This is a genomic window from Actinacidiphila alni (genome assembly GCF_900112845.1).
GTDB classification, from domain to species: Bacteria; Actinomycetota; Actinomycetes; order Streptomycetales; family Streptomycetaceae; genus Actinacidiphila; species Actinacidiphila alni.
In genome coordinates, this window is record NZ_FONG01000002.1 from 342551 (window position 1) to 400221 (window position 57671).

Here is a 57671-nt window from a genome sequence, read left to right on the forward strand (position 1 = left end):
TGCTCGGCGCCCTCGTGGAGCGCAAGCGCGGCGTCCCGTGGGCCGAGGCGCTCGCCGCCGAGGTGCTCGGCCCGCTGGGCCTGACGCGGACGACGTATCTGCCGCAGGCGCCGGCCGCCGGGGGCTTCGCCGTCCACCCGTGGGCGGACGTGATGCGGCCCGAGGCAGTCCAGGACACCGGACGGATGGCGCCCGCGGGCCAACTCTGGTCCACCGCACAGGACGTGGCGCGCTGGGCGGGCTTCCTCGCGGCCGGTCATCCCGATGTGCTGAGCGCCGCGACGCTCGCCGAGATGCGGACGCCCGCCGCGCCGCCGCCGGACGCGGCCGACCCCGACTCCGGTTACGGCCTCGGTCTCCAGCTCACCCTGCACGGCGGCCGGCCGCTCGCCGGCCACACGGGCTCGATGCCGGGCTTCCTCGCCACCGTGTGGGTCAGCGTGGCGGACGGCGTGGGCGCGCTGGCGATGGCCAACTCCACCTCCGGGCCCTCGGTCGGCGCCATCGCCGCCGACCTGCTGGCGATCACCGCCGACGCCGAGCCGGGCCTGCCCGCGCCCTGGCGCCCCGCCGACGCCCTCGACCCGGCGCTGCTCGACCTCGCCGGACCCTGGTACTGGGGCACCCACGCGCACAGCCTGCATGTCGACGCCGGGGGCGGCCTGACGCTCGCGCCGCTGTCCGGCCGGGGCCGCGGCGCCCGCTTCCGCGCGGAGGCCGACGGCACCTGGACGGGCCTCGAGGGTTACTACGCCGGTGAGACGCTGCGTCCGGTGCGGCGCGCGGACGGCTCGGTCGGCCATCTCGACCTGGGATCCTTCGTGTTCACACGTGTGCCGTACGATCCGTCGGCGCCGCTGCCGGGCGGCCCCGGGCCGGTTCCTGATTCCGGGCCTGCGAACTGGCCGGTGCGCTGAGGCTGTTGGCCGCTTCGATCCCGCTGTCCTCGGCGCGGTTCGCGTCGCCGCCGGCCCGGGACGACGGTGCCGACGGCCGCAGCAGGACGGCGGCCAGGGCGGCGGCGAACAGCAGCAGACCGGCCGCGACCAGGAAGGCCAGGTGGTAGCCGCTGGTCAGGGCGGCGGGGAGCGCGTGGCCGGCGGCGCGCTCGTGGTCGGTGCGGGCGGCGGCGAGCGCGGCCAGTACGGCGAGGCCGAGCGCGCCGCCGATCTGCTGGGCGGTGTTGAAGACGCCGGACAGCAGGCCCGAATCGGCGGGCGTCGCCTCGGACATGCCCAGCGTCATCAGCGACGGCATGGCCAGGCCGAAGGCCACTCCGAAGACCAGGACCGCGGGGAGTACGTCCGCGACGTACGTGGCGTGCGCGGACGGTGCCCTCGCCAGCAGCAGGAAGCCGCCCGCGAAGAGCAGCAGGCTCGGCAGCAGCACGGCGCGCTGGCCGAAGCGGGCGCCGAGGCGCGCGGACAGCGCCAGCGACATCACGCCGATCACCGCGCCGGTCGGCGCGAGCGCGAGGCCGATCCGCAACGGGTCGTAGCCCAGCACCTGTTGGAGGTAGAGGCTCGACATGAACTGGAAGCCGAAGCCGCCCGCCACCATCAGCGCCAGCACGACATTCGCGCCCGAGACGATCCGCGAGCGGAAGATCCGCAACGGCATCAACGGCTGCGCGGCCTTGGCCTGCCGCACCAGGAACGCGGCGAGCAGCAGTACGGACAGCGCGGCGAAGCCGGCGGTGGTGGGCGACGTCCAGCCGCGGTCGGCGGTCTTGACGATCGTGTGGACGCCCAGCATCAGCGCGGCGGTGACCAGGACGGCGCCGGGCACGTCCAGGCTTTCGGAGCCGGCCGTATGTGCCTGGCCTGTACGGGCCGCCGTGTGGATCTGGTCCGCCTTGGGGGTACGGGCCGCCGGGCGGTCGTCGGGGAGCAGGCGGAGGCTGAACAGGGCGGCGGCGGAGCCGATGGGGAGGTTGACGAAGAAGATCCAGTGCCAGTTGATGGCCTGGGTCAGGACGCCGCCGGCCAGCAGGCCGAGGACGCCGCCCGCGGACTGCACGAAGCTGTAGACGCCCATCGCGCGGGCCCGGCCGCGGGCGTCGGGGTAGAGCGCGATGACCATGCCGAGGCCGACGGCGGAGACCATCGCGCCGGCCGCGCCCTGGACGAAGCGGGCGCCGATCAGCAGCCCCGCGGAGTCCGCGAAACCGCACAGCAGGGAGGCCGCGCTGAAGGCGGCGAGGCCGCCGACCAGGATCCTGCGGCGGCCGAACAAGTCGCCGAGCCGGCCGGAGAGCAGCAGCAGTCCGGCGAAGGCGATCAGGTAGGCGTTCACCACCCAGGCCAGTCCCGACTGGGAAAAGCCCAGGTCACGCTGGATGGACGGCAGTGCGACATTCACGATGGTGCCGTCGAGGATGATCATCAGGGTGCCCGCGCTGAGCACCGCGAGTGCCGCGCCGCGCGACGCTCCGGCAGGACGGGAACGGAAGGGTGAGAGGGACACGAGGGACATGCGGTCGCCTCCTGGCGAAGGGGATTCCAGGAGTGACCGTAGCAGATGGTTTTGTTGAAGACTATCTCTTACGGGTCTAACGGGGCCCGCTCGTGATCCTCTCGTGGTCGGCCCGCGGCCCGCTCATGGTCCGCTCGTAGTCCGCCCGCGGCCGGCTCGCGGCTACTTGCGGGACTGGCGCGGGCGGCGTACCCCCTGGGTGCCTTCCGTGGGGCCGACGGGGGTGGCGAGATGGCCGTTGACCAGCCGGTTCAGGGCGGAGACGAAAGCGGTGCGCTCCTGCTCGGGCAGCGCGCCGAGCACGTCCTCGTGTACGTGGTCGACGATGTCCTGGCCCTCGGCCACGACCCGCTCGCCCGCCGGGGTCACCTTGATGATCCGCGCCCGCCGGTCGGTCGCCGACGGCACCCGCTCGGCGAGACCCGCCTTCTCCAACTGGTCGACGGTGACCACCATCGTGGTCTTGTCCAGGTCGGACAGCTCGGCGAGCTGCGCCTGCGTCCGCTCGGCCTGGAGCGCGTGCGCGAGCACGCAGTGCGCGCGCGGCGTCATGCCGATCTCGGCGAGCGCCGCCGACATCTGCGTGGTCAGCACATGTGCGGTGTGCTGGAGCAGATACGACATGTCGGCGGTCCGCGGTGCTGTCTCTGCTGCCTGTGCGGTCATGCGTCGAGCCTAGCAAAATAGGTCTGCTACGGGACGATCCCGTGGCGGACCTATCTCGGCGGTCGCGGGCGGGAATACTACGCGAAATCGTTTCTTCTCTTCCGGCACTTCGTGCAATTCGTCCGGCGCCCTCACGCAGCGTGGCACGCTCACACGGCACCACGCGCGTACTGAGCGAAGGATCGACCACCGGGAGTGCGGGGCCACGTGATCATGGATGCCAGGACCACCGACCCGTCCGCGTCGTCGCCCGCGCCGACCCGGGCCGCGCGGCGCAAGATCGCCAGGACCCGGCAGGGGCAGGAACCGGCCACCACCGAGCCCGGGCCCCCGGTGCCGCCCGCCGCCTTGCCCGTCACCGGGCCGCAGCCCCCCATATCCGCGCCCGCCCCCGCCCCCGGCGCCACCCCGGCCCCCGGGCCCGTACCCGTACTGCCGCCCGGATTCGAGGCCGCGCAGCCGCCCGTACCGCCGCTCCCGCCGGGCCCGGCACCCGTACCGGATGCGGCACCCGTACCGGATCCGGCGCCCGCGTCCGCCACTCCGCCCACCACCACCGCGGCCGCCGGCGGCACCGAGCCGTCCGCCGACGCGCTGCTGATCCGCCGCACCATGGCGGAGGTCGAGCCGGTCGCGGACAAGACGGTCTCCTACTTCTACGCGCTGCTGTTCATCCACCACCCCGAGCTGCGCGAGCTGTTCCCGGCCGCCATGGACTCCCAGCGCGACCGGCTGGTGAAGGCGCTGCTGACCGCCGCCGAGCACATCGACGACCCCGCGGCGCTCGGCGACTACCTGTCGCACCTGGGCCGCGGCCACCGCAAGTACGGCACCAGGCCCGAGCACTACCCGGCGGTCGGCGAGGCGCTGCTGGGGGCGCTCGCGCGGTACGCGTCCGCGGTGTGGGCCCCGCAGACCGAGGCCGCCTGGAGCCGCGCGTACGCCGCGATCTCGCGGATCATGATCGACGCGGCGGCCGAGGACGAGCGACACACGCCGCCGTGGTGGCAGGCCGAGATCGTGAGCCACGACCTGCGCACGCCGGACGTCGCGGTGATCACCCTGCGCACCGACCAGCCGTACTCCTTCCTGGCCGGGCAGTACACGACGGTGGAGACGCCGTGGTGGCCGCGGATCTGGCGGCACTACTCCTTCGCCGCCGCGCCCGCCGACGACGGCCTGCTGACCTTCCACGTCCGCGCGGTCCCGGCCGGCTGGGTCAGCAACGCGCTGGTCGGCAGGGCCCGCCCCGGCGACGTCGTACGGCTCGGGCCGCCGTCCGGCTCGATGGTGGTCGACCACGATTCGGACGACGGGATGCTCTGCCTGGGCGGCGGCACCGGTATCGCGCCGATCAAGGCGCTGGTGGAGGACGTGGCCCGGCACGGGCGGCGGCGCGCGGTCGAGGTCTTCTACGGCGCGCGCCGTACCGGCGACCTCTACGACCTCGACACGATGCTGCGCATGCAGCGCGAGCACTCCTGGCTGTCGGTGCGCACCGTCGTCGCCGACACCCCCGCCGACGCGCTGACCGGCCCGCTGCCGGACGCCGTACGGGCGCACGGGCCGTGGGAGGCGTACGACGCGTATCTGTCCGGGCCGCCGGGGATGATCCGCAGCAGTGTGGACACCCTGGTGCGGATCGGGATGCCGTCGCACCGGATACGGCACGACCTGGTGCGGGAGCTGGTCGCGGCGGGCGACTGAGGCTCCTCCGGGGCGGCGGGACCTCGTCGCCGGCGCCGTGCCCGGCGGCTCAGCCCAGGTCGGGGCCGAGCAGGCCGAGCACGCCCTCGATGTTCGCGTCCAGGTAGTGCCGCAGCGTCAGCGGCACGATGTCGACCGAGGCGATGCCCATCCGGCTGAACGGCACGCGCACGATCTCGTACTCGCCGCAGGGCTCGTCGATCTCCGGGCCGTGCCGCCGGCCGAGGTCCATCGTCTCCAGGCGGCAGGCGAAGAAATACTGCACCTTCACGCCGTGCGAGCCGTCGTCCGCGATGTGCTCGACGGTGTCCACGAAGGCGGGCACCACATCGGTGACCTTGCCGCCCAGCTCCTCGTCGATCTCGCGGTGCATGGCCGCGACCACGCTCTCGTCGTCGTCCTCGACGCCGCCGCCGGGCGTGAGCCAGTACGGGGCCATGCCGGGCTTGGTGCGCTTGATCAGGACGAGCCGGTCGCCGTCGAGGACGATGGCGCGGGCCGTGCGCTTCACCACCGGCCGGGTGGAGCGGCCGTCATGCGTGTCCGGGGGCATGCAGGACATCTGCCGCAGTGCGCGCGGCGGCAAACTCGCCGCGCGGCACCAATCCGGGCGCTCCCCCGGCGAATCGGAGCGAGCCGCTCCGCCCCCGCGCCACCGCGCGCCCTCACCCGTTCGAAGTCGCGCCGTCACGCGCGCGATGCCCGCACTTCACCCGTACGAAGTCGCGCTCTCGCGCGCGCCGTACCCGCGCCTCACCCGTTCGAAGACGCGCCTTCACCTCACGCGCCGGCCGCCGCCTCGTCCAGCGCGCGCAGGACGTCCGCCACGATGTCGTCGGCGTCCTCGACGCCCACGGAGAAGCGGATGAAGCCCGGCGGCACCGCGTCGCCGCCCCAGCGCGCGCGGCGCTCGGCCGTGCTCTGGACGCTGCCGAAGCTGGTGGCCTCGGAGGTGAGCCGCAGGGCGGCCAGGAAGCGTTCGGCGTGTGCCCGGTCGGGCAGCGTGAAGGAGACAACGCTGCCGAAGCGCCGCATCTGGGCGGCGGCGACCGTGTGCGCGGGGTCGGACGGCAGCGCGGGGTGCCGTACGCCGGTGACCTCGGGCCTGGTCAGCAGCGTGTGCGCCAGGGCGAGCGCGTTCGCGGACTGCCGGTCCACGCGCAGCGCGAGGGTGGCCAGCGAGCGGTGTGCGAGCCACGCCTCCATCGGCCCGGGGATCGCGCCGACCGTCTTGCGCCACTGCCTGACGCCCGCCGCGAGCGCCGCGTCGCGCGTGGTGACGTAGCCGAGCAGCAGGTCGCCGTGCCCGCTGAGCGCCTTGGTGCCGCTGGCCAGCGAGAAGTCCGCGCCCAGGGCGAGCGGGCGCTGCCCGAGCGGCCCGGCGAGGGTGTTGTCGACGGCGACCAGCGCGCCCGCCGCGTGCGCGGCGTCCGACAGCCGCCGGATGTCGCACACGTCGAGGCCCGGGTTGGACGGCGTCTCCAGCCACAGCAGCCGCGCGCCCTCCAGCGCCGCGAGCTGCGCGTCGCCGGCCGTCGGCGCGAGCCGTACGCCCACGCCGTAGGACTCCAGGCGCTGCTGGAGCGAGCGTGTCGCCTGGTAGCTGTCGGACGGCAGCACCACGGTGTCGCCCGACCGCACCTGGGACAGCAGCACCGCGGCGACCGCGCCCATGCCGGAGGCGAAGGTCACCGTGGCGGCGTCCGCGTCGCCCGGGCACTCCAGCTCGGAGATGGCGCTCTCCAGCCGCTCCCAGGTCGGGTTCTCGTCCCTGCCGTACGTGTACGGGCCGCGGGCCTCGCCCGGCAGGTGGTAGTGCGAGACGAAGGTCGGGCCCGGCAGCGACGGCTCGTACGCCGTCGCCGGGGGACGCCCGGCGTGCACACTGCGCGTGCTGTCGCCGGACGCGGGACCTGACGGACCCGGGACCCCCGAGGTGCCGGCGGTCACTCGTCGTCCGGAAGGACGACGTGCAGCGCCCAGGAGACGATGCTGATGATCAGACCGCCGACCACCGCGGTCCAGAAGCCCTCCACGTGGAAGTTGAGGCTGAGCTTGTCGGCCAGCCAGGAGGTGAGCAGCAGCATCAGGGCGTTCACGACCAGGGTGATCAGGCCCAGGGTGAGGATGAACAGCGGGAAGGACAGGACCTTCACCACCGGCTTCACCAGCCAGTTGACGACGCCGAAGACCAGGGCGACGAGGATGAGCGTGAGGGTCTTGTGCCAGGTGCTGTCGCCGGTGAGCGTGATGTCCTTGATCAGCCAGATGGCGACCAGCAGGGCACCGGCGTTCGCCAGGGTCTTGACGATGAAATTCTTCATGGTGTGATCGTCGCAGAACTGATCACGCAAGCAAGAGACCGGACAAATTCCGGACGGGGTCCGGACGACGCCGTCCGGGCGGCATCCGGACGACGTCCGGACGCCGCCCGGACAAGGACAGTACGGGAGTACGTGATGAAGGTGTTCCGGCTGGACGACCTCGACGCGGAGCGGGCCGCCAACGAGGGGGCGTACCTGCGTTTCCTGCGCGAACGCACCATGTCGGCCGGGCTCTACGCGCTCAAGGCCGGGGAGAGCGACCCGCAGCAGCCGCACGCCCAGGACGAGATCTACCTCGTGGTCAGCGGCCGGGCCGCCCTCACCGTGGGGGAGGAGACGACCACGGTCGGGCGCGGCAGCGTCGTCTACGTACCGGCCGGGACCGCGCACCGCTTCCACCACATCACCGAGGACCTCAGGGTCATGGTGGTCTTCTCGCCGCCGGAACCCTAAGGGTGCGATCAGGGTCGTATCCGGCCTCCCGGGCCCCCGCGGAGGGCGCCGGTGGCCCTACTCTCGAATCAACGGCGGAACACCGCCCGGACCGAAGAGGGAGAGAAGGAGACCGAGGACATCATGGAGAAGCTGCTGAAGGGCCTGCCCTGGTGGGTGAAGTGGGTGGCGCTCCCGGTCATCGCGCTGATCGTCTTCGGCTCGCTGATCGCCAGCCTGGTGAGCATCGTCGTCGGACTGCTCTTCAAGGTCATCGTGTTCGTGGTCCTGGTCGGTGCGCTGGTGCTGGTCGTCAAGCGGTTCAGCGGCGGCGGCGGTGGCTCGTCCGGGTCGGGGCGGGACTGGTAGGACCGGGGGCGGTGCCGGTAGCCGGTGCGCCGCCCGCGCCTCTGATTTTGGCGGCCTCCGTACCGCCCGGCCGGTCGGCGCTGACCACCAGCGCCGCCAGTGCCGTCGTCAGCGGCACCGAGGCGACCAGGCCGATGCTGCCGACGAGGGTGCGCACGATCTCCTCGGCGACGAGTTCGCTGCCGGCCACCCGCAGGACGCCGCTGCGCGCGATCGAGAAGAGCAGCAGCAGCGGCAGGGCGGCGCCCGCGTACGCCATCACCAGGGTGTTGACCACCGAGGCGATGTGGTCGCGGCCGATCCGCATGCCGGCACCGTAGAGTTTGCGCCAATTCGCGCCCGGGTCGGCGTCCTTCAGCTCCCACACGGCCGACGTCTGCGTGACGGTGACGTCGTCGAGGACGCCGAGCGAGCCGATGATGACGCCGGCCAGCAGGACACCCTTGATCTCGATGTCCGGATAGAGACTGTGGATGACGCCGGTCTCGTCCGAGGTGTTGCCGGTCAGATGCGCCCAGTCGATGAAGACCGAGCCCAGGATCCCGATCAGCAGCAGTGAGCAGAGCGTGCCCAGCACCGCCACCGAGGTGCGGGCGTTGACGCCGTGGCAGGAGTAGAGCGCGATCAGCATGATCGCGCTGCCGCCGATCACCGCCACCAGCAGGGGATTGTCGCCGTGCAGGATCGCCGGAAGGATGAAGAGGGTCAAGATCCCGAACGAGACGATCAGCGCGACGAGCGCCATCACGCCGCGCAGCCGGCCGACGACGATCACCGCGACCGCGAAGATCCCGGCCAGCAGCGCCAGCGGGAAGCCGCGGTCCACGTCGGTGACCGAATAGCGCAGCCCGGCCGGGGCGTTGGGCGCGTACGCCAGGACCACGCCCTGCCCCTTGCTGTAGCGGCGGGTCTGGTCCGGCTGCACGACCTCGGTGAAGGTGGTGCCCTTGTCCGGGCCGGACGCGACCTCGATCGTCGCCTTCTGACACGCGTCGCTGGTCGACGACGAGGACGACTGCCCGGCGTTGACCGACTTGCAGGAGACGTCGACGAGCGCGACGACCTTGCCCTGCCGGGTCTGCTGGTCGAAGCCGACGCCGGTACGGGCATGGCCGGGCGCGCCGCCCGGCCACAGCACGACCAGGCCCACGACGACCGCCGCGGCGAACGGCACCAGGATCGCGGCGATGACCTTGCGCAGGTGCTTGGAGACCGGCGGGACGGGGCCGTGGGCATGGGTGTGGCCGACGGGGTGGCCGTGGCCTCGCACGGGCTCGTGTCCCTGGCCGGGCTCGTGACCGGTGCCGTGACCGTGGCTGTGACTGCTGGGGGGCTGTTCCACGGGCCGATCATCGCAAGGGCCCCTGGTGCCTGTCTTCGTGCAACCGCTACCGTGGGGGCACCTTTGCAAACGCGGGAGCTCGGAGCACCGGGCTGAGAGGGCGCTGACCCGCCGCCGGCCGTATCGCCGGGGCACACGCTGCGCCGACCGCTGAACCTGTTACCGGGTAATGCCGGCGTAGGGAGTGGGTCTCATGACCATGCAGGATGCACGCACGCCTTCAGGCGGGTCCGACGCGACGGACGGCCCCCGCGATACCGACCGCACGGACACCGGTCGCACGGCCGTCGGCCAGCACAAGTCGTACGTCGTCGGATCACGTCCTGACCTGCGGGTGCCGGTCAGGACGGTGCACCTCACCAATGGGAACGACGTGACGCTGTACGACACGTCGGGCCCGTACACCGATCCGTCGGTGGACACCGATGTACGGCGCGGGCTCGCCCCGCTCCGGGAGAACTGGATCATCGCCCGCGGCGACACCGCGGAGTACCCGGGCCGTCCGGTGCGGCCCGAGGACGACGGTCTCAAGCACACCTCGCCGCGCGGCGGACTGCGCAATCTCGACGCGGTCTTCCCCGGCCGGCCGCGGCTCCCGCGCCGCGGCAGGACCGGGGAGCCGGTCACCCAGCTTGCGTACGCCAGGCGCGGCGAGATCACGCAGGAGATGGAGTACGTCGCCCTGCGCGAGAACGTCCCGTCCGAGATCGTCCGCGACGAAATCGCCGCCGGGCGGGCCGTATTGCCCGCCAACGTCAACCACCCGGAGATCGAGCCGATGATCATCGGCAAGCGGTTCCTGGTGAAGGTCAACGCCAACATCGGCAATTCGGCGGTCACCTCCTCCATCGAGGAGGAGGTGGAGAAGATGACCTGGGCCACCCGCTGGGGCGCCGACACGGTCATGGACCTGTCCACCGGCCGCAACATCCACACCACCCGCGAGTGGGTGCTGCGCAACTCCCCCGTCCCGATCGGCACCGTCCCCCTCTACCAGGCCCTGGAGAAGGTCGACGGCCGTGCCGAGGAACTGAGTTGGGACGTCTACCGCGACACCGTCATCGAACAGGCCGAGCAGGGCGTCGACTACATGACGGTGCACGCCGGCGTGCTGCTGCGCTACGTCCCGCTGACCGCCCGCCGCAAGACCGGCATCGTCTCACGCGGCGGCTCGATCATGGCCGCGTGGTGCCTGGCGCACCATCAGGAGAGCTTCCTCTACACGCACTTCGAGGAACTGTGCGAGATCCTCGCCTCGTACGACGTCACCTTCTCGCTCGGCGACGGGCTCCGGCCGGGCTCGATCGCGGACGCCAACGACGAGGCGCAGTTCGCCGAACTGCGCACCCTCGGCGAGCTGAACACCATCGCCAAGCGGCACCAGGTGCAGACCATGATCGAGGGGCCCGGGCACGTCCCGATGCACAAGATCAAGGAGAACATCGACCTCCAGCAGGAGATCTGCGAGGAGGCGCCGTTCTACACCCTCGGCCCGCTCACCACCGACATCGCGCCTGCCTACGACCACATCACCTCCGGCATCGGCGCCGCGATGATCGCCTGGTGGGGCACTGCGATGCTCTGCTACGTCACCCCCAAGGAACACCTCGGGCTGCCCGACCGGGACGACGTCAAGACCGGTGTGATCACCTACAAGATCGCCGCCCACGCAGCCGACCTCGCCAAGGGCCACGAGGGCGCCCAGACCTGGGACGACGCCCTCTCCGACGCCCGCTTCGAATTCCGCTGGGAGGACCAGTTCAACCTGGCCCTCGACCCGGACACCGCCCGCGCCTTCCACGACGAGACCCTCCCGGCCGAACCCGCCAAGACCGCGCACTTCTGCTCCATGTGCGGGCCGAAATTCTGCTCGATGAAGATCTCCCACGACATCCGCCGCGACCACGGCACATCCCTGGAGACCGAGGCCGAACTCGGCATGGCGGCCAAGTCCCGTGAATTCGCCGCCGCGGGCAACCGCGTCTACCTCCCCCTGACGGACTGACCCGTCCGTCCACCCAACCGAGGGCCCTGGCGCGATATGCCGGGGCCCTCACCCCAGATACGGCCGGTCCCGTCCCTCCAGGAAGTGGCCGAGCCTGAGTCGCTGCGTGTGGTGCATCGGCAGGTCGTCCAGCTCCTCGGTCGCCACGAAGCGCAACTCCGTGGACTCGTCGGAGATCGCCAACTCCCCGCCGTTGATACGGGCGGTGAAGCAGACGTTGAACTGGCGGCGTACCTCGCCGTCCGTATAGACGATCACATGGCGCGGATCGGTGTACGTGCCGACCAGCCCGGTGATCTCCACGTCGAGCCCGGTCTCCTCCTTGACCTCGCGCACGGCCGTGCCAGGGAGGGAATCGGTCATCTCCATGCCGCCGCCCGGCAGCGCCCACAGGTCGTTGTCGCGGCGACGCTGGAGCAGAATGCGGCCCTGGTCGTCGGTGACGACGGCGGACGCGGCGACGACGAGGCTGTTGGGTTCGGGGGCGGCGGGGTCGTCGTAGAACTCGGTGCGGGCCATGGCCAGCCCCCTTGTCGGGCCGGGCGGGCTGTCGCCCACGCGGCATCGAAGCTGTCGGCGTACGTGTTGAACAGTCCGGGGGGGCGGCCGAGCGGGCACAAGGAAGTCGTCGACGGTCGCCCGGATGACCTCGCGCCCCTGCGCCCGCAGCATCGCAGCTAGTTCGTCGGCCAGCGTCGTCTTCCACGCGGCAGGCGCCCCGTCGACCGCGACCCGCACGGGGTGCGTCGCCCTGACGCCCCCGACCACCTCTGCCAGCCGCCCGACAAGTTCCCCCGCGTCCCCCGCTCCACTGCCACCCCCTTTCCCGCGCCCGCACAGACCTCCGGCCGAGGCGTCACCATGGTGAAGTGCCGAACACCGACGCGGAGCTGGTCGCGCTTCTCCATCGTCTCGACGACCCGGAATCGCTGGAACACCCGCGCGGCTACGACCACACCGCGACCCGAGCCCGTTTCGACCGTCTGGCGGCCGGACTGGACGCGGCCTTCGGCACGCGGTGCCCCGCCGACAGGGAAGTGCAGGACGCGAGCCTGCACGGCCGGGTGGACGTGCCGGCCGGCGCGACCGCGAGCGGCGTGCCGATCGTCGTCTCGGTGAGCAACTTCGGTGCGATGGCGGTGATCTCGGCCGAGAACCCGGGCGTCCACCTCGACACCGACGAGGCCGTGGCGGCCGGCGCGCTGAACGCCGGGGACCTCGCGGCGGTGGAAAGCGTACTCGCCGAGCAGGGTTACCGGGTGCTGCCGGAGCGCCTGCTCACCCGTCCGTACGACGGGGCCGGCGCGGTCCTGCTCGCGTACGGAGGAGCGGGCCGCCCCTGCGACTGGTGGGTCCGCTTCTTCGACTACCTCTAGCAACCGCGGCCCGGACCTCTGCCTCCTCCCGGGTACGGCCGCCCCCTTCGTGCCGGTGACCGAACGTGCTCGGCCGGGAAAAGGGGAGGTCCGGGGCGGGGGTGGTGGGGGACAATCGGGCGGGTTGGGCGAAGGGAGCTGGTGGGGCTCCGGGGGCGGGGGGGAAGAAGGGCAGGGATGAGTCAGCCGACGGGCGGCGGGCGCGACATCGAGTCGGCGGTCGCGATCTATACGGCGGTGGCCATGCGCGGCGGCTCCGCACGGGCCGGGGAGAGCGGGGCGGGCGGGCTGGGAGAAATGGCCGGGCTGGACGACGAACGGCTCGCCGCCGGCCTGCGCACGCTCACCGCGATGGGCCTGATCCGCCGGGTGGACGGCCGGATCGAGACCGTCGACCCGGACGCCGCGCTCGCCGTGGCGATGGACACCTACCTCGGCACGGCCGCCGCCCAGCTCCGTAACGCCGCCGCGCTCAGCGAGACGACCCAGGCACTGCTGACGGTGTTCCGCCCCGTGGTGGCCCGGCTCCAGGAACAGGTGGACGTCCAGCACTTCGAGGACCCGGAGAGCCGGCAGAGTTCGGTCGCCGACATCGAGGCGTCGGCGCGCGAGACCATGGACTCGCTGCACCCGGGCCCGATGCCGCCGGACATGGCGGTGCTGGACAAGGCCCTGGTGGGCGATATGGCGATGATCCGCCGCGGCGTACGGGTCCGCGCGCTGTACCTGCGCTCGCAGCTGCGGGTGCCGAAGTACGCCAAGTACCTGCACGACCTGTCCGACGCGGGCGTCAACGTACGGCTGGTCGACCACGCCGCGCACGACCTGCTGGTGATGGACCGGCACACCGTCGTCCTGCCGGGCATCCCGCACGAGCACGCCACGTCCATGACGCTGGTGCGCGGCGCGGTGCTGGCCCGCTCGTACGCCGCGCTCTACGAGGACTACTGGCTGCGCGCCGCACCGCTGTCGGCCGTCGCGCGCCCCGACAGCGGCGACGGCCCCGACGGTCTCGGCCTCACCGACCAGGAGCGCAGCATCATCCGGCTGATGGCCAACGGCTGCAGCGACGACCGGATCGCCAGGACACTGGGCGTCGCACGGCGTACGGTGCAGCGGGTGATGACCAAGCTGATGGAGCGGCTCCAGGTCTCCAGCCGCTTCGAAGTCGGCCTCAAACTGGCCCAGTTGCTCGACCCGGAGGAGCTGTGGCCGTGACGGGGTACGACAGGGCCGTGCCCCGTACGGGAGGCCCGACTCCATGCCGTGACCACGCCTGTGAGCCCTGCCACAACCGGTTACCCCACGTAGAGCACGGCGGCACCGGCCACCACCGCCGGAGGGTGTCGCACTTGCGACAGTGCCCGATGTGGACAGGGTGATTCCGGTGGCGCGCGACCGCCCCCGCCTAGCATGAACCTGGCGCGAAATCGCAGGCCGCGGCCACCGAGTGACCGCCGGGTGACCCCTCATCCGGCGGAGGCGGTCGCGGCCGAGAAGATCCGGGGGACAGAACCCATGGACCGTCGTCTCGACGAGGACCCACCGCTGATCCAGGAGTTCCTGCGCGAAGCCCGCAGAAATTTCGCGGGTGAACCCGAGCCCATCACCGGCCACAACGGTTACCGTCCCCCCGGCCTGAGCCAGCACGCCGTGGCCCAGCGGCTGGGCATCTCACTCCGCCTCTACCAGGACTGGGAGGCGTGCGGCCGGCCCATCCCGGCCCACCGCCTGGACAGCCTGGCCAACGCGCTGCGGCTGGATTCGCGGCAGCGCGACGAGCTGTGGTTCATCGTCACCGGCGGCTATCCGCCGCGCGGCCCGGCCGAGCCCGACCCGGAGGCGGTCACCGGCTGGACCTCGTATCTGCACGCCCTCCAGGTGCCCGCGCTCACCCTCGACGGTGCCTGGCGGATCCTGGAGACCAACCACGCCTGGCGGCAGCTCTTCGAGCCCGCGGGCCAGGCGCCGCCCGCGAATCTGCTGCGCTTCGTGCTCTTCGACCCGTACGCGCGGCAGTTGTGCGGCGAGTGGAAGGCCGGCTGGGTGCGGGACTTCCTGCGGCAGCTGCGGCTCCAGGCGCGGACCGCGCCGCACCTCCAGGCCCAGGCGACCCCGGAACCCGCGCGGACCCAGCGGGAATTGCTCAGCATCATCGAGGAGTTGCGCGGCGACATCGAGCTGGCCCGGATGTGGCAGGCGGAGAGCGAGTCGACCCGGGTCGCGCTGCACAACGACGGCAGGGTCCGGCTGCTGCGCCCGCCGGCCGGCGGCTATCTGCAGCGGGTCCGCATGCTGGTGTCGTCCCCGGCGCACGATCCGAGGCGCAGAGTGCTGATGTTCATGCCGGCGGTCACGGGACCCGCGGTCCCGGCGCCGCGCCGGTCGGGGCCCTACTCGGGGGTGTTGTCGGGGCCGCCGAAGTCCGGGCTGGTGAAGTCGGGACTGCTGTAGCGCGGTCCGGAGAAGCGGGGGGACGTGGGGGGAAGGGGCGCGCCCTGCTCGGGCGCCGGGCTGCTGAAGTCGGGGCGGGAGTAACCGAGTCGGGGCATCCGGGGGCCGTCGGCGCCCGCGCCGGGAACGGGCCCGGGCCCGGGTCCGGGGTGGACGACCGGTCCCGGCGGTTCGTGCGCGGAAGCGGCGGCGAGCGCGGCGGCGCTGGCCGCGGCGTCCGCGAGGAAGGGCAGCATGCCGCGTTCCAGCAGCGCCCGGTACCAGATCTCCCGGGCGTCGGCGACCTCCGGCGGCTGCGCGTCCGGCGAGTCGTGGATGGCGGAGGAGCCGTCGCGCAGCGCGGTGAGCAGCAGCCCGATCGCGCCGAGCAGGATCGAGGCGGCGGCGACGGCGGCGAACAGCCAGCCCGCCGTGCGCAGCGGTGACGCGATGGCCGGCTCGGGCGCCATCGCGTGCAGTGCGTAACCGATCAGCAGGAAGATCACGGCGGCGGCGCCCGCGAGCAGCGGGGTCAGGACGGCGAGCACGGCCACCAGGCCCGCGCCGGAACCCGCGCCGTCCGCGACGCCCATCGCCGCGTAGCCGAAGGTCCGGTTGTCGCGGGCGCGCGCCGACTCGCGGGCGGCCTCCCGGAATTCCTCCCGGATGCCGCGGTACGCCTCGTACTCCACGGCCGCCGCCTCGCCGATCAGTTCGGCCGCGCCGATCGCCAGCGTCCGCAACTGCTCGCTGTTCAGCACCGGCGCACCCGTATCCGCGCCGCGGTTCGTACGGCCGTCACGCGTCGTACGACTGTCACGCGTCGTACGACTGTCAGGCGTCGTACGGCCGTCACGCTCGGCACGACTGTCACGCGCCGTACGGCCTTCCCCGCGGCCGTGCGCCGCGGCGTCGTGGTCCCGGAGGACGATGTGCAACGCCTCGTCCAGAGCGCGGTCGAAGTCCGGGCGGTCTTCGGTGAGCAGAAGTGGAGCGCTGGTCATGTGCATCCCCCGATGCTCCGACTCCCCGGACCCGGCCGGTGTTCCTGGAGCGGAACCGGCTCGGTCGGCCGAGTACGCGGAGAGCGGTGTGCCTACGGATACAGCGATGGTAGAGCGGGGAGACAGGCCGTGACAGGGCGCAACCAGGAAATGTACGGGCTACCCAACCAGCGGGAGTTGGGCAACGAGCAGCCGTCCGTCCATCGTCACGCCGCCGTCCATCGCCACCGCCAGATTCTCCGCGTACACCATCGGACCCTCCACGGTGTGCGTGCGCTCCTCGCCGTCGGCCGGATACTCCCCGCCGACCTCGCCGAGCAGATACGGGATCGGGCTGTGGCCGTGCACGACGCGGTTGCCGCCGTAGGTGCCGAGCAACTCGCGGGCGGCCTGCGGCCCGCCGTCGCCGCGGAAGGCGAACCGCTTGGTGAGCTTGCGGAACAGGTCCCAGCACTCGTCGGCGTCGCCGCGCTGCAGCACCCCGGTGATGGTGTCGTTCATCTCCTCGACGCTGCTGCCGTACTCCAGATACGCGGTGGTGTCGGAGTGCACCAGCAGGTGGCCGTCGGTGACATGGGCGGCGTCCAGCCGGGACATCCAGGTCAGGTGCCGGTCCTCCAGGCGGTCCATGTCGGACGGCTGGCCGCCGTTGAGCCGCCAGGCGGCCAGGAAGGAGGCGGTACCGCCGGTGGAGTTGACGGGGGTGTCGCCGAACCGGTGCGCGCCGAGCAGCAGCAGTTCGTGATTGCCCATCAGGGCGCGGCAGTAGCCGCCGGCCGCGGCGGCCTCCGCGGACAGCTGCATGACCAGCTCGATGACGCCGATGCCGTCGGGGCCGCGGTCGGTGAAGTCGCCGAGGAACCACAGCCGGGCGCTGCCCGCCGCCCAGTGGCCCTCCTCGTCGACGAGGCCGCGCTCGCGCAGCGCGGCCAGCAGCTCGTCGAGATAGCCGTGCACGTCGCCGACGACGTACAGCGGTCCCGGGCGGTCGGCGACGGTGTCGGTCGCGGTGATCACCGGGAGGTCGCGGGCGGTCGGGGTGTACCCCTCGGGCACCAGCGGCGCGTCGGGGCGCGTCGGTTCGTACGTGGCCGGCCGCTGGGCGGGCGGCGCGCTGTCGTACGAGGGGGGTGCGTTGTCGTACGAGGGAGGTGCGTTGTCGTACGCGGGGGGCGCGACGGGCGTCACGGGTACGCCGGGTCCCTCCGCCGCGCGCGGCTCGTAACCGGCAGCCGGTCCGTTGTGCGGCGCCGGTCCCGCTGCTTGCTCAAGTGCTTGCTCGAACCCCGGAGCCGTACCGAAACCGGTCGCCGGCCCGTGCCCCGCGACGTACGCCGGCGCCTCGCCGGGGACGTACCCGGACGCCTCGGGACGCCAGCCTTCCGCAGTCCCGGGCTCGGGTCCCTGACCTGCCCCCTGAGTCATCGACCCCTCCACGATCGCGCCGCCATCCGCCCATCATAGGAATGACGCTGTCGCGTTGTGACATACCCAGGCACCTGGTTTTCGCAGGGCGCAGACAAACCATCCCTTAGCTCCCTCGTACCCCCGCGCGAATCGCCTTCCGCCTGCCTTCCGTTCGCCGTCCGCCCGTTTTGTGCCGCCGTCGCCGATCGCCCCTGTCCGCTCCCGGCCGTTCTCAGCCGCCGGCCGGTCCCCGCGGATGGCTGACGGTGGTGCGGTGCGCGCGGCGCTGCGAGGAGGTGCGGACGATGAGTTCCGTCGGCATCACCTGCTGCACGGGATGCGCGCCGCCGACGCCCTCGATGGCGTCGATGAGCAACTGCACGACGGCGGTGCCGATCCGTCGCGGCTGCAGCGAGAGTGTGGTGATCGGCGGCTCGGTGCTGGCGTAGACGGTGCTCTCGCTGCAGCAGACCAGCAGCAGGTCGTCCGGGACGCGCAGGCCGTAGCGGCGGGCCGCGGCGAGCAGATCGGTGCCGTTGGGGTCGAAGAGCCCGTAGACGGCGTCGGGGCGGTCCGGCCGCGCGAGTAAGCGGTCCGCGGCGACCGCGCCCGCGCGCGGGTCGTGCGCCGGGTACGACTCGTAGACCGGCTCCTGGCCGACGCGCTCGCACCACTCCAGGTACGCGGTGGTGGACAACCGGGTGTACGTGTCGGTGGTGGTGCCGGTGAGCAGGCCGATCCGGCGGGCGCCGGCCGCGGCGAGGTGGTCGAGGATGCCGAGGACGGCGGCCTCGTGGTCGTTGTCGACCCAGGCGTGCACGGGCAGGCTGCCGGCCGGGCGGCCGTCGGAGACCACCGGGACGCCCTGCCGGACCAGTTCGGTCACCAGCGGGTCGTGGTCGGAGGGGTCGATGACGACGGTGCCGTCCAGCGCCACGTTCCCCCACACGTCGTGCCGGGAGGACGCGGGCAGGATGACCAGGGCGTAGCCGCGGGCGAGCGCGGCGGAGGTGGCGGCTCTGGCCATCTCCGCGAAGTACGCGAATTCCGTGAAGGTGAACGGTTCTTCGCCGTAGGTGGTCACCGTCAGGCCGATCAGGCCCGATCTTCCGGTGCGCAGTGTGCGGGCCGCGGCGGACGGGCGGTAGCCCAGCCGGTCGGCGACCTCGCGGACATGGCGGCGGGTGGCGTCGGGCAGTCGGCCCTTGCCGTTGAGTGCGTCGGAGACAGTCGTGATCGAGACTCCGGCGGCGGCGGCGACATCCCTGATCCCCGCCCGCTCCAGCCGGCGTCCGGTCCGGCTCGCCTGGTGGTTCCCTGCTGCTGTCATGGCCTGCCGATATTAGGGCGGCGCTGGTCCGGTCGGCGCCTGCCCCTGTGACCCCCCTGAAGATAGGTTTCTGCAAGATCGAATACCGTATGCAAGGTGGAATATGCAGGCGGCAGCGCATGCCGCGCGGCCGATACGGTCGCGGTCGCGGCCCGCACCCGTTCATTGGTCCACCAACACGAGTGACACCAACTCACTCCTACGAGTTACGCGCGCCACCGCGCACGCCACCCGGGCACCCACAAGGAGCGCGCCCGCGGGCCCGTCCTGGCACCGCACTCCACAGGCGGGCGGGGCACTCGTAAGGTGAGGTCATGACCACCCCGAAGCTGCGCGCGGAACTGGACGGCATCCCCACGTACAAGCCCGGGCGACCCCCGGCCGCGGAGGGGAGCGGGGACCGGACCGGTCCCGCTTTCAAGCTGTCCTCGAACGAGAACCCGTACCCTCCGCTGCCCGGTGTGCTGGAGGCGGCCACCGCCGCCGCGGCCGCCTTCAACCGTTATCCCGACCTGGCCTGCTCGGCGCTGACCGCGGAGCTGGCGGGACGTTTCGGCGTGCCCGAGGCACACATCGCGACCGGCACCGGCTCGGTGGGCGTGGCCCAGCAGCTGCTCCAGTCGACGTCCGGGCCCGGGGACGAGGTGATCTACGCCTGGCGGTCGTTCGAGGCGTATCCGATCATCACCCGGATCAGCGGCGCGCGGCCGGTGCAGGTGCCGCTGGACGCGGACGAGCGGCACGACCTGGACGCGATGGCCGCGGCGGTCACCGACCGCACCCGGCTGATCTTCGTCTGCAACCCCAACAACCCGACCGGCACGGTGGTGCGCCGGGCCGAGCTGGAACGCTTCCTGGACCGGGTGCCGTCCGACGTGCTGGTGGTGCTGGACGAGGCGTACCGCGAATTCATCACCGACGCGGATGTTCCCGACGGAATCGATCTGTACCGGGACCGTCCGAATGTGGCGGTACTGCGGACCTTCTCCAAGGCGTACGGCCTGGCCGGGCTGCGGATCGGCTTCGCGGTGGCGCACGAGCCGGTGGCGGCGGCGCTGCGCAAGACGGCGGTGCCCTTCGGCGTCAGCCAGCTCGCGCAGGACGCGGCGGTGGCCAGCCTGCGCGCCGAGCCGGCGCTGCTGGAGCGGGTCGCGGGCCTGGTCGCCGAGCGGAGCCGGGTGGTCGAGGCGCTGACCGGCCAGGGCTGGACGGTGCCCGAGACGCAGGCCAACTTCGTGTGGCTGCGGCTGGGGGAGCGGACGGCCGACTTCGCGGCGGCGGCCGAGCGGGCCGGCACCACCGTCCGCCCCTTCGCGGGCGAGGGCGTACGGATCACCATCGGTGAGACCGAAGCCAACGATCTGCTGCTGCACACCGCCGAGACCTTCCGCAAGGAGCTGTAACGGCCCTTGCGCGAAAGGGCCGTTCGGCCCTGGTCGGCCCCGCTGAACTGCCCCGACGGCCCCCTGACACCCCCCGGTGTCAGGGGGTTTTATCGTGTGGGTGATACTACCTTGTGAATGTATTCACGTTCACAAGCGAACGTGTCGTGCCCATAAGGCGTGTCATGTCCGGTGAACATGGGGCGAAAGCCTCAATACGGCAGCAAAGGAGGCGGATCGTGCAGCTCGCGCTGGAGCCACTGGACGTCGCCCGATGGCAGTTCGGCGTCACCACCGTCTACCACTTCCTCTTCGTCCCGCTGACGATCTCGCTGTCCGCCCTCACCGCGGGGCTCCAGACCGCGTGGGTGCGCAGCGGCAACGAGAAGTACCTCAAGGCCACCAAGTTCTGGGGCAAGCTCTTCCTGATCAACATCGCGATGGGTGTGGTCACCGGCATCGTGCAGGAGTTCCAGTTCGGCATGAACTGGTCGGACTACTCCCGCTTCGTCGGCGACATCTTCGGCGCCCCGCTCGCCTTCGAGGCCCTGATCGCCTTCTTCTTCGAGTCCACCTTCATCGGACTGTGGATCTTCGGCTGGGACAAGCTGCCGAAGAAGATCCATCTCGCCTGCATCTGGATGGTCTCGATCGGGACGATCCTGTCGGCGTATTTCATCCTGGCCGCCAACTCCTGGATGCAGCACCCGGTCGGCTACCGCTACAACCCGAAGACCAAGCGCGCCGAACTCACCGACTTCTGGACCGTGCTCACCCAGAACACCGCGCTCGCCCAGTTCTTCCACACCATCTCCGCCGCCTTCCTCACCGGCGCCGCCTTCATGATCGGCATCGCCGCCTACCACCTGGCGCGCAAGCGGCACATCGCCGTGATGCGCTCCTCGCTGCGGCTGGCCCTGGTGATCGCCGTCGTCGCCGGCGCGCTCACCGCGATCAGCGGCGACACCCTCGGCAAGGTCATGTTCAAGCAGCAGCCGATGAAGATGGCCGCCGCCGAGGCGCTGTGGGACGGCCAGAACGGCGCCCCCTTCTCGATCTTCGCGGTCGGCGACGTCAGCAAGGGGCACAACAGCGTCGAAATAGAGATTCCGAACCTGCTGTCCTTCCTGGCCACCGACGACTTCCACGCCTACGTGGGCGGCATCAACGACGTCAACAAGCAGGAGCAGCAGAAGTACGGCCCCGGCGACTACCGGCCCAACATCCCCGTCGCCTACTGGGGCTTCCGCTGGATGATCGGCTTCGGTGTCGTCTCGATCGGCGTCGGCGCGGCCGGCCTGTGGCTGACCCGCCGCAAGTTCTGGCTGGCGCCCGCGCACCGCACCGGCGACGACGAGGTGCCGCATCTGATGCTCACCAAGAACGGTCAGCTCGGCCCGCGCCTGTCGCGCTGGTACTGGTGGATCGCCCTGTGGACCATGGTCTTCCCGCTGCTGGCCAACTCCTGGGGCTGGATCTTCACCGAGACCGGCCGCCAGCCCTGGGTGGTCTACGGAGTGCTGCGCACCCGCGACGCGGTCTCCCCCACCGTCTCCACCGGTGAGGTGTTCACCTCGCTGATCGTCTTCACCCTCCTCTACGCGGCCCTCGCCGTCGTCGAGGTGCGGCTGCTCCTGAAGTACGCCAAGGCGGGTCCCGCCGAACTCACCGACGACGACCGCCGCTCCCCCACCCGTATCGGCGGCGACGGCGGCGACGCGGACGCCGACCGCCCGATGGCGTTCTCGTACTGAGACCAGTCCCGAGACCTGTACTGACGTACTGAGAGGAGTGCGACATGCATCTGCACGATGTCTGGTTCGTTCTCATCGCGGTCCTGTGGACCGGTTACTTCTTCCTGGAGGGCTTCGACTTCGGGGTCGGCATCCTCACCAAGCTGCTGGCCCGCGACCGGACCGAGAAGCGGGTGCTGATCAACACCATCGGCCCGGTCTGGGACGGCAACGAGGTGTGGCTGCTCACCGCGGGCGGCGCGACCTTCGCCGCCTTCCCCGACTGGTACGCCACCCTCTTCTCCGGCTTCTACCTGCCGCTGCTGATCATCCTGGTCTGCCTGATCGTGCGCGGTGTCGCCTTCGAGTACCGCGCCAAGCGGGACGACGAGCGCTGGCAGCGCAACTGGGAGAACGCGATCTTCTGGACCTCCCTGGTCCCGGCGCTGCTGTGGGGCGTCGCCTTCGCGAACATCGTGCGGGGCGTGAAGATCGACGCGAACAAGGAGTACGTGGGCAACTTCTGGGACCTGCTCAACGGTTACTCGATCCTCGGCGGCCTCGTCACGCTGACCCTGTTCACCTTCCACGGCGCCGTCTTCGTCTCGCTGAAGACGCTCGGCGACATCCGGGACCGGGCCCGTGCCTTCGCCACCCGGGTCGGGGCCGGCACCGCCGTCCTCGCGCTGGCCTTCCTGATCTGGACCCAGGCCGCGCACGGCAACGGCCGCAGCATCGCGGCGCTGGTCGTCGCCGTGGCCGCCCTGGTCGGGGCGCTGGCCGCCAACCTCGCCGGGCGGGAGGGCTGGTCGTTCGCGCTGTCCGGCGTCACGATCGCGGCGGCCGTCGCCATGCTCTTCCTGGCGCTCTTCCCGGACGTGATGCCGTCCTCGCTCAACAGCGACTGGAATCTGACGGTCGGCAACGCCTCGGCCACCCCGTACACGCTGAAGATCATGACGTGGTGCGCGGGCGTCGCCACCCCGCTGGTGCTGCTCTACCAGGGCTGGACCTACTGGGTCTTCCGCAAGCGGATCGGCACCCAGCACATCGCAGCCGCGACCGGTCACTGAGACCGGATCCGCACCGGCACCGACCGCCTGGACCGTCCGACCCGGAGGGGATGTTTCACGTGAAACCTGTCGATCCGCGACTGCTGCGGTACGCCCGTACCACCCGGGTCTTCCTGGCCGGCTCCGTACTGCTCGGGGTGGCCGGGGCGGGGCTGATCGTCGCTCAGGCGGTGCTGATCGCCGATGTGGTGGTCGGCGGCTTCCAGGGCGGCGAGGGGACCGGCGAGCTGCGCGGCACGCTGCTGTGGCTGGTCGCCGTCGCCGCCGGGCGGGCGCTGGTGGGCTGGCTCACCGAACTGTGCGCCCACCGGGCGGGCGCGGCGGCCAAGTCGCAGTTGCGCGGCCGGCTGCTGGAGCGGGCCACCGCGCTCGGCCCCGGCTGGCTGACCGGCCGCCGCAGCGGCGAGCTGACCACGCTCGCCACCCGCGGGATCGACGCGCTGGACGACTACTTCGCCCGCTATCTGCCGCAGCTCGGGCTCGCGGTCGTGGTGCCCGCGGTCGTGCTGGCCCGGATTCTGGCCGCCGACTGGGTCTCGGCGCTCACCATCGCGCTGACGCTGCCGCTCATCCCGCTGTTCATGGTGCTGGTCGGCTGGGCCACCCGGGACCGGATGGACCGGCAGTGGAAGCTGCTGGCCCGGCTGTCCGGGCACTTCCTGGACGTCGTCGCCGGCCTGCCGACGCTCAAGGTGTTCGGCCGGGCCAAGGCGCAGGCCGACAACATCCGCGCTATCACCGGCGACTACCGGCGGGCCACTCTCAAGACGCTGCGGATCGCGTTCCTGTCCTCCTTCGTCCTGGAACTGCTCGCCACCATCTCCGTCGCCCTGGTCGCGGTCGGCATCGGCATGCGGCTGGTGCACGGTGAACTCTCGCTGCGCACCGGGCTGCTGGTGCTGATCCTGGCGCCCGAGGCGTATCTGCCGCTGCGGCAGGTCGGCGCGCAATACCACGCGGCGGCCGAGGGGCTGGCCGCCGCCGAGCAGGTCTTCGAGGTGCTGGAGACGGAGCCGGCGACCGCGCCGGGCGGGGCGGCGGTGCCCGATCTGCGGTCGGCGACGATCACGGTCGACGGTCTCGCCGTGCGCGACGGCGGCTCGCTCGCGACCACCGGTTTCACGCTCGCGCCCGGCGAGACGGTGGCGGTCACCGGGCCCAGCGGTGTCGGCAAGACCACGCTGCTCAATGCGCTGCTGGGTTTCGTCCCGGCCGCCGAGGGCCGGATCCTGGTCGGCGGCACCGACCTGACCGCGCTCGACCCCGCCGACTGGCACCGGCAGATCGCCTGGGTCCCGCAGCATCCGCACCTGTTCGCCGGCACCGTCGCCGACAACGTACGGCTGGCCCGGCCGGACGCCGACGACGCCGCCGTACGGGCCGCCCTCGCCGACGCCGGCGCCCTGTCCTTCGTCTCCCCCACCGACCTCCTCACCGAGGACGGCACCAATCTCTCGGCCGGCCAGCGCCAGCGCGTCGCCCTCGCCCGCGCCTTCCTCGCCGACCGCCCCCTGCTCCTCCTGGACGAGCCCACCGCCAATCTCGACGGCGCCACCGAGGCCGACGTCGTCGCCACCCTCCACCGCCTCACCGCCACCCGCACCGTCCTCCTGATCGCCCACCGCCCGGCCCTCCTCCCCCTTGCCGACAAGGTCGTAACCCTGCGCCCCGCACCCGAACCGGTGGACACCGCACCCGAGCCCCGGGCGCTGGCGCCGCGTTCGACCGCCCGTCCCGCGCCCGCGGTAAGTGCGACGGCGGGGCCGGCGGCCCGGCTTGAAGTTCACGCCGACGCCGATGCCAGCACCCAGCCCGCGCCGGGCGGGCGGGACGCCGTCGCGTCCGTGGCGGCGCCTGCTCACGCGGGCCCTGCCGTCGATGACCTGCCCGCGCTTCCGGGCGGGCGTCGCCCGGACGACGCGCCTGAGCGCGGGGCCTCCGGCCGTACCGGTGCTCCCGATGCCTCCGGCAGGGAGCAGAGCACCGTGCTCAACCGCCTCACCGGCGGCGCGCGGCGCCGGTTCTGGGCCGCCGTCGCGCTCGGCGCGCTCGCGCTGCTGTCGGCGGTCGGGCTGATGGCGACGTCCGGGTGGCTGATCAGCCGGGCGTCGCAGCAGCCGCCGGTGCTGTATCTGATGGTGGCGGTCACCGCGACGCGGGCGTTCGGGATCGGCCGGGCGGTGTTCCGGTACGGCGAGCGGCTCGTGGCGCACGACGCGGTGTTCCGAGCGCTGGCCGGGGTCCGGGTGGCGGTCTTCCGGCGGCTGGAGCGGCTGGCGCCCGCCGGGCTCGGCGCGACCCGGCGCGGTGACCTGCTGTCCCGGCTGGTCGCCGACGTGGATGCTGTCCAGGACCACTATCTGCGCTGGCTGCTGCCCGCCCTGACCGGCGGCGTCGTCGGCGCGGTCGCCGCCGCCTTCACCGGCTGGCTACTGCCCGCCGCCGGGGCGGTCCTCGCGGCGGGCCTGCTCGCCGCGGGCGTCGCCGTGCCCGCGCTGTCGGCCGCCGTCGCCCGCCGTACGCAGGCCCGGCTCGCGCCCGCGCGCGGCGAACTGTCCGCCCGGGTGCTCGGCCTGTTCACCGGCACCGCCGAACTGACCGTCGCGGGCGCCCTCCCGCGCCGCCGTGCGGACGCCGAGCGCGCCGACCGTACCCTCACCGCGATCGCCGCCCGCTCGGCCGCCGCGACCGCGCTCGGCGCCGGACTCACCGCGCTGATCAGCGGTCTGACGGTGACGGCGTGCGCGTACGCCGGTGTCGCGGCTGTCGCCGGACATCACCTCCAGGGCGTCGCGCTGGCCGTCGTCGTCCTCACGCCGCTCGCCGCCTTCGAGGCCGTCACGGGGATGCCGGCCGCCGTGCAGCAGCGGCAGCGCAGCCGCCGCTCGGCGGCGCGGGTGGCCGAGGTGCTGGACGCGCCGCTGCCCGTACGGGAGCCGGAGCGGCCCGCCGCCCCGCCCGCCGCGCCCTTCCCGCTGGTGGTGCGCGGGCTGACGGCCCGCCACCCGGGCCAGGCCGAGCCGGCGCTCCACGACGTCGACCTCACGCTCACCGCGGGCCGCCGCGTCGCCGTCGTCGGCGCCTCGGGCGCGGGCAAGACGACGCTCGCGCACGTCCTGCTGCGCTTCCTGGACGCCGAGGCGGGCACATACACGCTGGCCGGGCAGGACGCGGCCGGGCTGGACGGCGACGACGTACGCCGCCTGGTCGGGCTGTGCGCCCAGGACGCGCACGTCTTCGACAGCACCGTCCGGGAGGATCTGCGGCTGGCCCGCCCCGGCGCGGACGACGCCGAACTACGGGACGCGCTGGCCGCCGCCCGGCTCGACATCGGCCTCGACACCCTCGTCGGCGAGCACGGCGCCCGGCTGTCCGGCGGCATGCGGCAGCGCCTGGCGCTGGCCCGCGCGCTGCTGGCCCGCTTCCCCGTCCTCGTGCTGGACGAGCCCGCCGAGCACCTCGACCTGGCCACCGCCGACGCCCTGACCGCCGATCTGCTGGCCGCCACCCGCGGCCGTACGACGCTGATCATCACCCACCGGCTCGCGGGCCTCGCGGACGGCGCGGTCGACGAGATCGTGGTGCTGGAGCGGGGCCGCGTCGTGCAGCGCGGCTCCTACGCCGAACTTGCGGCGGCCGAGGGCGACTTCCGCCGCGCGCTGGAACGCGAGCGGCTCGCGGACGCGGGCGCCGGTGCCCCCGCGCAGTCCGATCACCTCGCGATGACCGCCGCCTGACCCGGCTCCCCGATTGCATGCGCTCACGACTACGACCAACCAGCGACCCGAAATGTGAGGTGGAATTCGCAGTCGATTTGACCTCACATTTCGGCGGGCTGCGTGGTCGGACAGATGAGACGGACGCACCGCCCGCCGGACCCGGGTCGCCGGGATGCCGGGCATAAGGGGCGAAACGCCGTCGCGGCTCCTACGCTCGGGGGCATGGCAGCAGACAGCGACGGCGCCCCCGGACCGCTGAACGGCACGGGCGGTCCGGGCGGCTCGGGCGGCCCTGACGGGTCGCCCACCCTCAGCTTCCAGGTCATCGCCTCGCAGATCACCCTGCGGCTGCCCGAGCTGCTGGAAGCCGTCGTGTCGGTCGGCACCGGCATCGAGCTGCACACCACGCTGCGCCGGATCGTGGAGACCGCCGCTGAGCTGGCCGACGCCCGTTACGCCGCGCTCGGCGTCCTGGACGCCGATGGCACCGGCCTCGCCGACTTCATCACATACGGCATCGGCGAGACCGACGCGGCCCGGATGGGCGCGCTGCCGGACGGCCACGCCGGTCTGCTCGGTGAGCTGATCAAGCACCCGGTGCCGCTGCGCCTGGCCGATCTGTCCGCCGACGACCGTTCGGTGGGCCTGCCGCCCGGCCACCCGCCGATGAAGACCTTCGTGGGCGTCCCGATCCGCGTGCACACCGAGATCTTCGGCAATCTCTATCTGACCGAGAAGCGCGGCGGCTGGCAGTTCACCGACGAGGACACCCGCATGCTGCGGATCCTCGCCATGGAGGCCGGCATCGCGATCGGCAACGCGCGGCTGTACGAGTCCGCCCGGCAGCGCGAGCACTGGATCAGCGGCGCCGCCGCCGTCACCACGGCGCTGCTCACCGGGGACGCCGCCGACGACGCGCTGGACGTCGTCGCCGTGTGGGCGCGCAAGCTCGCCGAGTCCGCCGCCGCCCTGGTGCTGGCGCCGCGCGGGAGTGACAGCGGCCTGGAGGTGGTGGCGGCGTCGGCGGCCGACCCCGAGGGCATGGTCGGCACCGTCATCCCGGCCGAGAACCCCATCGTGGCGCAGCTGTTGAACGGCGAGCCGGTCTTCGTGGACGACGCCGCCTCCGACCCGCGCACCACGACGCGGCTGGCACAGCGCTTCGGTCCGACGATGATGCTCCCGTTGCAGAGCAACGACCGGGTGATCGGCATCCTGGCGCTGCCCCGGCCGCCGGGCGGCCGTCCGTTCAGCGAGACCGAACGCGTCCTGGCCACCCAGTTCGCCGCTCAGGCCGCGCTCGCCCTCGTCCTGGCCGACGTGCAGCGCGACCGCGAACGCCTCGCGGTCTACGAGGACCGCGACCGGATCGCCCGCGATCTGCACGACCTGGTGATCCAGCGTCTGTTCGCCACCGGCATGATGCTGGAGGGCGCGGGCCGGCGGGCCCGCACCCCCGAGGTCATCGAGCGGATCGGTCACGCCGTGGACGAACTCGACGCCACCATCCAGGAAGTGCGCACCGCGATCTACGCCCTCCAGCAGGGCCCGGGCGACGACGCCGCCCATTCCGGTCTGCGGGCCCGCGCGCTGCGCGAAGTCGGCACGGCAGCCGTGCCGTTGGGCTTCCAGCCGTCCGTGCGCTTCGTCGGCGCCGTGGACGCGCTCGTCGGCGAACCGGTCGGCAAGAATCTCGTCGCCGCCCTGCGCGAGGTCCTCTCCAACGCCTTCCGGCACGCCCGCGCCTCCCGGATCGACGTGACGGTCGACGCCACCGCCGCCCTCCCCGACGGCGCCCCCGCCGTCCGCCTGACCGCCACCGACGACGGCGTCGGCATCCCCGAGGGCGGGCGCCGCAGCGGCCTGCGCAATCTCGCTCGTCGCGCCGGCTCGCTCGGCGGCTCCAGTACGTATGGGCCGGGGCCGGACGGCACCGGTACGACGGTGGTGTGGGAGGCCCCGCTCCGGACTCCGTCCCAGCCCGACTGACGTGTTCGGTAAGGGAGTTGGCGCTCAGCCGCGCCGGGCGGCAAGGATCCGCTCGATGACCCGGGCCACGCCGTCCTCGTCGTTGGACGCCGTCCGGTGCGTGGTCGCCTCCAGCACCCGCGGGTGGGCGTTGGCGACGGCGTACGACGTACCGGCCCAGCTCAGCATCGCCAGATCGTTCGGCATGTCCCCGAAGGCGACGACCTCCGCGGCCGTCACACCGCGCTCCGCGCAACATCGCGCCAGCGTCGTCGCCTTGCTGACGCCCGTACCGCTGATCTCCAGCAGCGCGCTCTCCGCGGACCGGGTGATCTCACCGTACAGGCCCGCCACTTCGAGGCCGATCGCCAGGAATTCGTCGGGGTCGACCGAGGGGTGCTTGGCCAGCAGCTTCAGCAGCGGCTGTCCCGCGGCGCGCACCGAGAGCAGTTCCTCGATCGGTGCGGTGGGCCCGAAGTCCGGTTCGATCCGCGGGTATTCGGGCTCGCGGTAGAAGGTGTCGACGCGTTCGACGGCGAAGTACGTGCCCGGCACGGCGGCGCGCAGCGCGTGCGCGGCGGCCAGCGCCTCGTCCTCCGGCAGCGGGAACGCCTCGATCAACTCGCCCTTGTGCAGGTCGTACACAGCGGCGCCGTTGGCCAGGATGGCCATCCCGTGCCCCGCCAGGTGCTCGGCGACCGTGCCCATCCAGCGCGCGGGCCGCCCGGTGACGAAGAAGACCTCGATTCCCGCGGCCTCCGCGTCGGTGAGCGCCGCGACCGTACGCGGGGACACCGTCTTGTCACCGTGCAGCAGCGTGCCGTCGAGATCGGTGGCGATCAGCCGTGGCGACGGGAGGGAGTAGGAGGCGGCTGCGGACGGCTCGTCGTCCGCGGGTCGTGGTTGCCCGCTGGGCTCGGTGGCTGAGGTCACGGGGCCATCCTTGCGCATCCTTGCCCCGCCCGCACAAAAGTGCGGATACCTGCTCAGCCGAGCCTGTTCCGGCCGCGATTCCGGCTTGATCCCGTCGGTGGTGGCTGCTCTGCTGCTGTGTTCTCCTGCTGCTCTTTCGTGGCCGCGCCGTCAGGCGCGGAAGTCTGTGGGTGGTACGTGGCTGTGCTGGTCCTGCTGGTCGTACGGGTCCTGCTGGTTCTGCTGAAGAAACGTCATGGGTACTGCGTCGTGCGGTCGTACGGAGCTGCTCAGCGGACGAGTGCCGCGTTCTCGTGCGCGCGCCGGGCGTTCTCGTCGGCCGCCGTCAGGGCGTGGTCGGCCAGGGCGGTGTTCGCGGTGAACGGCGGGGTGTCCGAGACGTCGAGGCCGGCGCCGATGCTGCGGGCGGAGGGGGAGGAGCCGTGCGCCTCGGCGCGGATGCGCTGCTTCATCGTCGGCGGCAGTGTCCGGCCGCCGGGCCTGGGCGCGGGCAGGTACGCCGCGCATCCCGGTGTCCTGGTGGGGATCGGTTCGGCCGGCGCGGCCGTACCGGAGACCGTCCCGCGGGCCGGGACGGCGGCGGGGGTGGCGGCCGGGATCTGCGCGGCGGCCCGGGCGGTGCGGGCGGGAGTGGCGAAGCCGAGCCCGGCGACGCACTTGAGGAGCACGCTGACGAAGGCGCTCCAGAAGGCGGTGACGTTCTTGATGACGTTCATGACCTCTCGATTCCTCGGTGCGGAAAATCTGACTTCTCCGATCATGAGGAAGACGGCACGGATTCCCAGGAAGCGCACCTCGGATTCGCGGATATACACACAAACGCCACCTGTTCGGACCAATCAGGCCGCCCGCGCCGGCGCCCGCGATCAGCCCCGCCGCACCGCGGGCCCGGACCGTACGGCGCCGGGCGCGGCCCGCCACTGCGCCGTGGTCCGCTCACCGCCGAGCCGCCGCGACCAGTACAGATGCTGCGCCACGATCAGCGGGCCGAGCGCCGTCAGCAACGGGAATCCGCTGGTCAGCGCCCCGACGGCGAAGAGCGCACTGATCGCGCCCGTCACCGCCACCCCCACCGCGCCCGCCATCAGCGCCGCGCCCCGCCCGTACGCCTTGGCCGCGACCAGCGGGAACAGCACGAGCAGCAGTAGGTCGCCGAGGCCGACCGACACCGGGTGCTGGCCGCCCGTCAGGGCGAGCATCGGCGCGAAGGGGCGGCCCTGGACGCGGGTCGCGAACCGCAGCGTGACGTCGGTGAGCGCGGTCGCCACCAGGTCGTAGCAGGTCAGGGCGGCCGCGAGGGCGGCGACATGGGCGGCGCGCATACCGCTCTGCGTCCACAGATTGGCCACGCCGACCACCGCGACGGCGATCAGCAGATCCGTACCGACGCGTACGCCCGTCGGCCGGTCGTGCAGCAGCGCCGTCACGGCGCACCCGGCGGCGGCGAGCAGCCACGTCGTCGCCGTGGCCCATCCCGCACCCGGCCACCGCGCGGCCACCACCGGCGCGAGCGTGAACTGCACCGCCAGGCCCAGCACCACCCCGAACACCGCGGCCACCGCCGTGCCCGGCAGCTCCAGATAGAGCAGCGGAGCCAGCACGATGCCGACGCACAGCAGCACGATGTCGGCCGGTTCGTAGACGCCGACCGGCGGCCGGGGCATCCGCACCCGGGCCAGATAGGTGCCCGCCACCGCCATCACCAGCGCGACGCAGCCGCTCAGTGCGGCGAGCGCGACCCCGCTCATGCCGTCGCCGCCCTGGCGGTCTCCGCCGTTGCCGACGCTGCCGGTTGCGGCGGTTCGGGCGGTTCCGGCAGCGTCTCGAAGGTGCGCTCGCGCAGGTCGGCCCGTACGGGGGCGGCCGGCGGCAGGGCGGCCCGGTCGTCGTACAGCTTGATTCCGGCCAGCGGCAGACGCGCCGCGTCCGCCCGTTCCTCCAGCCGGGCCAGCAGCGCGCGGGCGGGCAGGGTGCGGACCAGCAGGTGCAGCAGGGCCGTGCCGTCGGGGCGTTCGGTGACGGCGTAGCGCGCGGGCAGCGGCACCTCGGGCTCCGCCTCGATCAGGTCGAGCAGCGCCCGGGTCGGCAGCGCGGCGCTCAGCGGTCCCGACCAGCGGCCGAGTACGGCGGAGGTGGCCGGCAGGTGCGCCAGCTCGCAGTCCGGCGGCGCGGCCGGTACGCGGACGAGGTCGCCGGTCGCGTACCGCAGCAGCAGGGTGCAGGTGCGGTACGGCACGTACGGCGTGTGCACGATCGTTCCGACGGCGCCGGGTGCGGTCGGTTCCCAGGTCAGCGGGTCGAGCACTTCGAGGTGGCCGAATTCGGTGGTGTGGTGGAGATGGCCCGCGGCGCAGGGCGTGCCGCCGGACGGCAGCGTCTCCGTCATCAGGTACGAGGTGGCGACCGGTGCCCCGAGCACCGCCTCGGCGCGGGCCCGCAGCGGGTCCGACAGCACCTCGCCGCCCACGCCGACGCTCTCCAGGCCGAAGTCCGCCGGCCCGCGTCCCGTGCGCTCGGCCTCCTGCACCAGCGCCGACAGATACGAGGCGGAGGTGGTCAGATGGGTGATGCGCGGCTCCTTGCCGGGCAGCCCGAGCGGGGCGGCGAGCCGGGCCAGGACGATCGCGGGTTCAACCGTCCCGAACTGGACGAACGCCGCGCCCACCCGCGTCGCGGACTCCTCCGCGTTCAGCAGCGGCAGCGTCGCGCGCGAGCAGCCCGCGTACGCCATGGTGTGCCGCGGGCGCAGGCCCAGGCCGAGCGCGGCCGAGATCGTACTGAGCGCGACCGTCGTCTCCAGCTCGTCCCTGGCGTACCAGACCGTGGTGGGCGTGCCGCTGGTCCCGGTGGTCAGCGCCATCAGCGCGGGGCGGGCCGCGGCGGAGACGAAGTCGGCGGGCCGGTCGCGCAGCGCCTTCTTCGCCGTCACCGGCACCCGCGACCAGCTGCCGGCGTCCAGCGTGCCGGGGTCCAGGCCGAGTTCGGCGAAGACCCGGGCGTAGTACGGGGTGTGCCGGACGGCGGCGCGCGCCGTGGCCCGCAGGCTCCGGCCGGTCATCGTGGCCCGCACCTGCGGGTCGACCTGGGCAGCCTGGCCGGGCAGCAGCGCGGAGTCCTCGCCCGGTTCGCCGAATTCGGCGAGTGTCGCCACCAGGTCGCGGGCGATGCGGTCGAGGTCGCGTGGGCGGATGCGGCGGCCCAGCAGGACGGCGGTGCTGTAGCGCAGCTGACTCAGTGCGGTGCCGAACACGGTGGCTTCGCCTCCTGGAGCACATGCGCGTCGGGCGGTCGACGGCCCCGGGGCCGGAGGGCCGGGCGGCCGGACGCCCCGGCCCGGTACAGGCCGGGGCGGGCTCTGCGGTTCGGGTCAGGACATGCGTCCAGGTCAGGACATGTGCACGAACATCGCGGCCGTCAGCGTGCTCAGGGCGTACTTGAGGTAGTGCTTCACCATGGTCGGTTTCCTCCCTCTCCAGGGAGGCGGCGGCCCGGTCGGCCGCCGCCTGTCCCTTGCCGTGCGCCCGGCGGTGGCCGGATCCGGCCTGCGGGCTGCCGTGAGTGTAGGAGCGGGGCCGTGTCGCGCTCCAGGGGCGGTACGGGCAATCTGACAGGAAGTCAGCTTTTTGGTTGACATGTACTGGCCGGGAAATTCATGCAGAGACCATCTACCTCCCGGGGTTTGAAACGGGCGGACGGTTAGGCTGGCGGGCGTGAGGGGTCACGAGGACGCAGCCGGGGATGTGCGCGAGGACACGGCGGGCCGGGGGGAGGCCGCGGTGGACCAGGGGGAGGCCGCGGCGGCGGAATTCGCCGAGGTCGCCGCCTTCCGGGACTCGCTCGGGCTCGACGCGCTCGTCGACGTCCACACCCACTTCATGCCGGACCGGGTCATGGCCAAGGTCTGGGCGTACTTCGACGCGGCCGGGCCGCTCGTCGGCCGGCACTGGCCGATCGCGTACCGCGCGGAGGAGGAACGGCGGCTGGCCACCCTGCGCGGCTTCGGCGTCCGCGCCTTCACGTCCATGCTCTATCCGCACAAGCCCGGCATGGCGCGCTGGCTCAACGACTGGTCCGCCGACTTCGCCGCCCGCACCCCGGACTGCCTGCACACCGCGACCTTCTTCGCCGAGCCGTCCGCCGCCGACGACGTACGGCGCGCCCTCGGCCAGGGCACGCGCGTCTTCAAGTGCCACCTCCAGGTCGGCGGCTACGACCCCAACGACCCGCTGCTCGACGAGGTCTGGGGCCTGCTCGCCGACGCCGGCGTTCCCGTCGTCACCCACTGCGGCTCGGGCCCGGTCCCGGGCCCCTTCACCGGGCCCGGCCCGATCACCGCCCTGCTCGCCCGGCACCCCCGGCTCCGGCTGGTCGTCGCCCACCTGGGCATGCCCGAGTACGAGGACTTCCTCGGCCTCGCCGAACGCCACGACGGTGTCCACCTCGACACGACCATGGCCTTCACCGACTTCAGCGAGTCCGCCGCGCCCTTCCCCACCCGCGCCCTCCCCCGCCTGGCCGCCCTCGGCGACCGCATCCTCCTCGGCACCGACTTCCCCAACATCCCGTACCCCTACCCGCACGCCCTCCGCGCCCTCGAACGCACCGGCCTCGGCCCCACCTGGCTCCGCGCCGTCTGCCACGACAACGCCACCGCCCTCTTCACCCTCCCGCCGCGATGAGGTTCAGCGGCCGATGAGTCCGACCTGCTGACCGCAGAGCCGCGTCATGTCGTTGATGTCGGAGGTGAGGACGGCGACCGGGGGTGGTTGGCGCAGGGCTGCTTCCGCCACGGTCGCGTTGATCGCGGCTTTGTGCCCGTGGGGACCGGCGGCCTTGAGCAGCTTTGCCGCGTCCTTGGCCGTCTGCTCGGTGGCCGCTTCGACCTTGACCCTGGACAGGGCCCACTCCAGGCGGGACAAGCCCCAGCTTCACCGTCCGGCTCCGGGCAGTCAGATCCCGCCTAACCGCTCTGAGCAGTTTGTGCGCGCGTTATGCTCGCGGCAGCAAGGAGTTCGGGACAGCGCCTGGACCACCGCTGAAGACTTGAAGGCACGGAGCGTCGGATCACGCCCTCGCCACCGCCTTTTCCCAACGAGACCGTGACCGTCGGTGTGCCATTGGCCCGGCGGTCGAGAGGTGAGGCATGACCATTTACTCTCTGCACGCGAACCGTGGGAAGTGCCAGATCCTGGCGACCTACGACAGTCCGAAAGGCGTCGCGTCATCCACGGTGACGAGCCTGAGTTCGCCTGATCTGGCAGCGCCGATCGTGGATGCGCTCAATCGGATCTCCGCTCTGGCGACGGTCCCGTTGAGCGTCTTCGACCACCGCGAGGGCAAAGTGAACCGCTATCCACGGCGGCACCTTGCTGCGCTGACCGACCGGGAGGCGCGCGCCGACCTCCTCGTTGGGGAACACAGCCTCTGGTACGAGTACGTCTGTCTGGAGCTTCACCGGGCGCTCAGTGATCTCGACGCCGCCACCGCAGCGGTGCCGCCGCCTGTGCTGACCGCGATCACCGTCGAACTGGAGACGGAGGCTCGTGAGTTGCGGAACGCGTTGGCGGAATACTCGGAAGGTATTGCTGTCCCGGAGACGGACGAGCGGCGGGACTGGGAATTTGGTCACCCCTTCGTGGCGTACGACGGCGGGATGGAAATGCTGGGCACCGAGACGCGGGAAGAATTGGACCGGGTCGAAGACGGCATCTCGTCCGACGAGCGGGCGCGGGCCGTCGCGGACCTGCGAGTTCTCGTCACCGCCTACGCCCAGTGCTCCAGTGAACAGGCCGCACTGGACTCCCTGCCCCTCAGCATCTTCTCGGAACCGTACGACTCGGACGGCTATTACCTCTCGGTTCACATGCCGGAGCCGCAGAAACGAGAGGCCGCCACCTGGGAGATCGAGATCGGCCACTGGGAGCCCGACGACCCGGAGGACGAGGACTGCAGCAGCGCGACCGGCAGCTCGGACGTCCGCTGCGAACTTTCTGCGCCGCCTACTGCCGACGGGCTTACCCGTCTGTTGGACGACGTGGAGAAGCAGCCGACGATTCTCACCAAGTGGGCCGGTACGGAAGTGGGTGCGATGCTCGATGGAACCGAATTCATGGTGACGCATAGCTACCACGACTGAACCGGGTGGTGATCTGCGGCCGCTGCCAGGCCGGCTCCCGGAGTCGACCTGGCTCAGGAGGTGAGCTGCCGCGGGGCCTCGGTGGCGATGCGCTCGAAGGTGGCCTGGTCGTAGGCGAATTCGGGGGTGTCCGGGATGGGCCAGTGGATGACGATCTCGGTGATGCCGGCCTCGGCGTGGCGGCCGGCGAAGTCGACGAAGGCGTCCACGGACTCGAAGGGGGCGGCGCGGTCGGGGGTGAAGCCGGTAAGGAAGACCTTGGGGACGTCGTCGGGGTCACGGGCGGCGTCGCGCAGGGAGGCTGAGATGCGTTCGACCTGGCCGCGGACTGCGTCCAGGGACTCCTGGGGCGTCCCGGCCTCGTACAAGGCGGGATCGCCGGTGGTCACCCACGCCTGGCCGTACTTCGCGGCCAGTTGCATGCCGCGCGGGCCGGTGGCGGCGATGGCGAACGGCAGGCGCGGGGTCTGTACACAGCCCGGGATGTTGCGGGCCTCGACGGCGGAGTAGAAGCGGCCGTTGAAGGTGATGTCGCCCTGGGAGAGCAGTCGGTCGAGGAGTTCCACGAAATCCGCGAAGCGGTCGGCCCGCTCCTTCGGCGTCCACGGCTGCTGGCCCAGCGTGGTGGCGTCGAAGCCGGTGCCGCCGGCCCCGACGCCCAGCGTCACCCGGCCGCCGCTGATGTCGTCAAGCGTCATCAATTCCTTGGCCAGCGGCACGGGGTGGCGGAAGTTCGGCGACGTAACGAGGGTCCCCAAACGCATACGATCCGTCACTCCGGCCGCCGCGGTGAGCGTCGGGATCGCCCCGAACCACGTGCGGTCGCGGAAGCTGCGCCACGACAGATGGTCGTAGGTGTAGGCGGCGTGGAAGCCCAAGTCCTCCGCTCCCTCCCATACCTTGCGCCCTTCGGCCCAGCGGTAGATCGGCAGGATCACGGTGCTCAGACGCAGGCTCATGCTCGGGAGCATACGACTGCGAGAAGCGGTGCTGTTCGCCATCGATCACGAGTCGAGAAGTGTCATGCCCAAGCGCTGATTGAGTGCCGCAGTCTCCGCCAGGATGCGCGCCGAACCCGTTGATGGGGTGATCGGTATGGCCTGCGAGGCGGCGTCGGAGCTGCCTTCCGCGTCACCCAAGTGTGCTTGAGCGGTGGCAGGTCGGGCCGGGAAGAGACCGCGGGTGCGTTCCTTGCCGTTACTGACGCGCTGACGGCCCGCCCGGATCAGCCGGTGGGGCTGGGGCGGGTGGTGAGGGTGTCCATGCGGCGGGCGGCGATCTCGCGTTCGGCGGCGGCGGCCACGAATTCCGCCACGTGGTCGGGTCCGACCAGGGCGCGGACCGCGGCGACGGTGGCCGCGGGAAGCGGTACCGGGACGGGCAGCTCGGTGGTAGGTGTGGCCGGGGGCGGCGGCGGGGGGAGCAGGACGTCGCCCAGGTGTCGGCGGACATGTTCGGAGGCGGTCATCCGCATCGCGCGGGCCAGCTCCGCGTCCAGGGTCTGCTGGGCCAGCGGGCGCAGCCGGCGGACCAGGGAGGCGGCCTCGGCCGCCTCCTCGTCGGTGGGCGGGTGGTGCAGGAACCGCTCGAAGACGTACTCCGTGGTGAACTGCAGGAAGCGTTCGGAGATGTACTCGACCTGGCCGCGCAGCTCCCGCAGGTGGCCGGTGATGGCGGACAGCGGCACCCCGGCGGCGTGCAGTTCCGTGGCCACCGCCAATTCCTGCGGGCTCGGCACGAGGAATTCGTCGTCGCTGCCGGGCACCGGCTCCAGGATGCCGAGCGCCACCCCGTCCTCGACCGCCGACGGCTCGGCCGTCCCGCCGAACGCCTCGTACAGCTCGGCCAGGCTCATCCGGACCGGTGTCTCGTCCGACCAGGGCCGGTCCACCTCGTCGACCAGGCCGAGCACCCCGCCGAGTCCGGTGCCCGCGTCCCACGCCTCCAGCAGCTCCTTGATGCTGGCCAGGGTGTAGCCGCGCTCCAGCAGGTCGGCGATCTGCCGGAGCCGGGCCAGATGTGTGTCGCCGTAGACATTGGCCCGGCCGCGCCGCTCCGGTTTGGGCAGCAGGCCCCGGTCGGTGTAGGCGCGGATCGTACGGACCGTCGTCCCGCTCAGATGGGACAGGTCCTCGATCCGGTACGCGCGCTGTTCGGCCGCGGTGGTCACGCCCACACTCCTCGGTGCTCCTCGCCGGTCAGGAGGCCGCGGTGCGGCTCGCCCTCTCGCTGGCGCGGGCCGCCGGGGATATGGCCAGGTACTCGACGGCCTTGGTCAGCGACCCCTCCTGGGACGGATGGTACGACCGGCGCAGGTACCGGGGCATCGCCGCGTTCAGGGAGGCCCAGGACGGCAGCAGGCCGCGGCGGGCCGCGGCGCGGTGGTCCCGGAAGCGGTACTTGCCCTTGGTCAGCTGCGGGTCGTGCCTGATCAGATAGCGGGCGCCGACCACCCACAGGTAGAAGAGCGTCGGCCAGGCGAAGGCCATGCCCTCGGCGCGGCGCAGATAGCGGGGTACCCCCGCCCCGCCGACGTGCTGGGACATGTCGAACGCGACCGCCCGGTGCTCGACCTCCTCGGCGCCGTGCCAGCGCAGCAGATCGAGCATCACCTCGTCGGTGTCCACCTCGTCCAGCGCCTCGGCGTCCAGGATCCAGTCGCCGAGTACCGCCGTGAAGTGCTCGATGGCGGCGATCAGCGACAGCCGGAAGCGCAGCCATTCGCGCTGCCGGATCGGCGCGCCCCACGGCGGCTTCTCGCCGAGCAGGACGTCGAACATCCACTCCACGTGCTTGGTGTAGCCGCTGGTGTCGAGATTCTGCTCGGCCAAGTGCTCAAGCACATACGCGTGCTGGACGCTGTGGGTGGCCTCCTGGCCCATGAAGCCCTTGACGTCCTTGAGCAGTTGCTCGTCCGAGACGTAGGGGAGTGCCTCCTTGAAGACCTTCACGAACCACCGCTCCCCCGCCGGCAGCAGCAGGTGCAGCACATTGATGACGTGCGTCGCGGTCGGCTCGCCCGGAATCCAGTGCAGAGGGGTCTGCTTCCAGTCGAACGTGACCCGGCGCGGCTTGATCGCGTAACTCATGGCGGTGCGTCCTCCTTCGGTGGTCGGTGATTCGGTGGTCAATGGCGAGTGGGTCGGTGATTCGGGGGCGGTCGTTGTGAACGACGGGGAAAGGGCGGGCTAGACCGGCGGGTCGATACGGGACAGGCCGCGCAGCGCCTTGGGGGAGAGCCGGGACAGCAGCCGCGCCCCGCGGGCCTCGGGCGTGACCGGCACCACCGCGGTGTCGCGGCGCACGGCGCGCAGAATCGCGCGGGCGACCTTCTCCGGCGGGTAATTGCGCAGCCCGTACAGCCGCGCGGACCGCGCACGCCGCTTTTCCTGCTCCTCCTCGCCGACCCCGGCGAACCGCGCGCTGCGGGTGATGGGCGTGTTGACCAGGCCGGGGCAGATCGCGCTCACCCCGATGCCGTGCGGCGCCAGTTCGGCCCGCAGGCACTCGCTGAGCATCAGCACGGCCGCCTTGGAGGTGCTGTACGCGGGCAGCGCGCGGGACGGCTGGAAGGCCGCGGCCGAGGCGGTGTTGACGATGTGACCGCCCTGCCCGCGCTCGACCATCAGTTTCCCGAACAGCCGGCAGCCGTGGATGACACCCCACAGGTTGACGTCGAGGACCTGCTTCCAGTCCTCGGGCGTGGTGTCGAGGAAGGAGCCCGCAAGGCCGATCCCGGCGTTGTTGACCACGACGTCGGGCACCCCGTAGAGGTCGGCGGTGCGCGCGGCGAGCTTCTCCATCGCCTCGGCGTCCGACACGTCGACGGTCTCGGGCCAGGCGTCGGGCGCGCCGCTGAGGCGCGCCAACTCCGCTGTCCTGGCGGCGCCTTCGCCGTCCCGGTCCACCGCGATCACCCGGGTGCCTGCCTCGGCGAAAGCGAAGACGGTGGCCCGGCCGATGCCGCTGGCCGCACCGGTGACCAGCACCAGCTGGCCGCCGAACCGCTCCTTGGCGGCGGCGCCCGAGGCGCCCAGGACGGTCGCGGCCGTGGACTCCGCCGAGACCACAGAGGCCGAGGCCGGGTCGCCGTACTCGTGCGAGGTGACGAAGTCGCCGATCCAGCGCGCCAGTTGTTCAGGACGCGAGCGCGGCACCCAGTGCTTGGCGGCGACGGTCCGCCGCGTCAGTCGGGGCACCCACCGGTCCAGGTCGTCGTAGAGCCGCTCGGACAGGAAGGCGTCGCCGGTGGGCGTGATGAGCTGCACCGGTACGTGCGCGTAGGCGTCGGGGCGCGGACTGCCCAGCCTGCGGCGGACGTTGTCGCGGTACAGCCAGGCGCCGTGCGCGGCGTCCTCGGGCAGCGAGGCGGTCGGATAGCTGTCGGTGGGCAGCTTCTCGGCGCGGGCCAGCAGCTTGGGCCACTGCTTGCCGAGCACGCCGCGCCAGGCCAGTTCCGGCAGGACGGGGGTGTGCAGCGCGTACACGTACCAGGACTTGGCGCCCTGGCCGACGACCTGGACGACCCGGCGCGGGGTGGGGCGGCGTACGCGGCGCTTGATCCAGTGGCCGAAGTGGTCGAGTGACGGGCCGGAGATCGAGGTGAAGGAGGAGATCCGGCCCTCGGTGTCGCGGACGGTGGCGAATTCCCAGCCCTGCACGGAACCCCAGTCGTGGCCGACCAGATGCACCGGGTGGTCCGGGCTGACCGCGTCGGCGACCGCCAGGAAGTCCTCGGTGAGCTTCTCCAGGGTGAAGCCGCCCCTGAGCCGGGCCGGGGCGCCGGACCTGCCGTGTCCGCGGACGTCGTAGAGCACCACATGGAAGCGGTCGGCGAGCCGGTCCGCGACCTCGGACCAGACTTCCTTGCTGTCGGGGTAGCCGTGCACCAGCACCACCGTGGGCAGCGCCGCGTCCCCGTACTCGGCGACGCACAGCCGTACGCCCCCGCCGCCGGTCACGAACCGCTCCCGCGGCCGGCCCTCCGCCTGCTCGTCCCGTGTCATGCCGCCGCTCCCGTGTCCGAACCTGTCGCCGACCCCGCGGCCGTACCCGTACTCGCACCCGCCGCCGCACCCGGGCCCGTACTCGCACCCGGACCCGCACCCGTCATCGATGCCGTCCTCGTCCGGTCCGCGTCCGTCTCGTGCCAGCGCCTGACGTGCGGCAGGTCGTCGTCCAGCCAGTAGGCGTCGGTCTCCGTGACCACGAGGATCTCCTCGAACTTCGCCCCGGTGCCGCGAAATCCCACATGCGGCTCGACGGCCCACAGACCGGGGTATGGCGGATGGTCGGACATGCGGTACGGACTCCACAGCGGCGACCAGCCGTCGCGGTGGCCGTGCAGCGCGTCCGAGGCCAGGCCCTTCAGGCTCTGGGCGCCGAAGCCGGCGATCCGCGGCGACCAGCGGCGCTCGGTGACCCGGTCGACCTTGTGGGCGATCACGCCGAAGGGATACGCGCGGTGCCGATTGGCGTACCCCTGCCGGACCATCAGCCGGTCGACGTCCTCGTAGATGGTGCGCAGCGGCCGGCGTTCGCGCACCTCGCGCAGGATCAGCTCGCGGTGCTCGCGCAGGTCGGCCATCAGCCGTTCCTGGAGCGGGTTGGGGCCGAGCGACCCCGAGTAGCCGATGTCGGCGGTGCAGCCGCCGTACACCGGGGCCAGATCGAGGATGAACGGCATGCCGGGCTCCAGCCGCCGCCCGGTCGGGAAGAACTGGAGCGGGACCTTGAAGCCGGTGAAGGCCGTACGGTCGCCGAACCAGGCGAAGGGCAGGTGGAACCAGTCGCGTACGCCGTGCTCCCGCGCCCACACGCGCATCGCGCGGGCCGCCTCCCGCTCGGTCGTCCCCGGCCGCAGCTGCGCCGCGACCGCCTCGGCGCACGCGTACGCGAGGCGCTGCACCTCGCGGAAGCCGTCGAGACCGTCGAACCTGTCGATGCCGTCCGACCCGCCGATCCCGCCGAGCCCCTCCCGCTGTTCGACCGCACCGCTCATCCCGCCCACCCCCAGACCTCGCCCGTCCCGTTCAAAGCTGACAGCAATCAATGTGACATCGCGCCGTGGCAGGGTCAAGAGCCCCGGCGCCCCCTGTGGATAACTCGCGGTAGCCCCGACAAGCGCCCCCGACAAGCCCCCGACAAGCGCCTCCGGCCGGCACCCCGACCGGCGTCCCTGACAGGCGCACCCCCCCACAAGCCCCCCGACCCCTACGGGTGGTCAGACCGCAGGAGTACACGGAACCGGCACTCGCGGCGGACGCCCAGATGTGGCGCGCGCCACTACGGTCGAACACGTGACTGTGATCGCTACCGAAAGCCTGAGCAAGCGGTACCCGAGGGTGACCGCTCTTGACCGGCTGACCGTGGACATCACCCCCGGTGTGACCGGGCTGGTGGGTGCCAACGGCGCCGGGAAATCGACCCTGATCAAGATCCTGCTGGGGCTCGCCCCGGCGACCGAGGGTCGTGCCGCCGTGCTCGGACTCGACGTGGCCGCCCACGGCGCCGAGATCCGTGGCCTCGTCGGCTACATGCCCGAGCACGACTGCCTGCCGCCCGACGTGTCGGCCACCGAATTCGTCGTCCACATGGCCCGGATGTCGGGGCTGCCGCCCGCCGCGGCCCGCGAGCGCACCGCCGACACGCTGCGCCACGTCGGGCTCTACGAGGAGCGGTACCGCCCGATGGGCGGCTACTCCACGGGCATGAAGCAGCGGGTCAAGCTGGCCCAGGCGCTGGTGCACGACCCGCGGCTCGTGCTGCTCGACGAGCCGACCAACGGCCTCGACCCGGCCGGCCGCGACGAGATGCTCGGCCTGATCCGCCGCGTCCACACCGACTTCGGCATCTCGGTGCTGGTCACCTCGCACCTGCTCGGCGAGCTGGAGCGCACCAGCGACCACATCGTCGTCATCGACGGCGGCAAGCTGCTGCGCGCCTCCTCCACCAGCGACTTCACCCAGGCCACCGCGTCGCTCGCGGTCGAGGTCACCGACCGCGAGCAGGAGCTGCTGGCCGCGCTCACCGCGGCCGGCCTCACCGTCCAGGCCAAGGGCCACCTGCTGCACGTCGACATAGCGGACGACGCGACGTACGACGCGGTCCGGGACGCGGTCGCCGGTCTCGGGGTCGGCTTGGTCCGCATGGAACAGCGCCGCCACCGCATCGCGGAGCTGTTCACCGACGACGAGGACCTCACCTACGAGGACCCGGACGCACCGACGACCGAGGGAACCGCCCCGACGGCCGAAGCGACAGCCCCGAGGGCTGAAGCGACAGCCCCGACAGACCCGACCCTCAAGGAAGGAGAAGGCCGTGACGCAGCCTGAGACGATGCCGACGCCGGGCACCGCCCCCGACGTCATCCACAACATCGGCTACCGCAAGTACACCGGCCCGCGCCTCGGCCGCGGCTACGCCCGCCTCTCCCTCTACAGCCAGAGCTTGCGCGGCGCGTACGGGCTCGGCCGCAGCGCCAAGTCCAAGGTGCTGCCGATGATCCTGCTCGGCGCGATGTGCGCGCCCGCCCTGATCATGGTGGCGGTCGCGATCTTCACGGACATGTCGAAGCTGCCGGTCGACTACACCCGCTACGCGGTGATCATGCAGGCCGTCATCACGCTCTTCGTCGCCTCGCAGGCACCCCAGTCGGTCTCCCGCGACCTGCGGTTCAAGACCACCCCGCTGTACTTCTCGCGGCCCATGGAGCGCGTCGACTACGTGGCCGCCAAATACGCGGCGCTCAGCACGGCGCTGTTCCTGCTGACCGCGCTGCCGCTCGTCATCCTCTACGTCGGCGCGCTGCTGGCGAAGCTCAGCTTCGGCACCCAGACCGCCGGGTTTGCGAAGGGCCTGGTGTCCGTCCTCCTCCTCTCGCTGCTGTTCGCGGGCGTCGCGCTCGTCATCGCGGCGGTCACCCCGCGCCGCGGCTTCGGGGTCGCCGCGATCATCGCGGTGTTCGTCATCACCTACGGCGCGGTCTCCAGCGTTCAGGGCGTCGCGTCCGCGCAGGAGAACTACGACGTGATCGGCTGGCTCGGCGTCTTCTCGCCGATCACCCTGATCGACGGGTTCCAGACCTGGTTCCTCGGCGCTGACTCCGCCTTCCCGCACGCGTCGGGGCCGCCCGACGCACTGGCCGGCACCGTCTACCTGCTGGCCGTCCTCGCCCTCATCGCCGGCACCTTCGGCCTGCTGATGCGCCGCTACCGGAAGGTGGGTCTGTCATGACGACGATCAGCATCGACAACGTCTCGCGCTGGTTCGGCAATGTGGTGGCGGTCAACGACATCAGCATGACGATCGGCCCCGGTGTGACCGGTCTGCTCGGCCCCAACGGCGCCGGGAAGTCCACCCTCATCAATATGATGGCGGGCTTTCTGGCCCCCTCCACCGGCGCCGTCACCCTGGACGGGACACCCATCTGGCGCAATGAGGAGTCCTACCGGGAGATCGGCATCGTCCCCGAACGCGAGGCGATGTACGACTTCCTGACCGCCCGCGAATTCGTGATCGCCAACGCGGAGCTGCACGGTCTCGCGGACCCCGGCGCCGCCGCCCAGCGGGCGCTGGCCACCGTCGAGATGGAGTACGCGCAGGACCGCAGGATTGACACGTACAGCAAGGGCATGCGGCAGCGCGCCAAGATGGCGTCCGCGCTGGTCCACGAGCCGTCCGTGCTGCTGCTCGACGAGCCGTTCAACGGCATGGACCCGCGCCAGCGGCTGCACCTGATGGAGCTGCTGCGGCGGATGGGCGCCGAAGGGCGGACCGTGCTGTTCTCCTCGCACATCCTGGAGGAGGTCGAGCAGCTCGCCCACCACATCGAGGTCGTGGTGGCCGGGCGGCACGCGGCCTCCGGCGACTTCCGCAAGATCCGCCGACTGATGACCGACCGCCCGCACCGCTATCTCGTACGGTCCAGCGACGACCGGCAGCTCGCGTCCGTGCTGATCGCGCACGCGTCCACGGCCGGCATCGAGCTGGACTGGTCGGAGAAGGCGCTGCGCATCCAGGCCGTCGACTTCGCGGGCTTCACCGAATTCCTGCCCCGGATCGCCCGCGACCACGGGATCCGGCTCTTCACCGTCTCGCCGTCCGACGAGTCCCTGGAGAGCGTCTTCTCCTACCTGGTCACGGCATAAGGAGCCGACACAGATGCCCGCCACCACCACTCCCGTGCCGCAGACCCCCGGCCCCGGCCCGCACGCCGGACCCGGAAACGGATACCGAGACGGCCGCCCGGCCGCGCGCCCCGCGCCCCGGCTGTTCCACCCCACGGTCGCCCGGCTCACCTACCGTGCCCTGCTCGGCCGCCGCCGCGCCCTGCTGCTGTGCGGACTGCCGCTGCTCCTGCTGGTCATCTCGGTCGCGGTCCGCGCCCTGACCGGCGCCGACGACTCCACCGCCAATGACATGCTGCAGGGCTTCGCGCTCAGCACCATGGTCCCGCTGGTCGGCGTCATCGCCGGCACGGGCGCGATCGGCCCGGAGATCGACGACGGCGCCATCGTCTATCTGCTGGCCAAGCCGGTCAGCCGGTCGACGATCGTCTTCACCAAGTTCGTGGTGGCGATAGGTGTCGTCGCCGTCTTCTCCGCCGTCCCCACCCTGATCGCCGGGATCATCCTCAACGGCAACGGGCAGAACATCGCGGTCGCCTTCGGTGTCGCCGCCGCCGTCGCGTCCGTCGCCTATGCGGCGATTTTCCTGATGCTCGGCGTGCTCACCCGGCACGCGGTCATCGCCGGTCTGGTCTACGCCCTGGTGTGGGAGTCGGTCATCGGCAATGTGGTGCCGGGCGCCAGGACGCTGAGCGTGCAGCAGTGGGCGCTCGCGGTGGCCCAGAAGACGGCCCACGGCGGCATCGTCAGCTCCGACGTCGGCCTGCCGACGGCGATCGTGCTGCTCGCGGTGGTCACGGTCGCCGCCACCTGGTTCGCGGGACGCAAGCTGCGCACCCTGAAGCTGGCCGGGGAGGAGTAGGCGGCCCGCAGGCGAGCGAGGCGGCGGAACGAAGAGGTCGGGGGCGGAACCAGGGGGCCGAACCAGGGGGGGGCGATTCGCCGCCGTCCGGCGATCGGTGAAGACTGGAGCCGATGGCCCCGGCTCCCGAGACCTCCGCTGCCGCCCGCGAGCGCCGCCGCGTCACACCAGGTGACGCGCGGCGCTTCGCCGCGGGGTGGATACGCCGTTCGCCCGGCACGCACATATGGCTGCTGATCCTGGCGGTCACCAGCGGCATCGTCGCCAATGCCTCACCGCGTGTGCGCTCGCACCTGCTGCACCATGTCAGCACCAATCTGGTGGGCCTGCACGACCATCCGCTGCGGGTGCTGATCGCCAGCGCCCTGTGGATCGAGACGCCGTCGGGTCTCCTGCTGTACTTCGTGCTCTTCGAGCTGGTCCACGCGCCGGCCGAGCGGTGGCTGGGCACCTGGCGCTGGCTGGTCGTGGTGGCGACCGCGCACATCGGGGCGACGCTGGTCAGCGAGAAGGCCGTCATGTTCGGCATCAGGGACGAACGGCTGCCGCGCTCGCTCGCGCACACCGTGGACATCGGGGTGAGCTACGGGCTGGCGGGCGTCGTCGCGGTGCTGACCTATATGGTGCCGCGCCCCTGGCGCTGGGGATATCTCGCCGGGGTACTGCTCTTCTTCGGTGTGCCGCTGCTCGGCGACGCGACCTTCACCGACCTCGGCCACTTCTCGGCGGTCCTGATCGGCCTGAGCTGCTACGCGATCACACCGCCGGGGCGGGAACGGGAAGCCGCCGCCCAAAGAGGCCCGGTTCAGTAGAGCCCCGGCTCCAAACCTCCGGTTCGGAACGGCCCGGTTCGGAACGGCCGGCTCAGAACGGCCCGTAGAGCCGTTCCAGCACCACCGCGATGCCGTCCTCGTCATTGGACAGCGTCACCTCGTCCGCCACCTGGCGCAGATCCGGGTGCGCGTTGGCCATCGCGACGCCGTATCCGGCCCAGGCGAACATCGGCAGGTCATTGGGCATGTCACCGAAGGCGATGGTGTCGGCGGCCGTCACACCGAGCCGCCGCGCGGCCAGCGAGAGCCCGGTCGCCTTGGTCAGGCCCAGCGGCAGCAGTTCGACGATGCCCTCGCCCGCCATCGTCACGCCCACCAGGTCGCCGGCCACCTCGCGGGCGACCCGCGCGAGCCCGTCGTCGCCGAGCCCGGGGTGCTGCACGTACAGCTTGTTCAGGGGCGCGGCCCACAGCTCGTTCGGGTCGGTCATGTGGATGACGGGCAGCTCGGGGTTGTACGCGTAGCCCTCGCCGATCAGTACGTCGCCGGTCAGGCCGTCGCGGCTGGCGGCCAGGAACAGCGGGCCGACCTCGGCCTCGATCTTGGCCAGCGCGAGCCCGGCGAGCTGCCGGTCGAGGGTGACGGAGGTCAGCAGCCGGTGCGCGCCGGCGTCGTAGAGCTGGGCGCCCTGGCCGCAGACGGCCAGGCCCTGGTAGCCGAGGTCGTCCAGCACATGCCGGGTCCAGGGCACGGAGCGGCCGGTGACGATGATGTGGACGGCGCCGGCGGCGACGGCCGCGGCGAGCGCGTCCCTGGTCACCCGCGAGACGGTGCCGTCGCCGCGCAGCAGCGTCCCGTCCAGGTCGGTCGCGATCAGCTTGTACGGCAGTGCCGGGGCCCCGGGCTCCGGGGCCCCCGCGTGCTCCGCCGTGCTCACTTGGCGCTGGTCGTGACGGGCTCCAGCACCTCACGGCCGCCGAGATACGGGCGCAGCACTTCCGGCACCCGTACGGAACCGTCCGCGAGCTGGTGATTCTCCAGGATCGCCACGATCGTCCGCGGCACCGCGCACAGCGTCCCGTTGAGCGTCGCCAGCGGCCGGGTGCCCTTCTCGTCCCGCAGCCGGATCGACAGCCGGCGGGACTGGAACTCGGTGGTGTTCGACGTCGAGGTCAGCTCGCGGTACTTGGCCTGCGTCGGGATCCACGCCTCGCAGTCGAACTTCCGCGACGCCGACGACCCCAGGTCGCCCGAGGCCAGCTCGATCACCTGGAACGGCAGTTCCAGCGCCGACAGCCACTGCTTCTCCCAGGCCAGCAGCCGCTGGTGCTCGGCCTCCGCGTCCTCCGGCGTGGTGTAGACGAACATCTCCACCTTGTCGAACTGGTGGACGCGGATGATGCCGCGGGTGTCCTTGCCGTACGAGCCCGCCTCGCGCCGGTAGCAGGAGGAGAAGCCCGCGTAGCGCAGCGGCAGCTTGCCCGCGTCGATGATCTCGTCCATGTGATACGCGGCGAGCGGCACCTCGGAGGTGCCGACCAGGTACAGGTCGTCCTTCTCCAGGTAGTAGACGTCGTCCTCGACCTGGCCCAGGTAGCCGGTGCCAGCCATCGCGGACGGCTTGACCAGGGTCGGGGTCAGGACGGGCGTGAAGCCGGCCGCGGTGGCCTGCGCGATCGCCGCGTTGACCAGGGCCAGCTCCAGCAGCGCGCCGACGCCGGTCAGGTAGTAGAAGCGCGAGCCGGACACCTTGGCGCCGCGGTCGACGTCGATGGCGCCGAGCAGCTCGCCCAGCTCCAGGTGGTCCTTGGGCGTGAAGCCCTCGGCGGCGAAGTCGCGCGGGGCGCCGTGCTGCTCGAGGACGACGAAGTCCTCCTCGCCGCCGATCGGCACGTCCGGGTGGACGAGATTGCCGAGCCGGAGCAGCAGCTGCTGGGCCTGCTCGGCCGCGTCGTGCTGCTCGGCGTCGGCGGCCTTGACCGCCTCGGCCAGCTCCTTCGTGCGGGCCAGCAGCTCCGCCTTCTCCTCGCCCTGCGCCTTCGGGATCAGCTTGCCGAGCTGCTTCTGCTCGGCGCGCAGTTCGTCGAAGCGGGTACTGGAGGTCCTGCGCCGTTCGTCGGCGGAGAGGAGGGAGTCGACGAGCGCGACGTCCTCTCCACGGGCGCGCTGCGAGGCGCGCACACGGTCGGGGTCCTCACGGAGCAGGCGAAGGTCAATCACGGTGACAGGTTACCGGGGAGCGGGCATCGGCCGCGACAACTTAAGGGCTTTATAGTGCGCTATGTCCGCTTCGACGGCAAAGCGAGGAAATTCCGAAAAGGAAAGAAAGCGGCCGGGGTCAACCGTATTCGCCCCGTCCCTCCCCCGGGTCATCCGACCTGTGGAGAACCGGAGTTGATCACTGCGGCCCGGGCGTCGCGGTGCTGCGACGGGGCCGCTCGGAGGGGTTTCTCCCCAGAGTTATCCACAGGCCGCTGGGGATTACGATTCTTTGTCCACAGGGTGTGGGGAAGATCTGTGGAGAAGAACGGAGATCATTCTCCCGCTCCGGTGCTCGGCTATGGATTCCCCGTCCAAACCCGTTCCACACTCACTTTCGAGTGAGAAATGTTCCCTCGGGAGAGTTAGTCGGCGGAATTGGGGTGACGAGGGGTGACCTGTCCCCCTGTGGACGGCGATGGTGCCTGTGTACAGATTTGTCGACTAGGTCGCGTTGCTGTGTCGACATGTCCCCAGTTACCCACAGGCGGCGTCCGATGCCTGTGGATAACTTCCGTGCCGTGGACAACGGCGGTGGACAATGGCGTGGACAGCGCAGCCCGACGACAGGAGGTTGACGGCTCAAGAGGGCTCAGGCGCGCCCGTCGAGCGCCCGGTTCAGCCAGTCCGCCGCGTCCGTGAACTCCTCGTCCGTCGTGCCCCGTCCCACGCGCGCGGCGACCTCGTCGGCACGCGGGTACGAACCGAGGAAGCGGACGTTCAGGCAGCGGCGGCGCAGCCCCATCAGCGTCTCGCCGACGCGGCGGTCGGTGAGGTGGCCCTCGGCGTCCACCGAGAAGCAGTACTGCCCCAGGCCCCGCCCGGTCGGCCGGGACTCGATCCGCATCAGGTTGACCCCGCGGATCGCGAACTCCTGGAGCAGTTCCAGCAGCGCGCCGGGGTGGTCGTCGCGCAGCCAGAACACCGCGGACGTCTTGTCCGCGCCCGTCGGCGCCGCCAGCCGCGCGGGCCGGCCGACCAGGACGAAGCGGGTCGTCGCGTTCTGCGCGTCGTGAATCTCGGTGGCCAGCGGTTCCAGGCCGTACGTCGGCGCCGCGAACTCGCCCGCGAAGGCGCCGTCGAAGCGGCCCTCCTGCACGAGCCGCGCCCCGTCCGCATTGGACGCGGCCGACTCCCACACCGCGTCCGGCAGGTGCTCCGACAGCCAGCCGCGCACCTGCGCCTGGGCGGCCGGGTGCCCGGTCACCGTCTTGACCTCGTTCAGCGCGGTGCCGGGCCGCACCAGCAGCGCGAAGGCGATCGGCAGCAGCACCTCGCGGTAGATCATCAGCGGCTCGCCGAACGCCAGCTCGTCCAGGGTGGCGGTGATGCCGCCCTCGACCGAGTTCTCGATCGGGACCAGGGCGCCGCCCGCCTCGCCGCGGCGCACCGCGTCCAGCGCTGCGGGCACCGACACCATCGGCACCAGCTCGCGCGTGGCGGCCTCCGGCAGCGTCCGCAGCGCTGCCTCGGTGAACGTGCCTTCCGGACCCAGATAGGTGTAACGGCTCGCTGGCGACATACGTTCAGCCTAATGGCCCGCACGGGGCGTGACCGCCGGTCCGCTGATCGTCCCGGCATACCGCCACACGATCCGGTGATCAGCCTTCCAACAGCGCCTGACCCACGTATTCTCCGGGTCCGCAGCCGGGCGGCACCGCGAACAGGCCGCTCGCCTCGTGCCGCAGGAAGCGCGACAGACCGTCGCCGCCGTCGAGCTTGCGCTGCACGGGCACGAAGCCCTTCACCGGGTCGGCCTGCCACGCCACGAAGAGCAGCCCGGCGTCCGGGGCGCCGTCCGTACCGATGCCGTCGTGGTACGAGAACGCGCGCCGCAGCATGGCCGCGCCGCCGTTGGAGGCCGGGGCCGCCACCCGGATGTGCGCGTCGCCCGCGATGGCCAGGGCGCCGTCCGGGCCGACCTTGTCCAGGTCGACCGGGGTGAATTCGGTGCCGCCGGACAGCGGCGCCCCGTCCGACTTGCGGCGCCCGATCACCTTCTCCTGCCGGGCCACCGACAGGTGGTCCCAGGAGTCCAGCAGCATCCGGATCCGCCGGACGACCGCGTACGAACCGCCCGCCATCCACGCCGGGGACGCCGAGGAGCCCGCACCGCCGCCGGCGTGCTCCGGTACGAAGATCCGTTGCTGGAAATCGGCGTCGTCCGGCTTCGGATTGTTGGTGCCGTCGATCTGGCCCATCAGATTGCGGCCGGTCATCGGGTGCGCGGTCGCGCCGGGCGCGCGGTTGAAGCCGTTCATCTGCCAGCGCACCCGGGCCGCGTCGCCGGTCGCCTTCTGGATCACGCGCAGCGCGTGAAAGGCCACCAGCGCGTCGTCCGCCCCGATCTGCACCCACAGATCGCCGTTGCTGCGCTTGGGGTCGAGCGCGTCGCCCGCGAAGTCCGGCAGCGGTGCCAGCGCCTCGGGGAGGTGCGCGGTCAGCCCCGTACGGCCGAAGAAGCTGCGGCCGAAACCGAAGGTGACGGTCAGCGAGGACGGTCCCGCGTCGTACGCGACCTGGTCGTCGTACGCCGCCGGGGTGGTCACCTCCGGATTCCCGGGCTGCGTCATCGTGCGCGCCGCGTCCGACCAGCGGCGCAGCACCGCGGCGGCCGCCTTGCGGTCCGTGCCCGGCGCCAGGTCGAAGGCGACCAGGTGGCCGTGCGCCTGCGCGGGCTCGACGATGCCGGCCTGCCGCGCGCCCTCGAAGGGGATGTGCGCGGAGCCGACCGTGGTCAGCGCGGTCGGCCCGTCCCCGACCGCCCGCGCCACGCCCGCCCCCGCGCCGCCGCCGACGACCAGCCCGGCCGCGCCCGCGGCCCCGGCGGTGCCGAGCAGCCGCCGCCTGCTGATCCCCGGCCCCTGGTCGGCCGGCGCCGCCGGCTCGTGGACCCGCTTCGTCGATTTCACTGTGTGACCTGCATGTTCCTTGTCTGCGTCACCTCGTCGATGTCGGAGGTGCGGACGGTGACGGACACCTGCCAGGTGCCGGCCAGCGGGAGCTGGACGCCCGCCGCGCTCCAGTGGCCCTTCGTCAGATGCTGCAAGGTGACGTCGATGGGGCCGATCTTCTGCGCGGGCAGGGTGAACTGGACGTGCACCTCGGGCGCGTCCACCGGGGCGCCGGACGGCGTGGTCAGGAAGAGCTGGATCTCGTTGGCGCCCGGGCGGGCGGGGGAGACGGTCAGGCCCGCCGTGCCCTTGCCGTTCGGACCGCCGGTGTCGTACGGGATCGACAGGCTCACCCGCGCGGGCGCCGAGGTGTCGCCGGTCCCGGTGCCGCCGCCGGTACTCGTCGCGGACGGCGCCGGCTTGAGGTCCTTCTGTTCCTCGGCGGCGCGGCCCGGCTGCGAGCCGGTCAGCATCGTGGTGATGGTCAGCAGGACGACCGCGACGAGGGCTTCGGTCAGCACCGAACGCCGGAGCCTGCCCCGGGCAGGATCGGCGTCGCGCAGCTTCTTCGCGGTCGCGGTGTCCCGCGCGTTCTGCTGCCGCCGCAACTGCGCCGCCCGCGCCGGGTCGGCGTCCGGGCCCGTACCCGGGCCTGAACCCGTGCCCGTACCCGAGCCGGATGCCGTACCCGAGGAGCCCTTCACGGCCACGGAACCCGACGCGGCCGACGAGCCCACCGCCACCGCCTCCGTCCGCGCCACCGGCGCGACCCCCAGCTCCCGCGTCCACCGCCGTGAGAACCAGGCGACCCCCACCAGCGCGCACACCAGGCAGATCTTGGTGAACAGCAGCTTCCCGTAGTGCGTGTCGAAGAAGGCCGCCCAGCTGCCCATCTGACGCCACGCCTGATACGTGCCGGTGCCGATCAGCAGTGTGACGGCGGTCAGCGCGATGAGCGAGAACCGGCGTACGGCGTACGCCTCGACCGTGCCCGCCGTGGAACGCGAGTACAGCGCGGTGAGGAGGGTGATCAGACCGCCGAGCCAGACCGCCATCGACAGCAGATGGACGATGTCGACGGGCATGGCGATCTGGTGCTGGATGCCGACCGAGGCGTGCTCGGCCATCGCCCAGGTGGCGGCGATGCCGATCGCCACCACGGTGCCGCCGATGCCCAGACCCCAGGCCAGGTCGGCGCGTTCCTCCGGATCCTCGCGTTTGGCGTAGCTGCCGAAGAGCACGGCGAGGAAGACGGCCGCCGCCGCGAGCAGCAGCAGCCGGGAGACCAGCGCCGCGCCCGGCCGGGTCTCCAGCACCTGCCGGATCACGTCGAGGTCCACCGCGTCGCCGAGCCCGGTGCCGTTGGCGTACGGGCCGCGCAGCATCAGCAGCGCGATGGTGGCGGCGACCAGCGCCGCCCAGCCGCCGGCCGCCAGCCGCTGCATGGACCGCAGCAGCGCGCCGCGCGGCCAGCACACCGACAGGAACACCGAACTGCCCACCAGCAGCGCGAAACCGGCGTAGGCGACGTAGCGGCCGATGCCGTAGAGCGTGGCCGCCGCGCCGCCGCCGACCGCCGAGACGCCCGACAGGTCGACGCTGGTCTTAGACGGCGCGCCGACCGAGAAGGTGAAGGCGCCGGCCACCGGGTGGCTATCCTGCGAGATCGCCTTCCACGCCACCGTGTACGTGCCGTCGCCGAGGCCGGTCCGCAGCGGCACGGTCGCGGTCGAGCCGGTGTCCTTGCCGCTCGCCGCGTGCTGCGGCTTGCCCGCCGCCACGTCCTTGCCCTGCGGGTCGAGCACCCGCAGCGAGTCCGCGGACAGCAGGACGCCCTCGGAGAAGGTGAGCAGCACACTGCTCGGCGCGCTCTGCACGACCGAACCGTCCGCCGGATCGGTACGGATCAGCGCCGCGTGCGCGTCCGCCGGCGCCGCGACGCCGAGCAGCAGCGCGAGCAGCGCGCCGAGGCAGGCCGCGAGGGCGGCGAGCCGCCGCGGACCGCCGGGGGACGCAGCCCGACGGGGGATCAACGGTGTCAGCCGTGCGTTCATCGCTGCGGTCAGCCCTTCGGGTCCGGGTCCGTGGTGGAGGTGTCCGTGTCCGGGCGGTACGTCGTCGGCCGTACGGGCACGGTGACCGTGACCGTGGCGGGCGTCGCGTGGGTGAAGTGCAGTCGCAGGGTGACCTTCTCACCGACGCCCGGCTTGTGGGTCAGCCGCTCCAGCATCATGTGGTCGCCGCCGGTGCCCAGCGTCAGCCTGCCGTGCGCGGGCACGGTCAGCGCCGTCACCTGCCGCATGGTGGTGCCCGTCGTGGTGTGCAGGGTCGCGGACGCCGACAGCGACGTGGTCACCGAGGTGAGCTGCGCGTCGCCGCCGCCGGTGTTGACCACCGTCACGTACGCGGCGGCCTCGTCCGTCAGCAGCGGTTGCGGTATGTAGCCGGTGCTGACCGCGACCTTTCCCGTACCGCCGCCGGCCGGGCCGCTTCCCGGGCCGTCGCCGGAGGAGCCGTCGCTCAGCGCGACGCCCGCGCCGGTCGCCAGCGCCACCGCCGCCGTACCGGCGACCGCGCCGATCAGTGCGCGCCGCCGCCTCACGGCGCCTCGCTCCTGATGATCTTCGGCAGGTCGGCGGCGAACTGCTCCGCCGTGGTGCCGGACATGTAGAGGACGTGCGCCTTGTTGTCCTTGGGCCAGAAGGCCAGCACCTCGGCGCCGTGCGTGACGGTGATGCTGCCGTCCTTCTCCTTGACCGGCGGGTCGATGCCGACGCCGACCGAGCGGGCCGCGGCCTGGATGGTGGCGAATTTGCCGGTCAGCCCGATGAAGGACTTGTCCATCGCGCCGAGCCACTCGGTCAGCCGCGCCGGGGTGTCGCGCTCCGGGTCGGAGCTGACGAAGACCACCCGCAGCGCGTCCTGGTCGGCCTTGGACAGCTTGGCCTTGGCCAGCGCCAGGTCGCTCATGGTGGTCGGGCAGACGTCGGGGCAGTGCGTGTAGCCGAAGAAGAGCAGCGTCGGGTGCCCGGCGGTCTCCTTCACCAGGTCGTACGGCTTGCCCTGGTTGTCGGTCAGATCGAGGGCCGGCTTGGCGAACGGCGTGTCGAGCACGGTGCCCGGCTTCTGCGGTGCCTCGGCGGACACGGCCGCCACATTGGCGTTCGCCGACGAGTCGGCGTCGCTGCCGCAGCCGGTGAGCAGCAGCGCGCCCGCGGCGGCGAGCGCCGCTGCGGACAGCACGGCGGTACGGGTACGGGTCCTGCCGGTCGTAAGGGTCACGCGGGTCGTACGAGGGGTGGTGCCGGTGGTGCGCATGAAGGTGATGCCCCTTCAGTGGACGGAGGGGCCGGGCGGGCACGGCTCGCGTGCGCCGCCCGGCGGTTGTACGGGAAATCCGTGAGCCGTGGTCAGGCGGACGGGTTCCGGCGGCGCCCGGCGAAGACGCCGTAGCCGATTCCGATGGCGCCGACGACGATGCCCGCGACGCCCAGGGCGCGGGCGGTGCCGTCGCTGCTGTCGGAGGACGAGGCGGCCGACGTCTGTGAACCGTTGGACGAGCCCGACGCCTTGGCGTCCGCGGCGCTCGCCGACGGCGAGGCCGAGGCGCCGCTGTCGGTGGCCGCCGCCGTCAGCTTCAGGGTCGGCGCCGGGTGCTGCGGTTCGGGCTGGCCCTCCTGCGGCACGTCGATCCAGCGCACGATGTCACCGTTGTCGTACGTCTGGAGCGCCTTGAAGACCAGCGAGTCCGTGTCGCTCGGCAGCGGCCCGAAGGAGACGGGGAACTGCTGGAACTGCCCGGGGGCGATTTTCCCACCGCTCCAGGTGATCTTGGTGACCGCCTCGTCGATGGTGCCGTCGTCCGAGGTCAGCGGCTTGGCCAGCTTCGTCTTGGTGATCTGTGCGGTCCAGCCGGGCACGGGCTGGATGGAGACCGAGGCGACCGGGTGGTCGGCCGGCAGATTGACCTCCAGCTTCGTGGTGGACGCGCTGTCCTCCTCGTTGGGCACCTTGAAGGCGACCGTGCTGTAACTGCCCTTGGCCGCCGCGTTCGGCGTCACGGTCACATGGGCGAAGGCGGGGACGGCGGCCAGGAGGACGGTGGCGCCGGCGAAAGCGGCGACGGTCGCGGCACGGCCGCGCATACGTGAGCTGCTCATGGCAGGGGGATGCTCCAGTTTCTCCGCTGTCCACAGGACGTGGGCAGCGGGACGACGGTGACGTGGCGTGGACCCGCGGACCGCGGCATTCGGCGGCGTCCGGCGCATCGGCTGCGCACAGGTGACGCACAGTGCCGTGCGTGCATACGTGCATGCATGCGTGCATGCGTACGTGCATGCGGTCGGCGGAGGCGTGGGCGGCGGCCCGCACCCGCGCGCCACCGTCGCCGTACCCGTGGCACCCCGTGCGGCCGAAGAGCGGCACACGAGGGGAGACGGTACGAGCGCGGGAGCGTCAGGCGGTGGTCGCCGCGAGGAACACCGGGGGTCCGCGCCTGGCCAGCGCGTGCCGCAGCAGCCACACCGTGCGGTGCCTGGCCGGTGCCGCGCTCGTCGTACGGCGCCGCCTCGGACGTACGGCCGCGATCCCTGCGGCCTGGGCGGCGAGCGCCGACAGCAGCGTACGGGCGCGGCGCAGCACGGCCGGCGAGAGCGCGGCCAGTTCGGCGGCGCCCCGTACGGACAGCCGTATCAGCCGCCACAGCGCCGCTTCGCCGCGCCGCAGCAGCCAGCCCGCCACCACGGCGGCGAGCAGGTGACCGAGGAACATCGGCAGCGAGCAGAAGGGCAGCGCCATCATGGCGTGCGCGGCGCCGCCCGTACCGCCCGTGCCTCCCGTACCTGAAGCGCTCATGTCCATGCCCGGCATGTGCACGGGCGCGCCCATCGCGGACGGGTCGAGCCCGGCCTGCGTGACGATCCAGCGGGCCCTGACCGGGGTGAGCGGCGCGGCGGCGGTGTGCCCGCAGACCAGCCGGGCCGCGACGGCCAGCAGCCCCGCGTCCCCCGCACCGGAACCCGAAGCCGAAGCCGTACCCGCGCCCGCGGCGGGGGTCATGCTCGCGCAGACCTGCCCGACATTGAAGACGCTGTGCAGCGCGAGCTGTCCGACGGCGAGGGCGGCGGCGATGCCCGGCAGCGAGCGTTCCCGCCCGGCGAGCGGCGCCACGACCGCGAAGACCGACAGCCAGCCGACCACCAGGGCCCACACCGGCACCGGCCGCCCCGACGCCATGCCGTGTCCGACCGCGGCCAGCGCGACACAGACCGCGGTGAACACCGCGGCCCGCAGCAGTCGCATTCCGGCGCCGGCGCGCACGGAGGGGACGGAGCCCCGCATGGCAGTCATGACGGCCGCCATCCTCCCACCGCGGCTCCCGCCCCGATACGGCGGGTGCCCGGCTCGCGGGGGCGTGCGCCCGCCACCTCTTACACCCGTACGCCGGGCAATGGCATCCGCCGAATGAGCGGTATCACGTCAACACCAGGCTTACCGGACGCTCTTCGCGGCAATACGTAACCGTATGTCGAGCCGCAGCCAGGAGGCTGGAGCATGAGCATCTGGTGGTCACTCCATTTGCGGCGCGAGGCTGCGAGCGTTCCGCTGGCCAGACGGCTGCTGATGGGGACCATGGAGACGGCCGGCGTCGACCCCGACATCTCCTTCGACCTCGCGGTGGCCCTCTCGGAGGCGTGTGCGAACGCCGTGGAGCACGCCGGATCGGGCACCGAGTACAGCGTCACCGCCCGGATCGACGGCGACCAATGCCGTATCGAGGTCGCCGACTCCGGCGCGGGCTTCCCCCGCGACCGCTTCCGTCACCCGGCCCGCCCGCTGAGCGCGCGCGGGCGGCAGGCCGAGCACGGGCGCGGACTCTTCCTCATCGAGGCGCTGGTGGACCATGTCCACTTCCAGGACCGGCCGGGCGCCGGCACCGTCG

The 57671-nt window shown here is 72.1% G+C and carries 49 protein-coding genes and 1 pseudogene (2 of these 50 running past the window's edge); 21 read left to right on the top strand and 29 right to left on the bottom strand.

All coding sequences use genetic code 11. The features are described 5' to 3' along the window. Positions 1-917: the 3' portion of a serine hydrolase domain-containing protein gene (locus BM076_RS04355; protein WP_093712233.1), read on the top strand. Its footprint begins 496 nt before the window's first position; 917 of the gene's 1413 nt are visible here — the last part of the coding sequence; its start codon lies beyond the left edge, outside the window; the stop codon is at positions 915-917. On the opposite strand, the gene BM076_RS04360 is transcribed toward BM076_RS04355, so the two are convergent. Together BM076_RS04360 and BM076_RS04365 are read right to left on the bottom strand one after the other, a co-directional pair. Beyond that, a complete protein-coding gene (locus BM076_RS04360) occupies positions 826-2475 on the bottom strand; it encodes an MFS transporter (RefSeq protein ID WP_322934419.1) in 1650 nt (549 codons plus the stop codon). The two genes, BM076_RS04355 and BM076_RS04360, sit on opposite strands and share 92 nt — an antisense overlap. A 162-nt stretch (positions 2476-2637) precedes the next feature. After that, entirely contained in the window at positions 2638-3141 is a 504-nt protein-coding gene (locus BM076_RS04365) for a MarR family winged helix-turn-helix transcriptional regulator (protein WP_093711991.1), read from the bottom strand. Positions 3142-3354: 213 nt separating this feature from the next. Between BM076_RS04365 and BM076_RS04370 the strand changes: the two genes are divergently transcribed. Then, positions 3355-4848 (top strand): globin domain-containing protein, encoded by a 1494-nt coding sequence (locus tag BM076_RS04370; RefSeq protein ID WP_093712235.1) that lies wholly within the window; start codon positions 3355-3357, stop codon positions 4846-4848. Positions 4849-4897: 49 nt separating this feature from the next. Here BM076_RS04370 and BM076_RS04375 read toward each other — a convergent pair whose 3' ends face one another. The 3 genes from BM076_RS04375 to BM076_RS04385 form a co-directional block, all read right to left on the bottom strand. Next, complete coding sequence (locus BM076_RS04375; protein WP_093712236.1) at positions 4898-5401, bottom strand: NUDIX domain-containing protein; 504 nt, start codon at positions 5399-5401, stop codon at positions 4898-4900. 227 nt (positions 5402-5628) lie between these two features. Next, positions 5629-6798 carry a cystathionine gamma-lyase gene (locus BM076_RS04380; protein ID WP_093711992.1) on the bottom strand — a complete coding sequence of 390 codons (1170 nt, stop codon included), beginning with the start codon at positions 6796-6798 and terminating at the stop codon, positions 5629-5631. After that, the gene (locus tag BM076_RS04385) at positions 6795-7172 is read right to left on the bottom strand and encodes a phage holin family protein (protein WP_093711993.1); all 378 of its coding nucleotides are present in this window, start codon (positions 7170-7172) and stop codon (positions 6795-6797) included. Before BM076_RS04385 ends, BM076_RS04380 begins: the two co-directional genes overlap by 4 nt. Positions 7173-7307: 135 nt before the next feature. Here BM076_RS04385 and BM076_RS04390 point away from each other — a divergent pair, with 135 nt between their 5' ends. Both BM076_RS04390 and BM076_RS04395 read left to right on the top strand, forming a co-directional pair. Further along, positions 7308-7625: a cupin domain-containing protein gene (locus BM076_RS04390; RefSeq protein ID WP_093711994.1), complete on the top strand. Its 318-nt coding sequence runs from the start codon at positions 7308-7310 to the stop codon at positions 7623-7625. 123 nt (positions 7626-7748) lie between these two features. After that, positions 7749-7973, top strand: a complete 225-nt coding sequence (locus BM076_RS04395; protein WP_093712237.1) for a DUF5326 family protein — start codon at positions 7749-7751, stop codon at positions 7971-7973. On the opposite strand, the gene BM076_RS04400 is transcribed toward BM076_RS04395, so the two are convergent. Beyond that, a complete protein-coding gene (locus BM076_RS04400) occupies positions 7927-9315 on the bottom strand; it encodes a YibE/F family protein (protein WP_177246317.1) in 1389 nt (462 codons plus the stop codon). The genes BM076_RS04395 and BM076_RS04400 overlap by 47 nt on opposite strands. 193 nt (positions 9316-9508) lie before the next feature. Between BM076_RS04400 and thiC the strand changes: the two genes are divergently transcribed. After that, positions 9509-11320 (top strand): phosphomethylpyrimidine synthase ThiC, encoded by a 1812-nt coding sequence (thiC, locus tag BM076_RS04405; protein ID WP_093711996.1) that lies wholly within the window; start codon positions 9509-9511, stop codon positions 11318-11320. A gap of 48 nt (positions 11321-11368) precedes the next feature. Here the strand turns inward: thiC and BM076_RS04410 are convergent, their stop codons facing one another. Next, positions 11369-11839 carry an NUDIX domain-containing protein gene (locus BM076_RS04410; RefSeq protein ID WP_093711997.1) on the bottom strand — a complete coding sequence of 157 codons (471 nt, stop codon included), beginning with the start codon at positions 11837-11839 and terminating at the stop codon, positions 11369-11371. A gap of 350 nt (positions 11840-12189) precedes the next feature. On the opposite strand from BM076_RS04410, the gene BM076_RS04415 reads away from it, so the two are divergent. From BM076_RS04415 to BM076_RS04425, 3 genes are all read left to right on the top strand, one after another. Further along, positions 12190-12696: a hypothetical protein gene (locus tag BM076_RS04415; protein WP_177246318.1), complete on the top strand. Its 507-nt coding sequence runs from the start codon at positions 12190-12192 to the stop codon at positions 12694-12696. A gap of 177 nt (positions 12697-12873) precedes the next feature. Beyond that, positions 12874-13914, top strand: coding sequence for a helix-turn-helix transcriptional regulator (locus tag BM076_RS04420; RefSeq protein ID WP_093711998.1), 1041 nt, complete (start codon positions 12874-12876; stop codon positions 13912-13914). A gap of 300 nt (positions 13915-14214) precedes the next feature. Beyond that, positions 14215-15150, top strand: a complete 936-nt coding sequence (locus BM076_RS04425; protein ID WP_177246319.1) for a helix-turn-helix domain-containing protein — start codon at positions 14215-14217, stop codon at positions 15148-15150. On the opposite strand, the gene BM076_RS04430 is transcribed toward BM076_RS04425, so the two are convergent. The 3 genes from BM076_RS04430 to BM076_RS04440 form a co-directional block, all read right to left on the bottom strand. Further along, the gene (locus BM076_RS04430) at positions 15090-16133 is read right to left on the bottom strand and encodes a hypothetical protein (protein ID WP_245795709.1); all 1044 of its coding nucleotides are present in this window, start codon (positions 16131-16133) and stop codon (positions 15090-15092) included. The genes BM076_RS04425 and BM076_RS04430 overlap by 61 nt on opposite strands. Before the next feature lie 159 nt (positions 16134-16292). Then, the gene (locus tag BM076_RS04435; RefSeq protein WP_093712001.1) at positions 16293-17558 is read right to left on the bottom strand and encodes a metallophosphoesterase; all 1266 of its coding nucleotides are present in this window, start codon (positions 17556-17558) and stop codon (positions 16293-16295) included. A 214-nt stretch (positions 17559-17772) separates the two neighbouring features. After that, the gene (locus BM076_RS04440; RefSeq protein WP_093712002.1) at positions 17773-18870 is read right to left on the bottom strand and encodes a LacI family DNA-binding transcriptional regulator; all 1098 of its coding nucleotides are present in this window, start codon (positions 18868-18870) and stop codon (positions 17773-17775) included. A gap of 314 nt (positions 18871-19184) precedes the next feature. On the opposite strand from BM076_RS04440, the gene hisC reads away from it, so the two are divergent. The 5 genes from hisC to BM076_RS04465 all read left to right on the top strand — a co-directional run bounded on the left by hisC (position 19185) and on the right by BM076_RS04465 (position 28766). After that, positions 19185-20273, top strand: coding sequence for a histidinol-phosphate transaminase (gene hisC / locus BM076_RS04445; RefSeq protein ID WP_093712003.1), 1089 nt, complete (start codon positions 19185-19187; stop codon positions 20271-20273). Between the two features lie 218 nt (positions 20274-20491). Next, positions 20492-22006, top strand: a complete 1515-nt coding sequence (locus tag BM076_RS04450; protein ID WP_093712004.1) for a cytochrome ubiquinol oxidase subunit I — start codon at positions 20492-20494, stop codon at positions 22004-22006. A 44-nt stretch (positions 22007-22050) separates the two neighbouring features. Further along, positions 22051-23058, top strand: coding sequence for a cytochrome d ubiquinol oxidase subunit II (cydB, locus tag BM076_RS04455; protein WP_093712005.1), 1008 nt, complete (start codon positions 22051-22053; stop codon positions 23056-23058). A 50-nt stretch (positions 23059-23108) separates the two neighbouring features. Continuing rightward, complete coding sequence (gene cydD, locus BM076_RS04460) at positions 23109-26795, top strand: thiol reductant ABC exporter subunit CydD (RefSeq protein WP_093712006.1); 3687 nt, start codon at positions 23109-23111, stop codon at positions 26793-26795. A 204-nt stretch (positions 26796-26999) separates the two neighbouring features. After that, positions 27000-28766: a sensor histidine kinase gene (locus BM076_RS04465; protein ID WP_093712007.1), complete on the top strand. Its 1767-nt coding sequence runs from the start codon at positions 27000-27002 to the stop codon at positions 28764-28766. Between the two features lie 24 nt (positions 28767-28790). Here the strand turns inward: BM076_RS04465 and BM076_RS04470 are convergent, their stop codons facing one another. The 4 genes from BM076_RS04470 to BM076_RS04485 form a co-directional block, all read right to left on the bottom strand. Then, positions 28791-29678: a Cof-type HAD-IIB family hydrolase gene (locus tag BM076_RS04470; RefSeq protein ID WP_245795710.1), complete on the bottom strand. Its 888-nt coding sequence runs from the start codon at positions 29676-29678 to the stop codon at positions 28791-28793. A gap of 269 nt (positions 29679-29947) precedes the next feature. Continuing rightward, positions 29948-30394 carry a DUF6344 domain-containing protein gene (locus BM076_RS04475; RefSeq protein ID WP_245795711.1) on the bottom strand — a complete coding sequence of 149 codons (447 nt, stop codon included), beginning with the start codon at positions 30392-30394 and terminating at the stop codon, positions 29948-29950. 150 nt (positions 30395-30544) lie between these two features. Further along, positions 30545-31426, bottom strand: a complete 882-nt coding sequence (locus BM076_RS04480) for a hypothetical protein (protein WP_245795712.1) — start codon at positions 31424-31426, stop codon at positions 30545-30547. After that, the gene (locus tag BM076_RS04485) at positions 31423-32928 is read right to left on the bottom strand and encodes a phenylacetate--CoA ligase family protein (RefSeq protein ID WP_245795713.1); all 1506 of its coding nucleotides are present in this window, start codon (positions 32926-32928) and stop codon (positions 31423-31425) included. The genes BM076_RS04480 and BM076_RS04485 overlap by 4 nt, the downstream gene beginning before the upstream one ends. A 526-nt stretch (positions 32929-33454) precedes the next feature. Here BM076_RS04485 and BM076_RS04490 point away from each other — a divergent pair. Then, a complete protein-coding gene (locus BM076_RS04490; protein ID WP_093712238.1) occupies positions 33455-34357 on the top strand; it encodes an amidohydrolase family protein in 903 nt (300 codons plus the stop codon). A gap of 3 nt (positions 34358-34360) precedes the next feature. On the opposite strand, the pseudogene BM076_RS04495 reads toward BM076_RS04490, so the two are convergent. Next, positions 34361-34597 (bottom strand): annotated as a pseudogene (locus BM076_RS04495) (DNA-binding protein); the annotation flags it as partial. Positions 34598-34821: 224 nt separating this feature from the next. Here BM076_RS04495 and BM076_RS04500 point away from each other — a divergent pair. Continuing rightward, complete coding sequence (locus BM076_RS04500) at positions 34822-35814, top strand: hypothetical protein (RefSeq protein WP_093712009.1); 993 nt, start codon at positions 34822-34824, stop codon at positions 35812-35814. Positions 35815-35867: 53 nt separating this feature from the next. Here BM076_RS04500 and BM076_RS04505 read toward each other — a convergent pair whose 3' ends face one another. The 5 genes from BM076_RS04505 to BM076_RS04525 all read right to left on the bottom strand — a co-directional run bounded on the left by BM076_RS04505 (position 35868) and on the right by BM076_RS04525 (position 41815). Further along, positions 35868-36773 carry an LLM class flavin-dependent oxidoreductase gene (locus BM076_RS04505; protein ID WP_093712010.1) on the bottom strand — a complete coding sequence of 302 codons (906 nt, stop codon included), beginning with the start codon at positions 36771-36773 and terminating at the stop codon, positions 35868-35870. Positions 36774-37039: 266 nt separating this feature from the next. Then, complete coding sequence (locus tag BM076_RS04510) at positions 37040-37984, bottom strand: MerR family transcriptional regulator (protein ID WP_177246320.1); 945 nt, start codon at positions 37982-37984, stop codon at positions 37040-37042. 28 nt (positions 37985-38012) lie between these two features. Then, complete coding sequence (locus BM076_RS04515) at positions 38013-38903, bottom strand: metal-dependent hydrolase (protein WP_093712012.1); 891 nt, start codon at positions 38901-38903, stop codon at positions 38013-38015. A gap of 99 nt (positions 38904-39002) precedes the next feature. Beyond that, complete coding sequence (locus tag BM076_RS04520) at positions 39003-40820, bottom strand: SDR family oxidoreductase (protein ID WP_093712013.1); 1818 nt, start codon at positions 40818-40820, stop codon at positions 39003-39005. Further along, positions 40817-41815 carry a M24 family metallopeptidase gene (locus tag BM076_RS04525; RefSeq protein WP_093712014.1) on the bottom strand — a complete coding sequence of 333 codons (999 nt, stop codon included), beginning with the start codon at positions 41813-41815 and terminating at the stop codon, positions 40817-40819. The genes BM076_RS04520 and BM076_RS04525 overlap by 4 nt, the downstream gene beginning before the upstream one ends. A 304-nt stretch (positions 41816-42119) precedes the next feature. On the opposite strand from BM076_RS04525, the gene BM076_RS04530 reads away from it, so the two are divergent. From BM076_RS04530 to BM076_RS04550, 5 genes are all read left to right on the top strand, one after another. Then, positions 42120-43148: an ABC transporter ATP-binding protein gene (locus BM076_RS04530; protein WP_177246340.1), complete on the top strand. Its 1029-nt coding sequence runs from the start codon at positions 42120-42122 to the stop codon at positions 43146-43148. Between the two features lie 4 nt (positions 43149-43152). Further along, positions 43153-44049 carry an ABC-2 transporter permease gene (locus BM076_RS04535; RefSeq protein ID WP_093712239.1) on the top strand — a complete coding sequence of 299 codons (897 nt, stop codon included), beginning with the start codon at positions 43153-43155 and terminating at the stop codon, positions 44047-44049. Next, positions 44046-44963 carry an ABC transporter ATP-binding protein gene (locus BM076_RS04540; RefSeq protein ID WP_093712016.1) on the top strand — a complete coding sequence of 306 codons (918 nt, stop codon included), beginning with the start codon at positions 44046-44048 and terminating at the stop codon, positions 44961-44963. Before BM076_RS04535 ends, BM076_RS04540 begins: the two co-directional genes overlap by 4 nt. Positions 44964-45084: 121 nt before the next feature. Beyond that, positions 45085-45804 (top strand): ABC transporter permease subunit, encoded by a 720-nt coding sequence (locus BM076_RS04545; RefSeq protein ID WP_177246341.1) that lies wholly within the window; start codon positions 45085-45087, stop codon positions 45802-45804. A 113-nt stretch (positions 45805-45917) separates the two neighbouring features. Next, entirely contained in the window at positions 45918-46616 is a 699-nt protein-coding gene (locus BM076_RS04550; protein ID WP_245795714.1) for a rhomboid-like protein, read from the top strand. 52 nt (positions 46617-46668) lie between these two features. Here BM076_RS04550 and BM076_RS04555 read toward each other — a convergent pair whose 3' ends face one another. The 9 genes from BM076_RS04555 to BM076_RS04595 form a co-directional block, all read right to left on the bottom strand. Further along, positions 46669-47514, bottom strand: a complete 846-nt coding sequence (locus BM076_RS04555) for an HAD family hydrolase (protein ID WP_093712018.1) — start codon at positions 47512-47514, stop codon at positions 46669-46671. Then, a complete protein-coding gene (gene serS / locus BM076_RS04560; RefSeq protein WP_093712019.1) occupies positions 47511-48797 on the bottom strand; it encodes a serine--tRNA ligase in 1287 nt (428 codons plus the stop codon). The genes BM076_RS04555 and serS overlap by 4 nt, the downstream gene beginning before the upstream one ends. 631 nt (positions 48798-49428) lie before the next feature. Further along, on the bottom strand, positions 49429-50358 hold the full coding sequence (gene pheA, locus BM076_RS04565) for a prephenate dehydratase (RefSeq protein WP_093712020.1): 930 nt from the start codon (positions 50356-50358) through the stop codon (positions 49429-49431). A gap of 79 nt (positions 50359-50437) precedes the next feature. After that, a complete protein-coding gene (efeB, locus tag BM076_RS04570; RefSeq protein WP_245795715.1) occupies positions 50438-51748 on the bottom strand; it encodes an iron uptake transporter deferrochelatase/peroxidase subunit in 1311 nt (436 codons plus the stop codon). Next, on the bottom strand, positions 51745-53784 hold the full coding sequence (locus BM076_RS04575) for a FixH family protein (protein WP_093712021.1): 2040 nt from the start codon (positions 53782-53784) through the stop codon (positions 51745-51747). The genes efeB and BM076_RS04575 overlap by 4 nt, the downstream gene beginning before the upstream one ends. A gap of 8 nt (positions 53785-53792) precedes the next feature. After that, entirely contained in the window at positions 53793-54332 is a 540-nt protein-coding gene (locus BM076_RS04580; RefSeq protein WP_093712022.1) for a copper chaperone PCu(A)C, read from the bottom strand. Further along, entirely contained in the window at positions 54329-55048 is a 720-nt protein-coding gene (locus tag BM076_RS04585) for an SCO family protein (RefSeq protein WP_093712023.1), read from the bottom strand. Before BM076_RS04585 ends, BM076_RS04580 begins: the two co-directional genes overlap by 4 nt. Positions 55049-55140: 92 nt before the next feature. After that, complete coding sequence (locus tag BM076_RS04590; RefSeq protein WP_093712024.1) at positions 55141-55890, bottom strand: YcnI family copper-binding membrane protein; 750 nt, start codon at positions 55888-55890, stop codon at positions 55141-55143. Positions 55891-56185: 295 nt separating this feature from the next. After that, positions 56186-57079, bottom strand: coding sequence for a hypothetical protein (locus tag BM076_RS04595; protein ID WP_093712242.1), 894 nt, complete (start codon positions 57077-57079; stop codon positions 56186-56188). A gap of 204 nt (positions 57080-57283) precedes the next feature. On the opposite strand from BM076_RS04595, the gene BM076_RS04600 reads away from it, so the two are divergent. After that, a protein-coding gene (locus tag BM076_RS04600; protein WP_093712025.1) for an ATP-binding protein crosses the window boundary here: on the top strand, positions 57284-57671 show its 5' portion. It continues 56 nt past the right edge of the window; only the first 388 of its 444 coding nucleotides appear in the window; it begins with the start codon at positions 57284-57286; its stop codon lies beyond the right edge, outside the window.

Bases quoted from the DNA above. Each gene is read 5' to 3' on its own strand.
- BM076_RS04535 (WP_093712239.1), top strand. From the start codon at position 43,153: ATGCCGACGCCGGGCACCGCCCCCGACGTCATCCACAACATCGGCTAC.
- BM076_RS04550 (WP_245795714.1), top strand. From the start codon at position 45,918: ATGGCCCCGGCTCCCGAGACCTCCGCTGCCGCCCGCGAGCGCCGCCGC.
- BM076_RS04395 (WP_093712237.1), top strand. From the start codon at position 7,749: ATGGAGAAGCTGCTGAAGGGCCTGCCCTGGTGGGTGAAGTGGGTGGCG.
- BM076_RS04575 (WP_093712021.1), bottom strand. From the start codon at position 53,784: ATGAACGCACGGCTGACACCGTTGATCCCCCGTCGGGCTGCGTCCCCC.
- hisC (WP_093712003.1), top strand. From the start codon at position 19,185: ATGACCACCCCGAAGCTGCGCGCGGAACTGGACGGCATCCCCACGTAC.
- pheA (WP_093712020.1), bottom strand. From the start codon at position 50,358: ATGTCGCCAGCGAGCCGTTACACCTATCTGGGTCCGGAAGGCACGTTC.
- BM076_RS04585 (WP_093712023.1), bottom strand. From the start codon at position 55,048: ATGCGCACCACCGGCACCACCCCTCGTACGACCCGCGTGACCCTTACG.
- cydB (WP_093712005.1), top strand. From the start codon at position 22,051: ATGCATCTGCACGATGTCTGGTTCGTTCTCATCGCGGTCCTGTGGACC.
- BM076_RS04420 (WP_093711998.1), top strand. From the start codon at position 12,874: ATGAGTCAGCCGACGGGCGGCGGGCGCGACATCGAGTCGGCGGTCGCG.
- BM076_RS04410 (WP_093711997.1), bottom strand. From the start codon at position 11,839: ATGGCCCGCACCGAGTTCTACGACGACCCCGCCGCCCCCGAACCCAAC.
- BM076_RS04465 (WP_093712007.1), top strand. From the start codon at position 27,000: ATGGCAGCAGACAGCGACGGCGCCCCCGGACCGCTGAACGGCACGGGC.
- BM076_RS04435 (WP_093712001.1), bottom strand. From the start codon at position 17,558: ATGACTCAGGGGGCAGGTCAGGGACCCGAGCCCGGGACTGCGGAAGGC.
- BM076_RS04430 (WP_245795709.1), bottom strand. From the start codon at position 16,133: ATGACCAGCGCTCCACTTCTGCTCACCGAAGACCGCCCGGACTTCGAC.
- BM076_RS04360 (WP_322934419.1), bottom strand. From the start codon at position 2,475: ATGTCCCTCGTGTCCCTCTCACCCTTCCGTTCCCGTCCTGCCGGAGCG.
- BM076_RS04480 (WP_245795712.1), bottom strand. From the start codon at position 31,426: ATGAGCGGGGTCGCGCTCGCCGCACTGAGCGGCTGCGTCGCGCTGGTG.
- BM076_RS04520 (WP_093712013.1), bottom strand. From the start codon at position 40,820: ATGACACGGGACGAGCAGGCGGAGGGCCGGCCGCGGGAGCGGTTCGTG.
- BM076_RS04370 (WP_093712235.1), top strand. From the start codon at position 3,355: ATGGATGCCAGGACCACCGACCCGTCCGCGTCGTCGCCCGCGCCGACC.
- BM076_RS04425 (WP_177246319.1), top strand. From the start codon at position 14,215: ATGGACCGTCGTCTCGACGAGGACCCACCGCTGATCCAGGAGTTCCTG.
- BM076_RS04365 (WP_093711991.1), bottom strand. From the start codon at position 3,141: ATGACCGCACAGGCAGCAGAGACAGCACCGCGGACCGCCGACATGTCG.
- BM076_RS04390 (WP_093711994.1), top strand. From the start codon at position 7,308: ATGAAGGTGTTCCGGCTGGACGACCTCGACGCGGAGCGGGCCGCCAAC.
- BM076_RS04375 (WP_093712236.1), bottom strand. From the start codon at position 5,401: ATGCCCCCGGACACGCATGACGGCCGCTCCACCCGGCCGGTGGTGAAG.
- BM076_RS04500 (WP_093712009.1), top strand. From the start codon at position 34,822: ATGACCATTTACTCTCTGCACGCGAACCGTGGGAAGTGCCAGATCCTG.
- BM076_RS04475 (WP_245795711.1), bottom strand. From the start codon at position 30,394: ATGAACGTCATCAAGAACGTCACCGCCTTCTGGAGCGCCTTCGTCAGC.
- BM076_RS04440 (WP_093712002.1), bottom strand. From the start codon at position 18,870: ATGACAGCAGCAGGGAACCACCAGGCGAGCCGGACCGGACGCCGGCTG.
- thiC (WP_093711996.1), top strand. From the start codon at position 9,509: ATGACCATGCAGGATGCACGCACGCCTTCAGGCGGGTCCGACGCGACG.
- BM076_RS04590 (WP_093712024.1), bottom strand. From the start codon at position 55,890: ATGAGCAGCTCACGTATGCGCGGCCGTGCCGCGACCGTCGCCGCTTTC.
- cydD (WP_093712006.1), top strand. From the start codon at position 23,109: ATGTTTCACGTGAAACCTGTCGATCCGCGACTGCTGCGGTACGCCCGT.
- BM076_RS04540 (WP_093712016.1), top strand. From the start codon at position 44,046: ATGACGACGATCAGCATCGACAACGTCTCGCGCTGGTTCGGCAATGTG.
- BM076_RS04525 (WP_093712014.1), bottom strand. From the start codon at position 41,815: ATGAGCGGTGCGGTCGAACAGCGGGAGGGGCTCGGCGGGATCGGCGGG.
- BM076_RS04505 (WP_093712010.1), bottom strand. From the start codon at position 36,773: ATGAGCCTGCGTCTGAGCACCGTGATCCTGCCGATCTACCGCTGGGCC.
- BM076_RS04595 (WP_093712242.1), bottom strand. From the start codon at position 57,079: ATGACTGCCATGCGGGGCTCCGTCCCCTCCGTGCGCGCCGGCGCCGGA.
- BM076_RS04385 (WP_093711993.1), bottom strand. From the start codon at position 7,172: ATGAAGAATTTCATCGTCAAGACCCTGGCGAACGCCGGTGCCCTGCTG.
- BM076_RS04515 (WP_093712012.1), bottom strand. From the start codon at position 38,903: ATGAGTTACGCGATCAAGCCGCGCCGGGTCACGTTCGACTGGAAGCAG.